The organism is Amycolatopsis ultiminotia (assembly GCF_039536925.1).
Lineage (GTDB): Bacteria > Actinomycetota > Actinomycetes > Mycobacteriales > Pseudonocardiaceae > Amycolatopsis > Amycolatopsis ultiminotia.
This window is the reverse complement of sequence record NZ_BAAAZN010000002.1, coordinates 115,344-172,522: the sequence shown is the minus strand read 5'-3', so window position 1 is coordinate 172,522 and position 57,179 is coordinate 115,344. Positions and strand designations below refer to the sequence as shown.

Genomic DNA, 57,179 nt, shown 5'->3' with positions numbered 1-57,179 from the left:
GTCTTCTCGCTGATGTACAGCTCCTCCCCCACCTGGCGATTGGTGCGCCCGAGTGCGACCCGCTCCAGGACGTCCTGCTCACGGCCGGTGAGCGGGCTCGTCCGGACCGGCGGCACCGCCGGCCCGGCACCGGCCAGCTCCACACGCGCCCGCCGGGCGAGATCGCGCACCGCGTCACGCAACGGCACCGCGCCCAGCTTCACGGCGACGGCGTGTGCGGCTTCCAACGCGGCCGCGGCGCCGGGACGGCCGACGGCCAGCAGCGCAGATGCCTCGTGCCAGCGGCAGAGCGCCTGCTCGTAGACCGCGCCGTAGGAGTAGGCCTCGGCGGCTTCGGCCCACAACGCCGGATCCGCCGGGCCTTCGAGCCCGGAGGCGGCGGCTTCGAGCCGCACCAGCCAAGCGCGGCCTTCCGGACCGAGCGTGCCGGAGCGGGGTGCGCCGTCGGCCGCGCACCGGCGGCCGTGGTCGAGCAACCGGCGGCCGGTCCGTACGAAACCCTCCGCGGCGCTGTGGTCGCCCCGCGCCCGCGCCTCGGTCGCCAGCGCGACCACCGACGGCATGCCCAGCGCCGTCGCGCGGATGCCGCTGAGCAGCCACGGTTCGTTCTTTTCCAGCCACGCCGCCAGTTCCTCGGTGATCCGCACCGCGCCGGCGTGGTCCCCACGCCAGGCGGCGAGTTCGATCGCCGCGTCGCCCGCGGACAGCGCGATCTGCAGGTCTGCCGACCACTGCCTGCGTAGTTCCGGAAGCAGGGCCGCGGCCTCGTCGAACCGTCCGCGCGCCACCAAGAACAGCACCCAGATGGCCAGGATCCGGGCCGCGACCGCGCTCGACACGCCCCGGCCCGCCCGCGCGGCCCCGTCGTCGGCAGGCCAGTCGCCGCTGACGTAACGCAGGGAGAGCAGCTGGACGCGCAGCTCGAGCCCGTAGGACCCCCAGATCAGCCCGGATTCCTCGGCCCGCGCCACCCCGCGCGTGAAGTGCTTCAGCGCGGGTTCCGTCTCCGCCTGATCGAGGTAGCTGAGCGCGAGGAAGTACATCGCGCGGAGTTCGACGTTCAGTGCTCCCGCACCACGGGCCTTCCGCTCCGCCTCCGCCAGCCGCTCGCGCGCCTGTCCGGCGTTGCCCGCCGAGTCGGCCAGTGTGCCGAGGGTGACCAGCGCCGAGGCCTCGGCACCGGCGGAACGGGCCGACCGCGCGTCGGCGACCGCGGCGAGCGCGCTTTCCAGCGCTTCCTCCGGTCGGTCGACGAGCCGCAGGAACCCGGCACGCGAGGCGAGCACCCAGGCACGGTCGGCGCTCGGCCCCTCGTTCTCCAGCAGGCGCCAGGCCCGTTCGATCGCGGCAGTGGCCTCGTCAAGCGAACCCTCCAGTGCGAGAAGCGCTTCGGAGTAGCGACGCCACACCTGAGCGGCCGTGCCCGGCGGGGTTTCCGGAGGCAACGCTTCGGTGGCCGATCGCGCGTAGGCCACCGCGCGTTCCGGCTCGCCCGAGGTACCGGAGAAGAAGGAAGCCTCGGTCAGCAGCGTCACCTCGTCGTAACCGTCCGGGCGGTCCTCCTCCGGTACCGCGTCCCAAATGGACAGTGCCTGCTCGACCTGGCGCAGCGCGGCTCCCGGTGCACCCAGTTTCTCCGCCTCGTACATCGCACGCAGCGACGCGGGCAGCGCGGTGCCGAAATCCCGGCTCTCCAGGCTGTGGAACGCGAGCTTCGCGTCGTGTCCCCGCCCCTGCGGGTGCGCCTGGATCCGCGCGGCGTATCCGGCGTGCATCCGGGTGCGCTCGCCGGGCAGCAGATCGCCGTAGACCGCTTCCTGCAGCAGCGCGTGCCGGAAGACGTAGAACCCGTCCTCGATCACCAGCACGTGGTGCTGCACCGCCTCGCGCACTGCCTCGTCCAGCTCCGCCTCGCCGACCCCGGCAACCTCGGCGAGCGCGGCGTGCGACACCCCTTCGCCCGCCACCGAGACCACCCGCAGCACGCGGCGGGTCTCCGCGGGAAAGCGCTCCAGCCGGGCCAGCAGCACCTCGGCGAGCCCGGCGGGCAGGTCGGCGCAGTCGGCGCCGCTGGCCAGCAGCTCCTCGACGAAGAACGGATTGCCCTCGGACCGCTCGGCGATCTCCGCCACCAGGTCCTCACCGAGCGGCTCCTCGGCGAGCGCGGTCACGAACACCCGCGCATCGGCCGGACCGAACGGCGCCAGCTCCAGCCGCTCGACGGTGGCCAGCCGGACCAGTTCGGACAGCAGGCCGCGCAGCGGATGCCTGCGGTGCACGTCCTCCTCCCGGTAGCTGGCCACGACCAGCAGCCGCTGCGTGCGCAACCGGCTGAGCAGGAACGACAGCAGGTTGCGGGTGGAGGAATCCGCCCAGTGCAGGTCCTCCACCAGCAGCACCACCGGCCGGTCGCGGGCGATCTCGGTCAGCACCCCCAGTACCGCGTCGAACAACTGGAGCTGGCCGAGATCCTGCTCCGGCTGCGACCGGCGCATGCCCTCGCGGGCCCCGGTGGCGACCTGCCCGTGCGCACCGGCACCGGCACCGGCGGGTTCCGGTGCGCCGCCTTGCGGCAGCAGCCGCCGCAACGCCGGGCGGCCGCCCACCGCGGCCGCCACCACCGGATCGGCCGCGGACCCGAGCGGTTCCAGCGCCTCGGCGAACGGCAGGTACGGCAACCCGCCGTCGCGCACGTCGATGCACCGGCCGCTGAGCACCAGCGCACCGCAGGAGCCGGTGTGCTCACCGAGTGCGGTGAGCAACCGCGTCTTGCCGACCCCCGCGTCGCCGGCGACCAGCACCGCACTCGCCGCACCCCGTTCGGCACGCGCGAACGCCGCGCGCAACCGCCGCATCTCCTGGGTGCGGGCGACGAGCGGGATTCCGGAACCGAGACGGGGCACGAGGGACATTCTTGCCTACACCCCCGACAGTTCCGGCACGCTTTTCACCCGGCGCCGGCGATCACGTGTGGTCGCGGGCACGGGCGACCCACGGCACCGGTGTACGCCGTTCCTGCCTCGGCACCGGCACACCGGACGCGAGGTGCGCGCGCAGCCAGCGCAACGCGCGGTTCGGGCGGCCCCGGCGGGCGTGCCCCGCGGCCCGCCGAAGCTCGGCCACCCGGTAGTCCACCTCGGCCTGTGTCGCATCCCCGTAGAGAGTGCTCATCGGTTTCTCCCCAGCTCCTCGGATCGTCATCGGTTCGACGTCCACGGTGGTGCTGAGGGGTCGTGCGGGGCATCGGGTGATCACCCACATCCCGGCACGAGCCGACCCCTTACCCACGTAGCCGACCAGGAAATTCCTGGCCACCGGGGTAAGGGGTCGGGGTGGCCCTGGCTCAGGCCTGGTCCGGGTCGCCGGCGCGCACCGCGGCCAGCAGCCCCCGCCAGCCCTGTGCGGACAGGCGGAAGGCACCCCCTTCGGGGTCCTTGGAATCGCGCACCGCGGCACCGCCGTCGACGAAGGCGACCTCGACGCAGTCGTTGCCGCCGCCGCTGAAGCTGCTCTTGCGCCAGTGCGCCCCGGAAAGATCCGCGTCCGGCATCATGGTCCCCACTTCCTCACTGTGTCCTCGGTTCCAGGTGGTGCACTGAGCCCGCGCCGGCCGCCTGGTGGGCGAACCGGCCGGCCGCCTCGGTGATCAGATCGACCGAGTCGTCCGGTTTCAGTGCGGCTGCGCGCAGGTGATCGAACATCAGCGCGTAGCGCCGGACGTCTTCGGGCTGTTCCAGGTACAGGCCGCTGGAGGTGCTGTCGTCGACGTAGACGACGTCGGGGTCGGCCTGTTCGGGAAAGCCCATGATGAGGAACGGCCCCTCCATACCGGGGTGTGCCCCCGCACCGAACGGCACCACCTGGATGGTCACGTTCGGCTTCTCGGCGACCGCCGTCATCCGGTGCAGCTGCTCGGCCATCACCTCCGGACTGTCGACGACGCGGTGCAGCACTGCCTCGTCGACCACCGCCCAGTACTCCGGAGGCGGGGTTTCGTTGAGCAGATCCTGGCGGGCCATCCGCGCGGCGACGCGACGCCGGATCGCGGCGTCCTCGGCGTCCGGCCGCAGCGCGCGGATCACCGCATGCGCGTAGCGCTCGGTCTGCAGCAGGCCCGGCACCAGCAGCGCCTGGAACGCGCGCAGCGAACTGGCGTCCGCCTCCAGGCCGACGAAGGTACCGGTGAAGACCTCGTTGTAGGCGTGCCACCAGCCGCGTTTGCGCGCCTCGCGGGCCAGCTGGACGAGCGCTTCCTGCTCGTCGCCGGTCATCCCGTAGAGCGCGAGCATGTCGCGTGCGTCGCGCGGGGTGACCCCGACGTGGCCGGTCTCGATGCGGCTCACTTTCGACGCCGAGCACTCCAGCTTCTCGCCGACCTCGTCGATGGTGAGGTCGGCCGCCTCGCGCAGCCTCCGCAGCTCGCTCGCGAGCCGCCTGCGGCGAACGGTGGGTCCCTGGCCTCTCGCCACGACAGCACCTCCGGTTCGTGTTCCGCGCACCCTGCCTGCACCACATATCTAACCAGCCATGCGGCCGATCGGTGGAATGGTGACACCTCGGAATTACCGCGTTCCCTGCGACCGGTGCCGAACTGCAAAATGCAGAGTGCGGTTGTACTGTGGCATCGTGCTCGTCAGCCTGCGCGGGCTTCTGAGCAGCGTAGACGAAGACCCGCCGGGAAACGCACGGTGTGCGCGGGTGTTTTCCCGGTGACGGGTGCCCGGGGCTGTCCCCCGACCGGTCCCGGGCACCACCCGCGTTAGGCACGCGGTATTGCCCAGGCGGTTTCCCGCCTATTTCGACCCCACGAAAGTATGGTTTTTCCGAATTTTTCCGCATCGGGGACCACTCTCGGTGGCTCCCCCGAAGGGTTGAGCTCAGACCACCCGCAGCAGGCCCTCTTGCACGACGGTCGCGACGTGCTTGCCGTCGCGGGTGAAGAACCGTCCGGTCGCCAGCCCGCGGGCGCCCGATGCGCTGGGCGAGGTGCTGTCGTAGAGGAACCACTCGTCCGCACGGAACGGCCGGTGGAACCAGAGCGCGTGGTCGAGGCTGGCACCGAGCACCTGGTCCACGTCCCAGTACACGCCGTGGCGCGCGAGCACGGAATCGAGCAGCGTCATGTCCGAGGCGTAGGTGAGCACGCAGACGTGCAGCAGCTGCCGGTCCGGCAGGGTGCCGTCGGCACGCATCCACACCCGGTTGTGCCGCGGCCGTTCCCCGCTCGTGCGCGTGATCCACGGCGGCTCGCCGACGTAGCGGATGTCGATCGGCCGCGCCCGGTCGGTGAAGCGCAGCGGGAAGCCCTCGACCCGTTCGCCGAACGTCGGCAGCGTCTCCGGGTCCGGCACGTCCGGCATCACCTCGGAGTGCTCGATGCCCGGCTCGTCCTTCTGGAACGAGGCGGACAGCGAGAAGATCGCCTTGCCGTGCTGGATGGCGACCACCCGCCGGGTGGTGAACGAGCGCCCGTCGCGGATGCGATCCACCTCGTACACGATCGGCACGCTCGGGTCGCCGCCGCGGATGAAGTACGCGTGCAGTGAATGCACCCGCCTGCTGTCCGGCACGGTCCGTCCGGCCGCGACGAGCGCCTGCCCGGCGACCTGCCCGCCGAACACGCGCACCGGCGAGTGCGCGGGCGAGACCCCGCGGAAGAAGTTCTCCTCGATCTGCTCCAGGTCGAGCAGTGCGATGAGCTTGTCGAGCACCGGCTGCCCGCCGCCACCGGCATCCGTGTCGAGTCCGGTGGCGGCCTGCCTGGCCATTTCGGTCATGTCCGGAAAGTACCCCTGCGGCGCGCCGCGGCCGCCTCAGGCGTGGTCGTCCTCACCGAGCCGGTGCACGTGGATCAGGTTGGTCGAGCCGACGGTGCCGGGAGGCGAGCCTGCGACGATCACCACGAGGTCACCGCGCTGGTACTTGCCCATCTCCAGCATCGAGTGGTCGACCTGCTGGATCATCTGGTCGGTGGAATCGACCCGCGGCACGATCTGCGTGCTGGTGCCCCAGGTCATCGACAGCTGGCTGCGCACGCACTCCTCGGGCGTGAACGCCATCAACGGGAGCCGGGTGTGCAGCCGGGCAAGCCTGCGCACGGTGTCGCCGGACTGGGTGAACGCGACGAGGGCCTTGGCGTTCAGCCGCTCGCCGATGTCGCGAGCGGCGTAGGAGATCACGCCCCGCTTGGTGCGCGGAACGTGCGTCAGCGGCGGGACCACCGGCGAGTCGGTCTCGACCGCCTCGACGATCCGGCCCATGGTCTGCACCGTCTCGATCGGGTAGCGGCCGACGCTCGTCTCCCCGGAGAGCATCACCGCGTCCGCGCCGTCCAGCACCGCGTTCGCGACATCAGACGCCTCCGCTCGGGTGGGCCGCGAGTTGCTGATCATCGACTCCAGCATCTGCGTGGCGACGATGACCGGCTTCGCATTCTCCCGGCAGATCTGGATGGCCCGCTTCTGCACCAGCGGCACCTGCTCGAGCGGCAGTTCGACGCCGAGGTCACCACGGGCGACCATGACCGCGTCGAAGGCCAGCACGATGGCCTCGAGGTTGTAGACCGCCTCCGGCTTCTCGATCTTCGCGACCACCGGCAGCCTGCCCTTGCCCGCGCGGTCCATCACCTGGTGCACCAGGTCGATGTCGGCGGGCGAGCGGACGAAGGACAGTGCGATGAAGTCGACACCGAGCTGCAGCGCGAACTCGAGGTCCTCGATGTCCTTCTCGGACAGCGCGGGCACCGAGACGTCCATCCCGGGAAGGGACACGCCCTTGTTGTTGCTGACCGGGCCGCCCTCGGTCACCTCGCACACCACGTCCTGGCCCTCGACGTCCTTGACCACCAGGCCGACCTTGCCGTCGTCGACCAGCAGCCGGTCGCCCGGCTTGGCGTCGCTGGCGAGGCCCTTGTAGGTGGTGGAGACCCGGTCGTGGGTGCCCACGACGTCGTCGACGGTGATCCGGACGACGTCGCCGGTGTGCCATTCGGCCGAACCGCTCGCGAACGTGCCCAGCCGGATCTTGGGCCCTTGCAGGTCGGCGAGGATGCCGACCGCCCGGCCACTCTCGGCGGCCGCGGACCGGACCAGGTCGTAGACCTGCTTGTGGTCACTGTGGCTGCCGTGGCTGAAGTTCATCCTCGCGACGTCCATTCCGGCGTCGACGAGTGCCCGCATCTTCTCCGCGGTGGAGGTTGCAGGGCCAAGGGTACAAACGATCTTCGCGCGTCGGCTCACGTCATGACAGGGTAGTCCCTCCCCGCGCTCCCGTCTGTACCGATCCCGAAACTTCAGGGGAAGTCTGCGGGAACCATTCAGCCCGGGTCCGGCCCGCAGCCCACGCCGGCCCCGGAGGAACGCCAGGTGACCAGTGCTTCCCTGCCGGGTCAGCCGTACCGCCCGCACCCGCACCCGGACCCGCCATCAGCTGCACGACCGGGCCACTCGCACCGCCAGGCCACCGCTGCCGGGTGGCCGCACTGCGGAACCACCCACACCGGCCGGGCCACTCACACCGCCGAGTCACTGCACCACCAGGCCACTCGCTCCACCCGACCACTCACGTCCCCGAGTCGCTGCACCACCGGGCCACCCACACCCCCGAGTCGCTGCACCGCCGGGTCACCCCGCACTGCCGGGTCTTCCGGGCCGCGGATCGGGTCCGGTGCGGGGGTGCCCGGTGGTCACCGTCGGGGCTGTTCGCTCGGGCCGACGTGGTCGCGGGCCCATTCGTTGAACTCGCGGACCTGGCGCCACGCCTTGCGCACCCGGTCGAGGGTCTCGCGTTCGTGCAGGAAGCCGTCCGGTTCCCAGACCCGTATCGCGTACACCGAGCGGTAGCGCAGCAGGTCGATCCGGGGGTGGTCCTCGGCGTACCCGCGGGGCCGGGACTTGAGCCGGTCGCCGAGCACCTCCCAGCCCCGCCTGCGCAGCGAGGCCAGGATCCGGCCCAGCGCCGGACCGTGCAGTTCGGTGTCCACCGCGGTGCGGAACCTGGCCAGCTGGTCGGCCGCGAGGTGGAAGCAGCCGCCGCCGACGCGCAGCCCGTCCGGGCCCAGCTCCACGTAGTAGGCACCGCCGCCGCGGCCGGCCTCGAGCACCCCGCCGCAATGCGTCTTGTACGGCGTCTTGTCGCGGGCGAAGCGCACGTCGCGGTAGGGCCGGAAGACCTTGCCCGCGCCGAACCCGGCGCCGAACTCGCCCTCCAGCTCACCGAGCAGTGCCTCCATCGGCGCGCGCACTTCGGTCTTGTAGATCGCGACGTGGTCGTCCCAGTAGGCCTTGGAGTTGTCCGCGAGCAACCCGTCGTAGAAATCGACGGCGTGCTCGCCGAATCCGCTGAACTTCACCCACCGCACGATAAACCGCGGCACCGACAGAAAACCGGTGCCCCGGTGCGGCCGGCACGCCCCTGCACCGCCGGCCGCACCGGGCAACGGCTACTTCGCGACCGCGGTGACGAGCTCACCGTCGGCCGTGTCGCCGGACAGTTCCCAGAACATCGCGCCACCGAGGCCCTGGCTCTTCGCGTAGTCCAGCTTGCCCGCGATGGTGGACGGGGTGTCGTAGCTCCACCACTGCGAACCGCACTTGGCGTACGCAGTGCCCGCGACCGTGCCGGTGGCCGGACAGCCGGACTTGAGGACCTTGTAGTCCTCGATGCCCTCTTCGTAGGTGCCCGGAGCCGGTCCGCTCGCGGTGCCACCGGGCGCATCCTGCGTCACGCCGGTCCACCCGCGGCCGTAGAACCCGATGCCCAGCAACAACTTCTCCGGCGGGACACCGGTGCTCTTGAGCTTCTGGATGGCGGCGTCGGAGTAGAAGCCCGGGGTGGGGATTCCGTCGTAGGACGACAGCGGCGAATGCGGGGCGGTCGGTCCCTGCGGTGCCCACGCCCCGAAGTAGTCGTAGGTCATCACGTTGTACCAGTCGACGGACTTCGCGGCGGCCGCGTAGTCGGCCGCGTCGATCTTGCCGCCGTCGGAACCGTCCGCGGTGATCGCCGCGGTGACCAGCTTCGCGGAGCCGAACTTGTCACGCAGCGCCGAGAGCACCTTCGCCAGCGCGTCGGAGCCGCTGGTGTCGCAGGTGAGCCCGCAGGCGTTCGGATACTCCCAGTCGATGTCGATGCCGTCGAACACGCCGGCCCACCGCGGGTCGTTCACGAGGTTGTAGCAGGAGTCCGCGAACGCCGCCGGGTTCTGCGCGGCCTGGGCGAACCCGCCGGACCAGGTCCAGCCGCCGAACGACCACAGGATCTTCAGTCCGGGGTGCTTGGCCTTCAGCTTCTTCAGCTGGTTGAAACTACCTGCCAGCGGCTGGTCCGAGGTGTCGGCGACACCGTCGACGCTGCCTGCCGCGTCGTAGGTCTTCTGGTAGTCGGCGTAGGCGTCGCCGATCGCGCAGCCGCCGTTGGTGACGTTGCCGAACGCGTAGTTGATGTGCGTCAGCTTGTCGGCCGATCCGGAGGTCTCGACGTTCTTGACGTGGTAGTTGCGGTCGTAGACCCCCCATTCGGTGAAGTACCCGACCACCTTGCCGACCGAGGCCTGCGCACTCGCGGGCGCAGCGGGTACCGGCGATGCGGCGGGTGCGGCCTTGGCCGCGGGGACCGCGCCGGCCGGGGTGGCCAGTGCCACGGCGGCGAGCGCAAGGCCCGCCAGTCCGGCCAGCGCAGGCAGTCTTCTTCTTCGGAGATGGAGCATGCCGGCTCCCTTCGGGGAGTGACTCTCGGTGACGAACCGGGAACAGTGGGGACCGTCACACCGTAAAGTGGACTAGACCACTGGTCAATGACTTCGATTGGTTCAGACCAGAATGGCGGCACGTCCGCGCATTCCGCGACCCCGCCACGCCGGACGGGGCCGATTCCGAGAGTGGGGCCGATTTCGGGGTGCTGCCGACCTTCGACCTGCTCGCCGCCGTTCGATTCCCCGACCTGCCGCGTGACGGTGGGCCTTCGGCGCCGGACTGGACCTGAGCCGGCCCGCGGCGGCCAAGCACCTGCGCGGGATGCACGAGGCCGGGCCGGAGCTGAGCAGCCGGGGGATCCGGGATCTCGCCGGGATCCAGCGGCCCAGGCGGAACCGGCGATCCGCGCACGACCCGGCGACCCACGCCGAACGAACGCCGACGGCCCGAGCGCGACCCTGGCAGGACCAAACCAACACCGACGATCCGAGCACAACCCCGGCAGGACCAAACCAACACCAACGGCCCGAGCACAACCCCGCAACCCCCGGCAGGACCGAGTGGACCCGCTCGGCCGGGGTCAGCCGAGCAGCTGCCGTGCGGTGCTCAGCGCCGGGTCGTGGCCGGTGGCCAGGTCCTCGGGGGCGAAGACCGGGACCGGGGTGTCCGGGGCGATGCCGGTGCCGTCGTAGGTGCGGCCGCGGGGGTCCAGGTACTCCTCGTTCGGCAGGTCCACCTTCCAGCCGGGGGCAGGCAGCGCGCGTTCCATGATGTCCGAGTAGACCCCTTGGGTGGGCTGCCCGATCAGCACCGGACGCGGGCGGCGGTTCAGCAGCGCCTGTGCGAACGTCTCCCCCGCCGACGCGTCCAGGTTGCCGATCAGCACCGCGAGCGGGCCGGTGTAGCGCGGCCCGGCCGCGGGGGAGACGAAGAACGGTTGCGCCGCGGTGAAGCGCGCCGGGTCCGCGGGGGCGTTGCGGGCACGCTTGGCGTAGGCGAAGTGCGGGACGTCGGTGAGCCGCGCGGCGACCTGGAGGCCGAGCGGATCGGCACCGCCGCCGTTCACGCGCAGGTCCAGGATCAGGCCGTGCAGTGCGGCGACCCGGTCGGCGGTGAAGATCTCGTCGAGCGCCTTCCCCAGCACCGCCTGGTCACCGGCGAAGGTGTCGGTGTATCCCTCGAACCCGGTGATCCGCAGGTACCCGGTCCCGCCGGGCAGGTCCGCGTAGCTGATCGCACCGTCGGCCCATCGCTGCACCGGGACGCCGAGATTCGCGTCCGCGACGGCCACCGCACGCGGGATGGTCGCCGTCGGATCCGGGGTTCCCGCTCGAGCGGAGGTGCACCGCCGGTCAGGGGTGAACAGGCCGACGTGCGCGTCGTGCAAAGGCGTGCTGAGTCCGCAGAGGACGTCAGCGAGCCGCTCCGGATGGGCGGCCACCTCTCGGCGTGCCGCCGCACCCTCGGCGGGCCAGTCGACGCCCTTGGCGGCGAAGAACGGGTAGTTCTCGGCGAAGGTGTGCCAGAAAACGTCGAATGTGGACAGTGCGTCGGACGGCGGGCGGGTACCGCATTGCGCGGGCAGGCCGCCGGGAACCCGCTGCAGCGACCGCGTGCCCAGGTCGCCGTCGAAGCTGAGCGTGGCCCGGTCCGCACCGCGCCTGCGGACTGTCGCAACCAGCCCCTCGTCGGTGGCGAACGTGGTCCCGTCGCCGGTTCCGGTGACCGAACCGGGCAGACAGCTGACCGCCGTGACGTCGTAGGTGGTCAACTTCCCCGCCGCCACCTCGATCAGCTGCCGGTAGCCGTCGGTGCGCCACACACCATCCACAGTGGAATTCGCCGGAGCCGGGGACGCGACGGTGACAAGGGAGAGCGCGGTCATGCCCGCCAAGAGGATTCGCACGTCGCAAACGGTAGCGAAACAGCGGGGGCGTGCGGTATCCCGCACGCCCCCGCTGCCGGGGTGGGGCAGTCCCCACCCCGGGAAAACTGCTCAGCCGAAGAAGACCTCGGCCTCCTCGTACCGCTCCACCGGCACGGTCTTCAGCTCGGCGGTCGCCTCGGACAGCTTCACGCGGACGATTTCGGTGCCCTTGAGCGCCACCATCGCGCCGAAGTCGCCGTCGGCGACCGCGTCCACCGCGTGCAGGCCGAACCGGGTGGCGAGCACCCGGTCGTAGGCGGTCGGGGTACCGCCGCGCTGCACGTGCCCGAGCACCACCGCGCGCGACTCCTTGCCGGTGCGCGAAGCGATCTCGTCGGCGAGCCAGGTGCCGATACCGCCGAGCCGGACGTGCCCGAACGCGTCCTTTTCGCCGGTGAGCAGCCGCTCCTCGCCGCCTTCGGGCAGCGCGCCCTCGGCGACCACGATGATCGGCGCGAACTCCTTCTCGAACCGGCGCTCGACCCACTCCACGACCTGGTCCACGGAGAACTGCCGCTCCGGCACCAGGATCACGCTCGCGCCGCCGGCCAGCCCGGAGTGCAGCGCGATCCAGCCCGCGTGCCGGCCCATCACCTCGACCACGAGCGCACGGTGGTGCGATTCGGCAGTGGTGTGCAGCCGGTCGATCGCCTCGGTCGCGATCGAGACCGCGGTGTCGAAGCCGAACGTGTAGTCGGTCGCGCCGAGGTCGTTGTCGATCGTCTTGGGCACCCCGACCACGCCGATACCGTCGTCGGTGAGCCGCTTCGCCACGCCGAGGGTGTCCTCGCCGCCGATCGCGATGAGCGCGTCGACGCCCTGGTCCTCGAGCACCTTGCGGATCTTCTCGACGCCGCCCTCGACCTGGTACGGGTTGGTGCGCGACGAGCGCAGGATCGTGCCACCGCGGGTGAGGATGTCCTCGACGTCGGCGAGGCCGAGCGGCCGGCTCTCGCCGCTGATCGGGCCCTGCCACCCGTTGCGGAAACCGACGAACTCCCAGCCGTGCACCTCGATGCCCTTGCGGACCACCGCGCGGATCACCGCGTTCAGGCCGGGGCAGTCACCGCCACCCGTCAGCACACCGACACGCATCTGTTGCCTCCGTCTTAGTCACCTGGAGATTGCCGTCACATCGAAACCAGCGTAGCGGCTTTCGTCTGGATCGGTGCAGGGCATACCACCTGGCGCAGCGGTCCGGAATCGAGGGCCGATCCGGCTGTGTTACGGTGACGCCGTGCAGCAGCGCTATTTCTGGTTTGCGAAGCCGGCCCCGGGTGGGCACGGCGGCGTACACCTGCGCTGAGCCCCACCCCGAGCCGGATTTCCCACCGGCTCGGCGATTCTCGCGGGCCGGTGTCCATCAGAAAGGACCCGTCCGCCGATGACCACCCCCTCGCTCGTCGCCGCTCCAGCCGGAGTGCGCGCCCTTGATCAGCAACGAACCACCTCGGTCAGCCCGTTGCTCTCCCCCGCCCTGCTCCGCGAGGAGCATCCGGTGGACGCCGCGGTGGCGAAGGTCGTGCGGACCGGCCGCGCGGAGACCGTGGACATCCTCGACGGCCGCGACGACCGGCTCGCGGTGATCGTGGGCCCGTGTTCGGTGCACGACCCGGAAGCCGCGCTGGACTACGCGCGACGGCTGGCCGCGAAGGCCGAACAGCTGCGCGACGACCTGCACGTGGTGATGCGGGTGTACTTCGAGAAGCCACGCACCACGCTGGGCTGGAAAGGCCTGATCAACGATCCGGACCTGGACGGCACCTTCGCGGTGAACAAGGGCCTGCGGCTGGCCAGGCGGCTGCTGCTCGACGTGTCCGCGCTCGGGCTGCCGGTGGGCTGCGAGTTCCTCGACCCGATCACCCCGCAGTTCATCGCGGACGTGGTGACCTGGGGTTCGATCGGTGCGCGCACCGCGGCCAGCCAGGTGCACCGGCAGCTGTGCAGTGCGCTGTCCATGCCGGTGGGGATCAAGAACTCGGTGGAGGGCGACATCCAGGTGGCGGTGGACGCCACCCGCGCCGCGGCCGCGTCGCACGTGTTCCCCGGCATCAACCTCGACGGCCTCGCCGCGCTCATGACCACCGCGGGCAACCCGGACTGCCACGTCATCCTGCGCGGCAGCTCGGCAGGCCCGAACCACGATCCGGCGACCGTGACCGAAACACTCGGCAAGCTGGCGAAGGCCGGGCTGCCCGAACGCGTGGTGATCGACGCGAGCCACGGCAACAGCGGCAAGGACCACGTCCGCCAGGGTGCCCTCGTGCGCGAGCTGGCCGCGCGGATCGCAGGCGGCGAGCGCGGGATCACCGGGCTGATGCTGGAGAGCAACCTCGCCGCCGGACGGCAGGAGCTGGTGCTCGGCCACGCCGACGGGCTGACCTACGGCCAGTCGATCACCGACGCGTGCCTGGACTGGGACACCACCGACGACCTGCTGGACACCCTGGCCGCGGCGGTCCGCGCGCGCCGCTGAACCGGGATGCTCACCGGCGGCGGAAGGCGTCCTCGACGACGTCCCAGCGGCTCCGGTTGTGCCGGGCGTCGGCCAGTGCGTCGTGCTGGTCGGTGGGGGCCGCGGGCAGCTTCGGCTTGCCCGCGTCCTCCCAGCGCTGACGCAGGTCGCGGGTGAACCGGGGCAGCTGGCGCGGCAGCGCGGGCATCGGCCCCCACAGCTGGGCGAGCGCGACGTGGTCGTAGGCGGCGAACCACGCCCACAGTTCGATCCCGCCGGGCGGCTTGCCGAAGAACTCGAGCAGGTCGGCGCGGATCCGTTCGCGGCTGCGCCACGCCGGGTCGGCGGGCGAGGGCAGCTTCGGCAGCACGTTCTCGCGTACCCACGGCCCGGCGCGATCCGGGTCGAAGTCGGTCGACACGGCGTAGAACTCGCGGCCGCGCTCGTCAACGACACCGATCGACACCAGGTCGATCGTCACGCCGTCCTCGATGAACTCGGTGTCGTAGAAAAAACGCACTGCGGAAAGGTAGCAGCGGGGTGCGCCGCCGCCGTGCCGGGCGGTGGCGGCGGCTTCGTGCCGGTACCGGTGATGTCGTACCGGTACCGGGCAGTGGCGGCGTGCCGCTGCCGGGCGGTGGCGGTGCTGTCTCGTACCGGTACCGGTGGTACCGGGCGGTGGCTAGCCGGCCTTGGTCTCGGGGACCCGGTCCGCCTCGCGGCCGGACGGCTGGGCCGGCACCGAGGGTTTCGCCCCCGCCGCCTCCGCGGCGAGCAGCTCCTTGGCCTTCGCCGCGTAGATGTCGACGTACTCCTGGCCGGAGAGCTCCATCAGCGCGTACATGATCTCGTCGGTGATCGAACGCTCGATGAACCGGTCACCGGCCAGCCCGTCGTAGCGGGAGAAGTCCAGCGGTGCGCCGAACCGGATCTCGAGCCGGCGCGGCCACCACATCTTCGAGCCGATCGGGTTGACCTTGTCGGTGCCGACCATGGCCACCGGGACCACCAGGCCGTGCGATTCGAGCGCGATCCTGGCGACGCCGGTCTTGCCCTTGTACAGCCGCCCGTCCGGGGAACGGGTGCCCTCCGGGTAGATGCCGAGCAGGTGCCCTTCCTTGACCAGCCGGGTGGCGGTGTCCAGCGCGGCCTGCGCGGCGTTGCCGCCGGAACGGTCGATCGGGAACTGTCCGACGCCGGTGAAGAACCACTTCTTGAGCAGGCCCTTGAGCCCCGGTTCGGTGAAGTACTCCGACTTCGCGGGGAAGGTGACCTTGCGCTTGACCCGCAGCGGCATGAAGAACGAGTCCGCCACCGCGAGGTGGTTGCCGGCGAGGATGACGCCGCCGGTCTCCGGGATGTTCTCGGCACCCACGACCTTGGTGGGCCACAGCGTCTTCAGCAGCGGTCCGATGACCACGAACTTCATCAGCCAGTAGAGCACCGCGTCGCCGTCCTTCCTCACCGGCCGGGTCGCCGGATCCCCGGCGGTTCAGCCTACGGAACGGGTGCTCGCGCGCACAACGCGCGGCGGCGCGATCACCGCCCGGCAGCGACCGATCTCACAGCAGCCCACCGCGGTTGCCGCCTCCGGAGTGCGCCCCACAACCGGGCTCCGGCGTGAGAGCATGGGAGGACTCCACCGCCACCCCGATCGGAAGGGCGTTCGTCATGGGCGTGCTCGCCGGCGCGGAACCGTTCGCCCTCCCCGGCACGTCCGGCGCGGGCTTCCTGCTCTGCCACGGCTTCACCGCGACCCCTGCCGGACTGCGCGGCTGGGGCGAGCACCTGTCCGCGGCGGGTTTCGCGGTGCGCTGCCCGCTGCTGCCCGGACACGGCACCCGGTGGCCGGACCTCAACCGCACCACCTGGCAGGACTGGTACGGCGCGGTCCGCGAGGAGCTGCTCGCACTGCGTGCGGAGTGCGACGAGGTGTTCGTCGGCGGGCTGTCCATGGGCGGCACGCTCACCTTGGCGCTGGCCCAGGAGTTCGGCTCCCGGATCGCCGGAATCGTGCTGGTCAACCCGTCGGTGACCAGGCTGAGCGCGGACGCCAAACTGTTGCCGCTGCTGTCCAGGGTGGTCCCGTCGATCCCGGCGATCGCGAACGACATCGCCAAACCCGGCGAGACCGAACTGGCCTACCCGCGCACGCCGGTGCGCGCCGCGGCGAGCCTCGCGCGGCTGTGGAAGCAGGTGCGGGCCGGACTGCCGAAGGTGACGCAGCCGGTGCTGCTGCTGCATTCGCGGGTCGACCACGTCGTCGAACCGGAGAACTCGCGGATCGTGCTGGCCGGCGTGTCCAGCACGGACGTGACCGAGGTGGTGCTGGAGAAGAGCTTCCACGTCGCGACACAGGACTACGACGCGGACGTGATCTTCAGCCGGAGTGTCGAGTTCGCCCATGCGCTGCGGGCGGGACAGGTGGGTGCCTGATGACCCGGGGCAAGGGCCCGGACGGGCCCGAGGACGTCGACGCCACGTTCGCCGAGATCGTGGCCGACCTGCGCGCCGAGGGCGTGGGCATGTTCCTCGACGAGGATCCTTCCCCGCCCGCCCCTGAACGGGATCCGGAACCGCCCGCGTCCGCCGGGGGCGCCCCGGCCGCGAAGCCCGCCGACCCACCACCGGAGGGCTGGCGCACCGGGGGCACGGAGTGGGACGACACGATGTTCTCGGACGATCCGGCCGAGGAGGACGAGCACTTCGTCCCGCCGGATCCGCCGCCGCTGCCGCGCTGGCGCAAGGGCGCCTTCGTGGTGCTGCTGTTCTTCGTCGTCGGGCTGCTCCTGCTGATCGTGCCGAACCTGATCGGCGTCGGCCCGGCGCTGGCCACGCCGCTGGGCATCCTCGCGCTGGCCACCGGCATCGCACTGCTGCTCCTGCGGGTGCGCCAGGGTCCGCCGCCGGGAGCGGACCCGACCAACGGCGCCCAGGTCTGACCGGGCGGGCATGCGGATCGACTTCACCCCTTCACGCCGTTCCACGGTCGGCGCGGAGTGGGAACTGGCCCTGGTGGACCGGCGCAGCGGCGAACTGCGCTCGGTCGCGGAGAAGATCCTCGACGCGGTGCGCCCGGACGGGGCCGCCGAGCATCCGCGGATCAAGCAGGAACTGCTGCTGAACACGATCGAGGTGATCAGCGGGGTGCAGCGCACCGTCGCCGCGGTGAAGGCGGATCTGGCCGCCGCACTCGACGAGGTGCACCGGGTGGCCGATCCGCTCGGCGTGGAGCTGTTCTCCGCGGGCTCGCATCCGTTTTCCTCGTGGTACCAGCAGAAGGTCACCGACCGGGAGCGCTACGCCAAGCTGATCGACCGGACCCGGTGGTGGGGCAGGCAGATGCTGATCTACGGGGTCCACGTGCACGTCGGGCTCGAGCACCGCGACAAGGTGCTGCCGGTGCTCGACGCGCTGCTGTGCTACGCCCCGCATCTGCAGGCGTTGTCCGCCTCGTCGCCGTACTGGGCCGGGGAGGACACCGGGTATGCGTCGAACCGGGCGCTGATGTTCCAGCAGCTGCCCACCGCCGGCCTGCCGTTCCAGTTCCGCGAATGGGCGCAGCTGGAGCACTACGTCGGGGACATGTTCACCACCGGCGTGATCGACTCCTTTTCGGAAATCCGCTGGGACATCCGTCCGGCACCGCATTTCGGCACGATCGAGATGCGGGTGTGCGACGGCCTGCCGACGCTGCAGGAGGTCGGTGCGATCGCCGCGCTCACCCAGTGCCTGGTGGAGGATTTCAGCACCCGGCTCGACCGCGGTGAGGTGCTGCCCGCGCTGCCGCCGTGGCACGTGCAGGAGAACAAGTGGCGGGCCGCGCGGTACGGCACCGACGCGATCGTGATCCTCGACGCGGCCGGCCGCGAACGGCTGGTCACCGACGATCTGGCCGAACTGCTCGACCGGCTGGAACCGGTGGCACGACGGCTGGACTGCGTGCCCGAACTCCGGGACGTGGCGGAGATCCTGCGCACCGGCGCGAGCTACCGCCGGCAACGGGCGGTGGCCCGAAGCTACGACGGTTCGCTGAAGGCCGTGGTGGCCGCACTGGTCACGGAGATGCGGGACGGGATCCCGCACCACTGAGCCGGCGTTTTCCCGCGAAACTCGTCCAGTTCGCATGCCCGCGCCCGCAAGATGTGGGCGGATGGCCGGAACGAACAGGAACGCGAGTATGGAACCGGCCCGAAGCCGCCTCCGGGCCACAGTGAGCTGCCGGTCGCCGCGCTCGGTCTCCCCGTGCAGCCGGCCGAACGGAGGCGCGGCCACGGTGGCTACAGCAGATCAGCCGCGGCAACCCCTCGAACAGCACGCGCGGACCGGGGACGGCGCTGCCACCACCTGCGCGTATTCGGTGGCAGCCCTCGACGACCTCGCCCTGGACCGGTTGCCTGCCGCGTCGGGCGCCCTGCGCGGAACCGGGGCCCGGTCCGGCGGCGGGGCGCGCCGCAAACCGCGTCTGGCTGGTCGAAACCGGGGGCAGCGCGGTACCCCGGAACCTGCGACCTCTCCGACCGTGCCGGACCCATCCGGTGGCGGCAGACCCGGATCAGCCCAGCTCGCGCAGTAACGCACCCGGCCCCAGCAGCCCGGCACCCAGTTCGGACACCCGGCCGCGCAGCTCGCGGTCGGCGGTCGCGACGACCACGTGGTCTTCCGCGCGCTTGCGGGCTTTCGCGGTGACCTCGACGATCTTCGAGTCACCGTCGGTGTCGGCCGCGACCACCTCGACACCGGGGATCGACGACACTCCCCTCGCCTGGCCTTCGACCACCAGCACCACCCGCGGCCACCACCGCCACTGCGGTCCGGCGCCGACGTCGGTGACCGCGTCGCGCAGTCCCTCCTCGGCCGGACCGCTCAGCTGGTCACGCAACCGTTCGGCGGCACCACGACGGTCCCGCCACCATCCGTCCGGACGGGAGCCCATCACGTTCGCCGCGTCGACCACCAGGACCAGCTCCCGGCCCAGCTGCACGCGAAGCTGCGGCCAGGCCGCGGCGAAATCCCGGTGCAGCTTCAGCCGCGCCACCTCGTCCGGCGGAACCCAGCGCAGTTCGGAGCTTTCCTGGTTCGCCACCCTGGCGTCGAGCCCGCTGTCGGTCACGCCGAGCACCGTCGTGTACTGCCACACCCCGTGATCCAGCACGGAAGCCGCGGTCGCCCGGAACGCCGAGGACGGGATGTCGGCTTCCTCCCCGGCCTCACGGGCAGCGGCCGAACGCACCGTCTCCCCGGCTTCGAGCGCACCGCCGGGCAGAGCCCAGGTACTGCCGTTGTGCACCCACCAGGCCCGGCGCTGCATCAGCACCCCGCGCGCGGGATCGCACAGCAGCAGACCGGCCGCGCCGAACGCACCCCAGTGCACCCGCCCGCACGAACACCGCACGAAGCGGTTGGCGGTCCTCGGCGTCACCGTCCCAGCCTTCCACACCAACCCGGCCGACGGCAGTGAAGTCCACAGCACGGAAACGGCCGGGGCCGTACCCGGCCGGCGTCACCGTTGTGCCAGCAGCGGCAGGACGAGCTCGTCGACGATCGACCGGATGCGTGCCGGCCGCAGTGGTTCGAGGTCCATCAGCAGATCGTGGCGCACCAGGTCGAACGGCAGGTCGAGCACCGCCGGAGGAATGCGTTCGAGGTCGATTTCGCCGCGGTCGTGGGCGCGTTGGTAGACGGTCCGGACCGCCGGGCGCTGCTGGGCGTCCAGGACCTGGTCGCGGGCCTGGGCGGGGCTCAGGCCGGTCTCGGCCAGCAGCCCCGAAAAGGCGGCTGCCGCGGCGATGGCGAAGAAGCCGGCGAGTGCTTCGCTCACGGCGCTCAGGTAGGCGAGCAGGTCGCTGCGCAGCGCACCGGTGTCGGGGACGGCGACCGGGTTGGCGCGCCGGTGGTGCTCGATCGCGGCGAGCACGAGCCGGTCCTTGTTGGCCCAGCGGCGGTAGAGCACGGGTTCGCTGGTGCGCGCGCGTTTCGCGATCGATTCCATGGTCAGGTGGGCGTAGCCGACCTCGACCAGCTCGTCCCATCCGGCAGCGAGCAGCGCGGACTCGAGCTGCTTGCCGTACCGGCGGCGGACGGGTCCGGATGCCTCGGTGACCACCGCCTCAGAATAGAAAGTCTTTCCTTTCTCGGCAACCGTCCCTATGCTGGCGAGAAAGTGATTCCTTTCTTGACTGAGGACGAGATGACGAAACCGAAGCAGTCCCCGCAGGCGCGGACCGCGCTGACGGCGCTGATCGTCGGCGCCGGCCCGACCGGTCTGACGCTGGCCTGCGAACTCGCCCGTAGCGGCGTCTCCTTCCGCCTGGTCGAGGCCGCGCCCGGCCCGCAGCCCGGTTCGCGTGGCAAGGGCGTCCAGCCCCGCACCCTCGAGGTGTTCGACGACCTCGGCATCGTCGGTCGCGTGCTCGCCCACGGCCGGACCGCGATGCCGATCCGGTCGGCCGACCTCGACGGCCGGGTGCAGCAGGCCGGCGCCGAGACGGTCCCGGATCGCCCCGACATCCCTTATCCGGCAAGCCTCATCACGCCCGAATGGCGGGTCGAGGAAGCGTTGCGGCTGCGGCTGGCGGAGCTCGGCGGTGCAGTCGAGTTCGGCACTGCCCTCGAGAGCTTCTCGCAGTCGGAAGAGGGCGTTTCGGCGGTGATCGGCCAGGGCAGCGAGGCCGAGACAGTCACCGCGCAGTGGCTGATCGGCTGCGACGGCGGCCACAGCCTCGTCCGCAAGCAGACCGGCATCGCTTTCCGGGGCGAGACCCGCGAGGCGGTGCGGATGATCGTCGCCGATGTCGGGGTCGACGGCCTCGATCGCGACGCCTGGCACATGTGGCGGCACGAGGAAGGTCCGGTCAACCTCTGCCCGCTGCCCTCGACCGACGTCTTCCAGTACCAGGCCGCCATCGCGCCGGGACAGGACCCCGACCTCAGCCGCGCCACCATGCAAGCGATCCTCGACCGGCGCAGCGGGCGCACCGGCATCCGCCTCCACGAGCCGGAGTGGTCGTCGCTGTGGCGCGCCAACATCCGCCTCGCCGACCGCTACCGCGAGGGTCGCGTGTTCCTCGCCGGCGACGCGGCGCACATCCACTCGCCCGCCGGCGGCCAGGGGATGAACACCGGCATCCAGGACGCGTACAACCTCGGCTGGAAGCTCGCAGCGGTCACGAAGGGCGCCTCGCCGGCGCTGCTCGACAGTTACGAGGCAGAGCGGCGGCCGGTCGCCGCCGACGTGCTCGCGCTCTCGAACGCGCGCCTCGAGCAGGCGATCGAACAGAAGAGCATCCCCACCCACCGCGATGCGCGCATCACGCAACTCGCCGTGGGTTACCGCGGCTCCGTGCTGGCCCGCGACGACCGTGCCGAGACCGCCCTGCTCCGCGCCGGCGACCGTGCCCCCGATGCGACCAAGCTGATGACGATGCACGGCGAACGCCGGTTGTTCGACCTGACCCGCGGCGGACGCTTCACGGTGCTGGACTTCGGGGCCATGGCCGAGGCTGCGACGCCCGATGTGCGGACTCTCCACGTCGTCGGGCAACCGGCAGGCCCCGACGACATCGCCGACACCGAAGGCCATCTGGCCCGCGCCTACGGTGCGACCGGCCGCACCCTCGTACTGATCCGTCCTGACGGCTACCTAGCGCTGATCTCCGACGCCGGCGACGTCTCGGCGGTGTCCCGCTACTTCGCCGAGATCCGCTGAGCCGACGAACGAACACGGGCTGAGCAGCTAGGCGACGATGTGCTGAACTCTGCTGCTCCCACCCCCGCGGGAACGGCCGATCGCGTGCTCAGTGCCGGGGCGTCTGCCCCGCCCTAGCCGGTGGCGCCCAGTGCGGGTGTCCTGGCTGCGTCCATGGCCAGTGCCGCGGCGCCGACGATGGCGGTGTCGTCTCCGAGGTGGGCGGTGCGGATGCGGGCCAGCGGGCGGAACCGGGCGCCGGTGATCGCGCCGGCGTAGTGTTCGCGGGCCTCGTCGAGGAACAGCGGTGCCGATTCCGAGACGCCGCCGCCGATCACGATGATCTCCGGGTCGAAGACGTCGGCCACCAGGGCCAGGCCCTCCCCCAGCCATTTCGCCAGCTCGGCCATCGCACGCAGCGCGATCGGGTCGCCGTCGCGGGCCGCGCCCGCCACCCTGCGGCCGGTGACCGAACCCGGGTCACCGGCGATTTCCCTGGACAGCACGGTGGACCGGCCCGGGTAGCGGGCCAGCAGCTCGACCGCGGTCGCGGCCAGCGCGGTACCGCTGCAGTACCGCTCCCAGCAGCCGTACTTGCCGCACGGGCAGGCACGGCCGCCGGGGACCACGGTCAGGTGGCCCAGTTCCGGCGCCACGCCGTGCGCGCCGCGGTAGATCTCGCCGTCCAGCAGCAGGCCCGCGCCGATCCCGGTGCCGAGCGCGACCAGCGCGGCGACCCGGGCGCCCCGGGCGGCCCCGAACCGGTGCTCGCCGACGACCGCCGAATTGACGTCGTGCTCCAGCGTCACCGGCAGGCCCACCCGTTTGGCGATCCGGTCCGCCACCGGTGCGTCCCGCCAGGCCAGGTGCGGCGCGAACATCACCGACCGCCGGTCGCGGGCGACGAACCCGGCCACGGCCAGCCCCACCGCGGCCACCTCGTGCCGGTTGCGCAGCTGCTCGACGACACCCGCGATGGCGTCCTCGAGCGCGTTCTCCTCGCTCGGCGTCCCGACGCGCGCGGTGTCGAGGAGCGAGCCGTGCTCGTCCACCACTCCGGCGCGCACGCTCGTACCGCCGACGTCCACCCCTATGGTCAGCACTCAGTTCTCCTGCTCCGGCCGCCAGTCTTCCCGCCTGCGGACGACGATGCGCTGCACTCGCGGCGGCTCCGCGGCGGCGGGCTCCGGGTCCGCGGGGCCGGGCGGGCGCGGCGCGGGCTGGAACCCCGGCATGTGCACTCCCTCGTCCGGTTCCCAGCGGTCCGCGAGCACCGCCCGCAGCAGGGCCACGAGCTGGGCCGCCTGCTCCAGCAGCCGTGCGGCGAACTCCGGCCGCTCGCCACGCACGACGGCGACGATCGCACACAGCGGGCACCAGCCGCACCCCGAGGCATCCTGATCGTGGCCTGGCGCACGGTCCTCGCCGTGCCCGGCCGCGACGATCTCCTCCAGCCACGGCGCGGCCCGGTCGAGCACCATCTCGACCAGCAGCCGGATCTCCTCGGCCAGCCGCAGGCCGGCCGCCTGGTCCCCGCTGCCGGGCACCCGCCCGTCCCCGTTCGCTTCGCTCACCCGTGTCCCCGGTCCCCGGCCAGGCTGACCACCAGGCCGTCGGCGTCGGATTCCGCACCGGTGATCCGGCACGGGCGCAGCGTCTCCGGCAGCGCGACGAGCCTGCGGAACCCGTCCACGGTGATCGCCAGGTCGTCGTCCACCCTGGCCAGGTCCACCGTGGAACCGTGCTCCAGCGGGATGGCCACCCGCAGCCGGAAACCGTCGTCCACGGCCTGCACCCGCAGCAGCGGCGTGACGGGTTTCCCGTTGCCGGACAACGGATCCCGGCTTCCGTACAGCTCGCGGGCCAGTTGCCGGAGCGCGGCGGGCCCGACCGGTTCACTCGCCCGGTGCTCGACGCGGGCCGGCTCGCCCGGTCCGAGTCCGACGGTCACCAGTTCGCCCAGCACCGCGTCCTGCTGGGCACGGCGGGTGCGCAGCCAGTTCGCCGCCGAACCGCGCCAGAAGCCCGGCGCGGGCATCAGCCGGTTCACGATCAGGCCGTCCACCGCGATGCCGCGCAACGCCAGCGACGTGAGCGTGCGCCGGGCCTCGGCGACCACGACCCGCTCCGGAGTGAGCACCAGCCGTACCGTGGTCACGCCCGGATCGGTCAGCAGCTCCCGCAGCGCATCCAGGTGCGCGCCGAGCCGGCGCACGGAGTCCGCGATCCGGCGGCGCCGTCCGCCGTACCCCCGCGTGAGGTAGCCGGACACCGCCTCCGGAAGGGCCAGCAGCCGCAACGTCTCCGCAGTCGGGCCGCAGTCGACCACCACGGTATCCCACGGTCCCTGGGTGGCCAGCCGGCGCACTTCGCCGAGCGCGAGCAGTTCGTCCACGCCGGGCAGCACGGTCAGTTCCTCGGCGTCCAGCAGGTCCAGCCCTGCGCCGGAGAGCACTGCGCGCAGCTCACCGCGCAGCTCGTACCAGGTCCGGTCGGCGAGCGAACGCGAGTCCACCTGCGCGGCCCACAGCCCGGCGGCGGTGCCGTCGCCCCGAACGTCCACTTCGGAGGGTTCGGTGCCCAGCGGGGAGCCGAACGCGTCGCCGAGCGAATGCGCCGGATCGGTCGAGACGACCAGCGTCTTCCTGCCGCGGCCGGCGAGCGCGAGCGCGGTCGCCGCGGCGAGCGTGGTCTTCCCGACACCCCCCTTGCCGGTGAACAGCAGGATCCGCATCTAGCCCTCGGCCCGCCGCTTGAGTTCCTTGAGCGCGGTGTCCATCACCATCTTCTCCGCCTTGCGCCGCAGCAGGCCGATCATCGGCAGCGCCAGCTCGACGGAGAGGGTGTAGGTGACCAGGGTGCGTCCGTCGTCGAGCGGTTCGAGCGCGTACCGGCCGTCCTGCGCCTTCTGCATCTGGCCTTTCACCAGGTGCCAGCTGACGCCGAGGCCGGAGGCGTCCCAGTCGTACTCGAGCGTGTACACGTCCTTGATCGGACCGGCGTCGAGGGTCAGCTTGACCTGCTTCGCCCTGCCGTCGTCACCGGCGGCCAGCACCTCGGTCTCCCGGACGGCCTTGGCCCACTCCGGGTACGCGGGGAAGTCGGCGATCACCGCCAGCACCCGCGCGGGCTCGGCGTCGACCTCGATGGACTGCGTGGACTGCTCGGCCATGAGACGAAGGGTAGCCGGACAGCCCCGTCACCAGCGCAGCACGTAGGGCTGCCCGGTCTCCTTGAAGTGCCCCACGTTGCGGCATTCGGTGCGCCCGAGCCGCCGACGGAGCGCCAGCGGCTGGTGCACGTGGCCGAACAGCGACCAGCGCGGACGCTGCTCGCGGATCAGTCCGAGCAGTGCGCGCGAGCCCAGTTCGGCCCGCCGCGCGACCACGTCGTAGGTCAGCTCCGGCACCGCGGGCGGGATGTGCGTGCACAGCACGTCGACCCCGGACAGCCCGGCCACCGCCTCGTCGAACTCCTCGCGCGCCCGCAGGTAGGGCCGCCATGCCGCGCCCTTGCGGGCACGCGGGACCACCCCGTCGGGCAGCACCGCACCGCCGGCGAACCCGAAGCGGAGCCCGCCGATGGTGGTGGTCTCGCCGTCGAGCACCTGCACCCCGGAACCGGTGAACTCCGGCCACAGCGCGGGCGCGTCGACGTTGCCGGGCGTGGCGTAGGTGGGCGCGGTCATCGCGGCGAACAGCGTGGCGTACTGCTCCCGGATCGCCTCGTCCACCGCCGCGGCCGGATCCTCGAGCGTGGCCCACAGTGTGCGCGAGTAGGCCACCGTGTCGTCGCGGGTGCCCTCGCGGCGCAGCCGGGCGAACTCGCCCACCTTCTCCGCGCCGAACAGCGCGCCCATGATGCCCTTGTCGTGATCGTGGTAGTCGACGAAGTCGAGCAGGTCGCCGAGCACGACCAGGGCGTCCGCGCCGTCTCCCGCCCGTTTCAGCGCGTCGGCGTTGCCGTGCACGTCCGAAACGACGTGAACCCGCACAAAAGCCTCCCTAGTCCGCGGTGCCCTGCTCCGCGGTCCGCGGCGGCACACCCGGCTCGCGCCCGTCCTCGAGGATCTCCTTCAGCCCGAGTGCCACGTCCTTCGCCGCACGGGCCCGCCGGTCGAACTCCCGGCGCAGCTCACGCGGGCGCAGCTCGCGCGCGGCACCGCCGGGTCCGGCGGGCGTCGCGCGCAGGAAGTAGTGCAGCACGGTGCCGTCGAGCACGGGTTCCAGCCAGACTTCCATGGTACCGATCAAGGCACCGGTGACGGTCCAGCGCAGACCCTTGTCCCCGCGGTCGGTGTAGACCTCCAGCACCAGGTCCGGCCAGTACCGGCGCCACGACGAGGGATCGGCGAACGCTGCGGCGAGCGTGCCGGGGGGAACGGCGATGAACGTCTCGTCCACGAGGTCGAGAGCGGCTGGCGCGTGCACCCCGCCACGATGCCATGACCTCGGCGCGCGGCCCGTGCCAGCATGGTCTTAAGGTCTACGGCACGCTAAGTTGACCGGCGGGTAACCGCACGCGTCGAACACGGAGGTCCACGTGCGCGAATACAGCGCCCCCGCCGGGAAGCCGGTGACCGACGACGAGAACCTTGCCGACGTCGTCTGGGCGAACGCCGAGCGGTTCTCCGATGTGGTGAGCTTCCGCAGGCAGGTCGAGGGCACCTGGCTGGACGTGACCGCGAAGGACTTCGCCGACCAGGTCACCGCCGTGGCCAAGGGGCTGATCGCGGCGGGCGTCGGGCACGGCGACCGGGTCGCGCTGATGTCCAAGACCCGGTACGAGTGGACGCTCATCGACTTCGCCATCTGGGCGGCAGGCGCGGTCACCGTGCCGATCTACGAGACCTCGTCCGCCGAGCAGGTGCACTGGATCCTGTCCGACTCCGCGGCGAAGGCCGTGCTCGTCGAGACCGAGCTGCACCGGGACGAGGTGGATCAGGTCCGCGGCAGGCTCGACGGCCTCGACCACGTCTGGCGGATCGAGGGCGATTCCCCCGCGGTCGACGAGCTGACCGCGCTGGGCGCCGAGGTCTCCGACGAGGACCTGCTCGCCCGCCGCCGCGGCGTGCGCGCGGACGAGCCGGCCACCATCGTCTACACCTCGGGCACCACCGGCAGGCCCAAGGGCGTCGTGCTGACCCACCGCAACCTGCTGGCCGAGATCCGCGCGGACATCGAGGCGTTCCCGGAGCTGATGGAGCAGGGCAACTCACTGCTGTGCTTCCTGCCGCTGGCGCACATCCTGGCCCGCGCGATCGCGGTGACCGCGCTGTCCGCGCGGGTGACCCTCGGGCACACCCCGGACGTCAAGAACCTGGTGCCCGACCTCGGCACGTTCCGCCCGACGTTCGTGGTCGCGGTGCCGCGGGTGTTCGAGAAGGTCTACAACACCGCCAAGCAGAAGGCGCACGGCGACGGCAAGGGCAAGATCTTCGACGCCGCCGAGGCGACCGCCGTCGCCTACAGCGAGGCGCAGGACCGCGGTGGTGCCGGCATCGGCCTGCGTGCCAAGCACCTGCTGTTTGACAAGCTCGTGTACGGCAAGCTCCGCGCCGCACTCGGCGGCCGCTGCGTGGCGGCGGTGTCCGGCGGTGCCCCGCTGGGCGCGCGGCTGGCGCACTTCTTCCGCGGTATCGGCGTGCCGGTGTTCGAGGGCTACGGCCTCACCGAGACCTCCGCGGCGGCGAACGTGAACACCACTGCGGCGTTCCGGGTCGGCACCGTCGGACGGCCGGTCGCGGGCACCTCGGTGCGCATCGCCGAGGACGGCGAGATCCTGCTCAAGGGCGACGTGGTGTTCGGCGCCTACCACAACAACGAGGCGGCGACCGCGGAATCGCTCACCGACGGCTGGTTCCACACCGGCGACCTCGGCCGGCTGGACGACGACGGTTACCTGCGGATCACCGGGCGCAAGAAGGAGATCATCGTGACCGCCGGCGGCAAGAACGTCGCCCCGTCCGGTCTCGAGGACACCATCAAGGCCGCCCCGCTGATCAGCCAGGCGATGGTGGTGGGCGACCAGCGCCCGTTCATCGCCGCACTGGTGACCGTCGACGAGGAGTACTTCCCGTCGTGGAAGAACCAGCACGGCAAGCCGGCCCAGGCCACCGTCGCGGACCTGGTGCAGGACCCGGAGCTGCTGGCGGAGATCCAGGCCGCGGTCGACGAGGCCAACAAGCAGGTCTCCCACGCCGAGGCGATCAAGAAGTTCACCGTGCTGGCCAACGACTTCACCGAGGCAGGCGGCGAGATCACCCCGAGCCTGAAACTCAAGCGGAACGTGGTGACCAAGAACTACGCGAACGACATCGAGGCGCTGTACCGGAAGTAGCCCGGCAGTGCGGTAGCGCCTGCTGCCGGTAGCTCGCCGGGTCGAACACCGGCGGCCCGCGATGCCGGAGCCACTCGGCCAGCTGGGAAATCATGCGCGTCATCCCGCGCCGCCGGAGAGCAGCCCGGTCGGCGCAGGTGGAGGTGGGACCGGCACGCCGGCACCATCTCCACCTGCGGCGAGCCGCCTCGCCGCCCTGCGGTCACCAGCAGCAACAGCGGCTTTGACCTTGTCCGGCGACCAGGACCACACGCGCTGCCGGAATGGTTTGCCGGCCGCCGTAGTCCAACGAGACGTCGCGCCACAGCGAACCAGCCCGTGTTCGCCAGCAGATGCCGTTGAGAAGCTGGCGTTTGCTCCACCCTCTCGCCGGCGGGCAGCAACGGCTCCAATACTCGTCTACTGGAGCGGCTTCGCCGGTCAACGCAGTGCAACAGGCACTAGTCCTCGTCCACCATGCCGTTGTCGTACCAGCGTTTGTAGTCGGCGTAGCTGCTGAATTCCTTCGGGACTCCGGGGTTGACCGGGTCCTCCGCGATGATCTTGCCGAACTCGAGCTGCTCGGCGCCGTGATGGAACTTGATCTCGCCGAGGTCGTCGTGTTTCCGGATGAAGTCGTTGCACTGGCGGTAGTCCTCGCGCAGGTCGCCGATCCATCCGGAATGCGGGGACAGTGCGCCGCGGAGGTCCCGCTTCACGGTGAACTCGATGATCGGATTGCCGTTCTCGGTGTAGCTGCTCGCCGAGTCCGGTTCGGTGTGCGTGTAGAAGCCGAACCCCAGCTCACCGCCACCCCACCGGTTCGCGCCGTCTCCGGTCGGCCGTACCGCCGGGTCGCCCGCGGGGCGGATGCTGCTGCCCGGACCGAGGATCTTGCCCACGTTTTCGGGTGCGGTGCAGTGGTAGACCTTCGTCCCGGCGGATATTTCGGTCGGTGTCCACTCGCTGGGCGGACTCGTGGGCTTGTTCGGGCCGGGCGGATAGTCGTGGTGCTCCGACACGGCCGGGCTGGCGTCCTGCACGTCACCGTCCGGGGTGGGGGCCAGGCCGAGCGGATCGTACCGGTAGTGCCACTCGCCGCCTTCGGGCGGATTCACCGCGACCAGCCGGTCGGCGGCGTCCCAGCAGTAGGTCCGGGTGCGAATGCCGTCCCGGGTGTTCTGGTGACGGGTGACGAGCCGACCGTACCGGTCGTAGCCGAAGCCGCGGACGGGCAGAGCGCTGCCGCTGCTGACGAAGGCAATCCGGCCGGCGGCCGGTACCGCGGTTGTGAGGGAAACACTTCTCCCCCACAACCGCGGCTGCGGGTCACTGGTGGGGAGTCTGCGGCGGGGCCTGGAACTGCTGCTGCGGCGGAGCCTGCTGCTGCGGCTGCTGTTGCGGGCCATTGTCCGGAACCACGTACACGGCGGTGCCGTACGAGGCGATTTCACTGGCGGTCTGGGCGATTTCGTTGCAGTCGAAGCGCAACGCGAGCACCGCGTTGGCGCCGCGCTGCACGGCTTCCTGGGACAGCCGCAGCAGCGATTCGTTGCGGGAGTCCGAAAGCAGCTTCGACAGCCCCTTGAGCTCACCGCCTGCCATCGCCTTGAAGCCGGAGCCGATGTTGGAGAACATGTTGCGGCTGCGCACGGTGAGGCCGAAAACCTCGCCGAACACGCGAACCACGCGATAACCGGGCAAATCGTTCATCGTGGACAGCATGACCGGAAACTGCTGGTACTGCTGCGGTGCCGGTGGTGCGGGTTGATTCATGCGCGGATCGTATCGTCGCGGACGCGCTCACGCTGTGATTCGCGAATCCCAGTCCAGGTGATGCCGGTACAGCCAGCCACGGTCCTCCCCCACGTCCTGTCCGGCACTCGCCGCGACCAGCTTCTCCACGCGGCTTCGGCGCAGCCGCTCGTAGGCGGCGAACGCGGACGCCGGATCGGGCAGGTCCCGCAGGCACTGGGCGAGCACCACGGCGTCCTCCAGTGCCATCGACGCGCCCTGTCCGGCGGCGGGTGAGGCGGCGTGCGCGGAATCGCCTGCCAGCACCATGGCCGGCGTGGACCATCGCCGGGTGGTGGGCAGGTCGTAGGAATGCCCGCCGTACACCTCGTCCCCGGTCGCGGCCACGATCTCGGCGCACGGCAACGGATCGCCGTCGAACGCGGCGCCGGTGAACTCCCGCCAGCCGGCCGGGGTGACCGCGGCGAGTTCCGTGCGCGGGCGCTCGGTGTCCGGGATCCGGGCGAACCAGAAGGTCGCCCCGTCGGGCGCGGTGGTGAAGCCGAACGCGGCGCGGCTGCCGCGGATCATCCGGTACACACCGGGCGCGGCAGGCAAACCGGCGGCGCGGGTGTAGCCGTAGACCACGGTCAGCCCGGTGAACCGGGGCGGTCCGCAGTCCGGATCGATGAGCCTGCGCACCACCGAGTGCAGTCCGTCCGCGCCCACCAGGATGTCTCCGGACACCGTGCTGCCGTCCTCGAACGTCGCGGTCACCCCCGGTGCACCCGCGGTCGCCGAAACCAGCCGGCGGCGGTGTGCCACGGTGATCCCCCGGCGTTGCGCTTCGTCCTGGAGCACGCGGTAGAAGGCGGCCCGGGTGAGTGTGCGCGGGCCGGCCAGTGCTTCGGTGTCGAACTGCCGGGTGCTCAGCGTGGCACCGTCCGGGCTCACCAGCTCGACCCCGAACGCGGCGAACGACGCCTCGACCACCGGGGTCTCGGCGTCGATCGCGCGCAACGCGTCCATCCCGTTGTGCATCACGGTGAGGAACGCACCGGCGTCGGCCCCGCCGGAGGGATGTGCCTCGCAAACCACCGGTTCGTGGCCTGCGCGCTGCACGGCCATCGCCGTGACCGTGCCCGCAATACCGCCGCCCGCGACGAGAACCCGCATCACACCCCCTGGAAACGTCCGTGCCGCCGCCACCGTAGCCGGTGGCGGCGGCACCGGGGGAAGCTCAGCCGCGCTGGGCGGCGGCGAGCCGGACGCAGACGGCGAGCCCGCGCACGGCCTCCTCCACCTCGGCCTGTTCGGGGAACGTCGGTGCGATGCGGATGATCGCGTCGGCCGGGTCGTCGCCGTGCGGATGGGTCGCACCGGCCGGGGTCAGCGCGATGCCCGCCTCCTTGGCGAGCCGCACGATCTCCTTCGCGGTGCCGTCGGGCACGGTCAGCGAGATGAAGTACCCGCCTGCCGGCTTCGTCCAGCTCACCAGGCCGGACTCGCCCAGCTCCTCGGTGAGGATCCGGTCCACCGCGTCGAACTTCGGCGCGATGATCTCCGCGTGCTTGCGCATGTGCCCGCGAAGGCCGTCGGTGTCCTTGAGGAACCGCGCGTGCCGCAGGTGGTTGACCTTGTCCGGGCCGATGGTGCGCAGCGCGATCAGGCCGAGCCACCACGCGATGTTCGCCTCGGAGGCGCCGAAGAAGCCGACCCCGGCACCGGCGAGGGTGATCTTCGAGGTGGACCCGAACACGAACGCACGGTCGGCGTTGCCCGCCTGCGCGCACAGCGTGAGGATGTCCGCCACCTCGGTCTCGACCTCGGTGAGGTGGTGCACGGCGTAGGCGTTGTCCCAGAAGATCCGGAAGTCCGGCGCCGCGGTCGGCATCGCGGCCAGCCGGGCGGCGGTCTCGTCGGAGAAGGTGACCCCGGTCGGGTTCGAGTACTTGGGCACGCACCAGATGCCCTTCACCGCGGCGTCGCCTGCCGCGAGCCGCTCGACCTCGTCCAGGTCCGGGCCGGTCTCGGTCATCGGCACCGGGATCAGCTCGATGCCGAACCGCTCGGCGAGGTTGAAGTGCCGGTCGTAGCCGGGCACCGGGGCCAGCATCGCCACCCGCGGCTCGTCCGCCCACCGGCGCTGCCCGCCGGGCAGTGTGGACAGCAGGGCCTGCGCGACCGTGTCGTGCATCAGCTCCAGGCTCGAGTTCCCCGCCGCGAGAAGCTGCTCCGCGGGCACCTGCAGCGGGCCGGCGAAGATCCGGCGCAGCTCCGGCAGGCCCTTGAGGCCGCCGTAGTTGCGGGTGTCGGTGCCGTCCGCTGCCCGGTACTCGCCGTTCGGCAGCGTGAGCAGGTCCGCGGAGAGGTCGAGCTGGCGCGGCGAGGGCTTGCCGCGGGTGATGTCCAGGGAGAGGCCGCGGCCGACGAGCTCCTCGTAGGCACGGCGGGCGGAATCGACGTCGACGGAAGCTGTGGTCATGGCTCCACGCTAAACCGCGCGGCAAGACCGATTCGGGTGACCCCCGCCGCACGTGGGCTAGCGTGCCGGGGTGCGATTCGTGGTGCATGCCGAGCTGCGGCAGTTCTCGTTGCGCGACCTCGGTGCCTGGCGTCCCGGCGACGGCGGGTGGAGCGACGAGGCGGTGACCTCGCACCGGATCGCGGTGGAACCCTCGTCACTGGCCGTGGCAACCGCGCGGTCGGATCTGGTGGAGACCGAGGTGTCCGTGCACCCCGCGCCGCCGGCGGTGCGGGCGGACGCGGAGCACGTCGTGGAGGCCGATCTGGCGGTGCCCGGCGGCGAACTGACGCTGGCTGGTCCGGCCGACTACCCGGACCAGCGGCACCGGCTGCGGATCACCCCCGGCCGCCACCGGGTCCGGGTGTCCTATGTGGAGAGCGGACCGCCCGCGGCGACCTGGAACGAGCACGAGTTCGGCCCGCACTTCCGCTACGTGCTGGACCTGTGGCCGACGGTGACCCCGTCCCCGGTGACCGTGCTGCGCCAGGGCGCGGCGGTCTGGGACGGATGACCCGCCTGCGCGCCGGACGTCGGACTGCCCGACCACCGCCGCGCTCGTCCGCAGGCACCGGAGCCGGAAGAAGCCGGGACACGCCACGACGGCGGCCTACAACGGATCCATCGCGGTGATCTTCCACCGCCCGTCGCTGCGGTGCGCAGTCACCGAAAGCTGCGCGACGGACGATTTCGGTGCCCCGCCGGAGGGCAGGATCGTCTGCTGGTCCAGGAAGAGCAGCAGGCTCGCGTCGTCGCCGTGCAGGGTGCGGACGCCGATCGCCCGGACGGTGGTGGTGCGGATCAGTTTCTGCTCGTCCGCCCGTTTCCTGGCCGCGGCGAACTGGGTCCGGTACTGCGACACCGCGGCGCCGGACAGCACGTCGGCCGCGGCGCGCGTGGTGCGGTCGAGGTCGGCGTAGTCGTAGGAGAACAGCGCTTTCACCGCCGTGCCCACCTGATCGGTGACTTCCGCGGTCGCGGACTGCTCGACCAGAGCCTCGTCGTCGCCGGGGCGCAGCGACCCCGCCGCCACCGCGAACCACACCGCGCACGCCAACGCCACCACGGCTACCGCCAGCGGCAGCATCCGCGCTTTCATGAGCCCACCGTCTGCACTCCGCCGACCTTCCAGGCGTCACCCTCGCGAGCGAAATCCACGCTCAACCGGGCCTGTTTCGAGGCCGGAGCGCCACCGGCGGTGCTGACCCGCACGTCGAGCACCGCGATCAGCCGCGCCGTGCCCGCCGCCGGATCGAGGTCGGTCACGGCGGCCTGCACCAGTGCTGCGGTGGACACCGTCTTGGTGCTCGTCGCCCGCTCGATCTGCAGCTGCCGGTCGCCGGAGAGGTCCTTCCGGTACTGACCGGTGGTGGCGGCGATCCAGCGGTCCACGTCGGCCGCACCGGTGTGGTAGTCGATGGTGTTGAGCGCGACCAGATCCGTGCTCGCCGCGGCGAGCACCGCGTCCCGGTCGCGGCCGCGGGCGAGCCCCTCGTCGCCCGCGGCCCGCCACCAGGACCAGCCGAACCACGCGGCGGCCAGTACGGCGAGGCCGGACAGCACCCACAGCAACCGCACCGTCATCAGGACCCGCCCAGCAACGCCCCGAGCCCACTCTCGGCGGGCGTGCCCAGCTGACCCAGCAGTCCCGGCAGCTGGGTGGTCTCCGGCGATTCCGCCGGCGTGGACGCCTTGGGTGCCGCCGGAATCGCCGGAGGTTTCCCGGCGTACGGCGCGTTCTGTGAGCCCCGCACCTCGACCGGGCTACCGGGCGGTTCGGCGCAGTAGGCGTTCTTGTTCACCGGCGCTTCGCTCGTGTCGCTGGCCGGACGCTGCTTCGTGCCCTCGTACCCCTTGGTGCACGACGCCGGATCGAAGAAGTTGAACACCACCCCGAGGTGCCCGCTGCCATCCGGCGACGTGGACGGCGCGAACGCCGAGATCACCGGATAGGCCACCAGCAGCTCTTCGAGCGCGTCCGTGCGCGCCGAAGTCACCTGTGCGGTGGTCAGCGAGTTGGCGAACAGCACCCCGAGGTCGGTCCCGGAGGTGGCGAGCACGTCGCTGATCTGGCGGCTCAGCTGCGGGGCCTGGTCGATCACCGTACGCAGCGCCGGATCGGAACTCTTCAGCTGTCCGGCGATGGTGCGCAGCCCGGACGCGAACGAGGTGATGTTCTTCGCCTGCCGCTCCTGGGTGGCGAACACGGTGCGCGAATTGGCCAGCAGCCCCTGTGTCTGCGGCACGTACTGGCTCGCCTTCGCGGTCAGCGAACCGGTGCTGTCGAGCAGCTTCTGCATCTGCGGCCCGGTTCCGGCGAACGCGTCGTAGGTTTCGTCGACGACCGTCTTCAGCGATTGCGGATCCACGCTCGCGGCCAGGTTGTCCAGATGGCTCAGCACCGAATCCGGCGAGGCCGGCAGCGACGTGCGATCCTGCCTGATCACCGCCCCGTCCGCCAGGTACGGCCCCGATTCGCGGTCCGGCAGCAGGTCCACGAACTGTTCGCCGACCGCGGACCGGTTCGCCACCTGCGCGTGCAGGTCCGCCGGGATGTCCGGACCGCCGGAGTCGAGGTCGAGTGCCACGTCGATGCCGTGTCCGGTGAGCTTCAGATCCGCCACCCTGCCCACGGTCACCCCGCGGTAGGCGACCTCCGAGTTCACGAAGATCCCGCCGGAGTCCGCGAGCTGCAGCGTCACCTGGTAGCCGCGGCTGCCGAAGATCCGGTCGAGCCCGGCGTAGCGGCCACCCGCGTAAGCCACCGACACCACGGCGATCACGACGAACACGACCAGCTGGATCCGGGTCTTGCGAGTGGTCATCGCCCGCCTCCCCCGGCCAGTCCGCCCAGCAGCCCGCCGAGAACGCCGCCGAGCCCCGGCTGGTTGTTCGCCGGCGGCGAGGTGGTCGGCAACGGCAGTGGCGCTGCACCCGGCCCGTTCGTCAGCGGCAGCGACCCCGGTGCGGTCGGGGTGCCGCCCGGCAGCTGGATCGGCGGCTGCGAGGAGTTCGTGAAGTTCTTCACCAGCTTGTCCAGATCGAGGTTGACCCGTGCGTCGACGTTCGCGTAGTCGCCCTTGATCGTGTTGCCCGCATAGTCGGGGAACGGGTAGGTGAGCAGGATCTGCAGGGCGTCCGGCAGATCCTTGCCCGCCGCGCCGAGTTGGCGCAGCGTCGGCTCCAGCGCCTTGAGGTTGGCCACGAGCTGGTCGCGGCTGCGGTTGACGGTGTCCACCGCAACGCCGGAGAGCTTGTTCAGCGCGTTCAGCATGGCCACCAGCTGGTCCCGCTGGTCGGCGACGATCTTCAGGCCGGGTGCGAGGTCGTCCAGCGCGGTGGTGAGGTTCTGCTGCTGGCCAGCGAGCGTGTGCGACAGCTTGCCGAGCCCGTCGATGGCACGCAGGATCTCGCCCTTGTGCCCGTCCAGCTGGGTGGCCAGATCGTCCACTCGCGACAGCAGCGCGCGCATCTGCGGTTCGTTGCCGGACAACGCGCTGTTGAGCTCACGGGTGATGCCCTGCAGCTGTTCCACGCCGCCACCGTTGAGCAGCAACGAAAGCGCGCCGAGCACCTCCTCGATCTCCGGGTTGCGGTTCGTGCGCCCGAGCGGGATCTGCGCACCGTCCCCGAGGCGGCCCGCCGGTTTCTCCTCCGGCGGTGCGCTCAGCTCCACGAACTTCTCGCCGAGCAGGCTCGACTGGCGCAGCTGCGCCCGCGCGTTGGCGGGCAGGGCAACGTCGCTGTTCACGGTCATCGCGACGAGTGCGGCCTTGGTGTCCGGGGTGAGCGTGACCCGGTCGATCCGGCCTACCGGCACGTCGTTGACCTTCACCGTTGCCTGCGGCACCAGATCGAGCACGTCGGTGAACAACGCCGTCACGTGGAACGGGTGCTCGCCCAGGTCCGGTCCGCCGGGCAGCGGGGTGGAGTACAGGCCGTTGAACCCGCCGTCACTGCAGCCGGCGAGCACCAGCACCCCGGCGAGCACCCCGGCCAGCCTCCTGCGCACGCGGTTCACTTGCCACCTCCGGGAAGCTGCGTCAGCACGTCGGACAGCGGCAACGGCAGCGGTGGCAGCTGGCCGTTCTGCAGGGAGTTGAGCGCCTGCGGCACGGTGGGCAGCTTCAGCGTGCCGTCGAGCACCGGGGCGAGTTGCTTGCAGATGTCCGACAGCGTGGTCGGCACACCTTTCGGCGTACCCGCGGCGAGCAACCGGCACACGGTCAGGATCGGCGGATTGGTGACCTCGTTGAGGTTGTCGCGCACCGCGATCGTGCCGGACGCCGCGTCGTAGGAGTTGATGAAGTTCGTCGCACCGGTCGGCGCCACGTCCAGCACCTCGGCGAGCGAGGCACGCTGGTCCACCAGCACCTTGGTGAGCGAGGCCAGCTTGTCCACATTGGCCGAAAGCGCGGATTTGTTGTCCGCCACGAACTGCTTCACCTCGCCGAGCGAGGAGGCCAGCGAGTCGAGCGCGGCACCGACGTCACCCGAATCGTCGGCGAGGAAACCGCTCACGTCCGCCACCCGCTGGTAGAACTCGTTGAGCTGGCTGTCGCTCTGCGCCAGCGCGGAGGTGAACGAGTTCAGGTTCTGCACGGTGGAGAACAGATCGTCCTTTGAATTGTCCAAAGTAGACGAAAGGTCGGCGAGCCTGCCGACGGTGGCGTTCAGGTCCGAGCCGTTGCCCTTGAGGTTGGCCGCCGCGGTGTCCAGCACGTCCGACAGCGCGCCGTTCTTGTTGGCCCCGTCCGGGCCGAGCGCGGTGGACAGCTTGTCCAGGCTCGCGTACAGATCGTCGAGCTCCACCGGGGTCGCGGTCTTGTCCCGCGCCAGCACGGTCCCGCTGGCGAGCGTGGGCCCGCTGTCGTAGGCCGGGGTGAGCTGCACGTACCGGTCGCTGACCAGGCTCGGTGCGACCACCACCGCACCGGCATCGGCCGGGATCGGCACGTCGCCGTCCACCTGCATGTCCACCCGCACCGCCTGGCCGTCCGGCGTCACTGCGGTGACCTGGCCGACCTGCACCCCCAGCACCCGCACCGACGAACCCGCGTAGAGCCCGACCGTCTTGCCGAAGTACGCGGACAGCTTCGTGCCGCCGGTGTCCCGCAGCACCAGCCACACCCCCGCGGTCAGCAGAAGCGCCACCACGCAGGCGATCGAAAGCCAGGTGAGCAGCGATCGCCCGGTCTTGGTCTGGATCGTCACCGTCCACCCACTCCCTGGTTCGGCGCCGCGACGGGCGGGGTACAGCCCTCCGGGTTGATCGAGATTCCGCCCGCGGTGATCGTCGGCGGCAGCAGCCCGCACAGATAGCCCTCGAACCAGCGGCCGTTGCCGGTCGCGTTCGCGCCGACCCTGGCGAACGGTGCCATCAGCTGGAGGCTGCGGTCGAGGTTGCTCTGGTTGTGCTGCAGCACATCGGTCACCTTGCCCAGTTCGGTGAGCGTCGGTCCGATCTGCTTGCGGTTGTCCGCCACCAGCCCGGACAGCTGCTGCGAGATCTGCTGGGTGCCCTTCAGCAGCGTGCTGATCTGCTGCCTGCGTTGCTGCAGCTCGGAAAGCAGCTGGTTGCCGTCGCCGATCACCTGCTGCAGCTGGGCGTTGCGGTCGGACAGCGTCTTCGACACCTGGCTCGTGTTGGCCAGCAGGGTGTGCAGGTCGGCGTCGCGCGAGGAGACCGTCTTCGACAACGACGACAACCCGGACAGGGTGTCCTTGAGGTACTGCGGGCTGTCCTTGAGCGCCGAGGACAGCGCGGTGAAACTGTCCGCGAGCTGTTTCGTGTCGATGTCGCCGACCGTGGTGGACAGCTGGTTGAACGCGTCCTGCAGCTGGAACGGCGTGCGGGTGCGCTGCACCGGGATGGTGGCGGCCGGGTCCTGCGTGCCGCCGCCCTTCGGCACGAGCGAGAGGTACTTCTCCCCCAGCAGCGTCTTGATCTCGATCGACGCCGTGGAAGTGTCCCCGACGCGCACGTCCTTCACCCGGAACTTCACCCGCACCTGCTTGTGCGCCAGCTCCACCGAGGTCACCTGGCCGACCTTGACCCCGGCCACCTCGACCTCGTTGTCCGGCGCCAGCCCGGCCGCCTCGGCGAAGTAGGCGGTGTAGGTGATGCCGTTGCCGAAGATCGGGATGCTGTCGGAGAAGTAGGTCACCGCGGTCACCAGCACGACGAGCACCAGCGCCACCGCGCCGACCGCCGCCTGGTTCCGTTCCTTCAGCCGCTTCACGGGCCACACCTCGGTGCTCGTTCGGTGCCCGGGATCGGCACGAGCGGCAACGTGACGTCGAGCGAGGAAATGCCGACCGTGCCCTCGATCCCGCACAGGTAGTAGTTGAACCAGCTGCCGTAGCTCAGGGTCCGGGTGAACTTCTCCAGATTGCCCGGCAGCACCTGCAGCAGGTGCTCCAGCAGCTGCTGTGAATCGGCCAGGTTCTTCGACACCGTGCCCAGTTGCGCGACGTCGTCGCGCACCGCAGGCCGGGCGTCCGCGAGCAGGCCGGCGGTGGCGGTGGTCAGGTCACCGAGCGCGCCGACCGCGTCGCCGATCGGCTTGCGCTGCTCGGCAAGGCCGCTGACCAGCCGCTGGGTCTGGTCGATCAGGTCGCCCAGCTGCGGACCGTGTGCGTTGACCGTGCCGAGCACCTGGTTGAGGTTGCCGATCACCTGCCCGATCACCTGGTCCTTGCCCGCGATCGACGAGGTGATCGACGCGGTGTGCGCGAGCAGGCTGGTGATCGTGCCGCCCTCGCCCTGGAAGACCTGCACGATCTCCGCGGAGAGCTGGTTGACCTCCTTCGGGTCCAGTGCCTTGAACAGCGGCTTGAACCCGTTGAACAGCACGGTCAGGTTCAGCGCCGGTTTGGTCCGTTCCGGCGGGATGGTGCCGCCGGAGGGCAGCGAGCCCTCGCCGGTCACGTCGGTGCCCAGCGACAGGTACCGCTGCCCGACCAGGTTGCGGTACTTGATCGTCGCGGTGGCCAGCGAAGGCAGCCGGTAGGCGGATTCGACGGCGAACCGCACCTGGGCGAGGTTCTGCTCGCCCTCCTCGACGCCGATCGTCTCGACCTGCCCCACCTTCACCCCGGAGATCCGCACGTCGTCGCCGGGCTGCAGGCCCGAGGCGTCGGTGAACTTCGCGACGTACCCCGACGAGTCGCCGAAGTTCGTGTTCGCGATGGTCGTCGCGAGCACGCCGGTGAGCAGCACGGTGACCGCGGCGAAGATCAGGATCTTCACCAGCGACGGGATGTAGGACCTCACTTCAGCTCCACCTCCGCCCCGCGGTACAGCGGCCCGACGAGCAGCCCGGCCCAGCCCGGCACGTTCTCCGGCGTGGTGCCCAGGGTGGGCGAGGCGAGCAGGCCGATCAGCTTCGTCTCGTCGCTGGACCCGACCACGGTGGGCGCGCCACCGGATGCGCCGGAACCACCGGGCAGGGTGCCGGAGGTGATCTCACCGGGCAGCGTGCCGTCCGGGACCCGCGGCGACGCGGGCTTGCTCGAACCGTCGCGCACCGCGCCGTCCGGCGGGTACTGCGGCCAGTACCCCGGTTTGGGCACCTGCGGATAACAGCGGGGGCCGCGTTTGTCGTCGTACTGGGGTTCGTCGACCCCCGGCAGGTACTTGCCACGGCTCGCGGCGAACTCGATGGTCACGCGGCTGACCTCCGGGTGCGCGGTGCCCTTGCCGAAGGCCAGCTCTGCTTCCGGTACCGAGCCGGCGAGCTGCTTGAGCAGGCACGGGTACTCCGGCGCGTACTTCGCGAGTACGTCCAGCGTCGGCTGGACCGCGGTGGTGAGCCGGATGAAGTTGTCCTTGTTGACTTCGAGGAAGCTCGTCAGATCGGTGGACGCGGCGGCCACCGAGGAGTACACATCGGACAGTCCCTGCTGCTTCTCCACCACGGTGCGGCTGGTGGTGGTGAGATCGGACAACGCCTGCAACAGGTCCGGCGCGGCCTTGTCGTAGGTATCGGACACGTTGGCCAGCCCGGTGATGTCGGCCTTGAGGTCGGGCAGCGACGGGTTGAGCTTGCCGAGGTAGTCCGACAGCCGGCTGAGCGTCTGCCCGAGCTGCTTGCCACGCCCGTCGAGCGCGGTGGAGACCGCGGTGAGCGTGCTCGCCAGCTTCTCCGGCTGCACCGCCTGCAGCAGCGGCATCACGTCGTCGAGCACCTGCTCCAGCTCGATCGCACTGTCGCTGCGGTCCTGCGGGATCACGTCCCCGGCCCGGATGTGCCGCTGCGGATCCGGCGGCAGCTGCAGTGCGACGTACCGCTCGCCGAACAACGTCTTGGGCAGCAGCCGGGCGGACACGTTCGCCGGGATCACGTCCACTTTGTCCGGCTGCAGGGCCAGCCCCAGCTCGGCGTGGTCCCCGTTCGAGGTCACCGACCGGATCTCGCCGACGAGCATCCCGCGCACCTTCACGTCGCCGCCGACGCGCAGCTGGCTGCCGACGTGGTCGGTCTCCAGCTTGACGAGTTCGACCGGGGTGAAGAACTGCCGGTACACCGCGATCGTGGTGGTGAAGAAGAGCGCGGCCACGACGAGGAACACCAGGCCCAGCACCTGGTACCGCAGCCGTTTCAGTACTTCGCGCCGCGTGCTCATCCGGAAATCCGCACTGTCGTATTGGCGCCCCAGATCGCGAGGCTGAGGAAGAAGTCGAGCACCGAGATCAGCACGATCGACGTGCGCACCGCGCGGCCCACCGCGATCCCGACCCCGGCCGGTCCGCCGGACGCGGTGTAGCCGTAATAGCAATGGGACAGGATCACCAGCACGCTGAACACGATCACCTTGGCGAACGACCACAGCACGTCCTCGGGCGGGAGGAACAGCGTGAAGTAGTGGTCGTAGGTACCCGCCGACTGGCCGTAGAGCCAGATGGTGATCTGCCGCGAAGCCAGGTACGACGAGAGCAGCCCGATCGCGTACAGCGGGATCACCGCGGTCACCCCGGCCAGCACCCGCGTGGTCACGAGGTAGGGCATGCTCGGCACGGCCATCACTTCCAGCGCGTCGATCTCCTCCGAGATCCGCATTGCGCCGAGCTGCGCGGTGAACCCGCAGCCGACCGTCGCCGAAAGCGCGAGCCCTGCCGAAAGCGGCGCGACCTCGCGGGTGTTGAAGTAGGCCGAGATGAACCCGGTGAGCGCCGCGGTACCGAGCTGGTTGAGCGCCGAATACCCCTGCAGGCCCACGATGAGACCGGTGAACAGCGTCATCCCGATCATCACGCCGAGCGTGCCGCCGATCACCGCGAGCCCGCCGGTGCCGAAGCAGACTTCGGTGAGCAGGCGCGCGGTTTCCCTGCCGTAGCGGCGGACGGTGCGCGGCGACCAGGCCAGCGCACGGCCGTAGAAGGAAAGCTGCCTGCCGAGGCCCTCCAGGCTCGCGCCGGGGCGCGCGATGATCTCCAGCACGCGGGCGTCGTCGTCGGCAGCGCGCTCGACCGGTTCGGCCGTCTCGGTCGTCATGGTCACAGCGCCTTCGGCGGCACGATCTTGAGATAGACCGCGGTGAGCACGACGTTGATCAGGAACAGCAGCAGGAACGTGATCACCACGGCCTGGTTCACCGCGTCGCCGACGCCCTTGGGCCCGCCTGCCGGGTTCAGCCCGCGGAACGCCGCGACCACCCCGGCCACGAACCCGTAGAGGAACGCCTTGATCTCGCTGACCCACAGGTCCGGCACCTGCGCCAGTGCGTTGAAGCTGGCCAGGTAGGCGCCGGGGGTGCCGCCTTGCAGTACGACGTTGAAGAAGTAGCCGCCGAGCACCCCGACGACGCTGACCAGTCCGTTCAGCAGCACCGACACCACGATCGCGGCGAGTACCCGCGGCACCACGATGCGTTGCACCGGGTTGACGCCGAGCACCTCCAGCGCGTCGATCTCCTCGCGGATCTTGCGGGCGCCGATGTCCGCGCACACCGCGCTGCCACCGGCGCCGGCCACCAGCAACGCAGTGATCAGCGGGCTGGCCTGCTGCACGATCGCCAGCGCGCTGGCCGCGCCGGTGAACGACTGCGCGCCGATCTGCGTGGTCAGCGATCCGAGCTGCAGTGCGATCACCGCACCGAACGGGATGGCCACCAGCGCGGTCGGCAGAATCGTGACACTCGCGAAGAACCAGCACTGCTGGATCCATTCACGGAACTGGAACGGGCGCCGGAAGATCGCCCGCAGCACCTCCCAGGACAGCGTGGCGAGCCGGCCGACCTGGGTCAGCGCCGCGGTGCCCGGGAGGGCGATCGAGCCGGTCTCGCCCACCACACCTCCCAGTAGTCACCCCCGAGTCTTGCCCATCCCCGTCCGCCGGTTTCCGTTAGCGGTGTTCACTCCTCACTCGGTCCGTTGTTCCGCCGCCACCGGGGCGGCGGCGGGTCACACCTTGAGCGCGTGCGTCGCGGTGGCCCCGCCGTCCGCGACGAACTCGCCGCCGGTGCAGTACGAGCTCTCGTCACTGGCGAGGAACACCAGCAGCGGCGCGATCTCGTCGGCCCGCCCGACCCGCCCGAGCGCGACCTTCTTGCCGACCCAGGACACGTCCACCTCCGCACCGGCGGCCTCGGAGACCATCTGCGTGTCGATCATGCCGGGGTGCACCGAGTTGACCCGGATCCCGCGTGCGCCCAGCTCCAGCGCGGCGACCTTGGTCATCCCGCGGATCGCGAACTTGCTGGCGGTATAGGCGACGAGGAACGGCATCCCGGCAAGACCCTCCACAGAGGACATGTTGACAATGGAGCCGCCGCCGGCTCCGGCCATGGGTTCAACGACCGACCGCATGCCGAGAAACGCCCCGATCTGGTTCACCCGCACCACGCGTTCGTAATCCGCGAGCGCGGTGTTCGCCAGCTCGGAAAAGTGCAGCACCCCCGCGTTGTTGACCAGTACGGTCGGCGGCCCGAACTCGGCCGCGGTGCGGTGCTGGACGGCTGCCCAGCTGTCCTCGTCGCCGACGTCGAGGTGGCAGAACACGGCTGCCTCACCGAGCTCGGCGGCCAGCGCCTTGCCCTCGTTGTCCAGCACGTCGGCCACCACCACACGGGCGCCCTCGGCCACGAACGCGCGGGCCGCGGCCGCACCCTGGCCCCGCGCGGACCCGGTGATCAGCGCGACCTTGCCATCGAGGCGGCCCACTACATCATCTCCTCACCGAGCGGCATCAGCACGGACTTCTCCTCGGTGAAGGCCTCGAACGCGGAACGCCCGCCCTCCCGGCCGAGACCGGACTGCTTGAAACCGCCGAAGGGCAGGTGCGGTTCGATCTGGAAGCCGTTGATCCCGATCGTGCCCGCGCGCAGCCTCCGCGCGACCCGGAAGGCGCGCGCCGTGTCCCCGGTGAACAGCCCGGCGCCGAGACCGTACTCGGTGTCGTTCGCGAGCGCTATGGCCTCTTCCTCGGAGTCGAACGGCACCACGGTGAGCACCGGGCCGAAGATCTCCTCCTGTGCAATGGTCGCCGAGTTGTCCACGTCCGCGAAGATCGTGGGGGCGACGAAGTTCCCGTCGGCGTAGTCGCCGTCCAGCCGTTCACCGCCGGTCACCAAGCGGCCCTCGGACTTGCCGCGCTCGATGTAGCCGAGCACGCGTTCCAGCTGCCGCTCGTTGATCAGCGGACTGGAGATCACCCCTGGATCGAAGGGATCGCCGTAGGTCACCGCGGCCGCCATGCCCTGCGCGGCGGTGATGAACTCGTCGTAGACCTCGCGGTGCACCAGCGCCCGGGTGTTCGCCACGCACGCCTGGCCGGACAGGCCCATGGTGACCGCACCCATCGTGGTCATCGCGGCGAGACCGACGTTCGGTGCGTCCGGGAACACCAGCGCCGGGCTCTTCCCGCCCAGTTCCAGCGAAACGCGCTTGAGCGTGCCCGCGGAGGCCTCGACGATCCGCTTGCCGACCGCGCGGCTGCCGGTGAAGCTCACCTTGGCCACGTCCGGATGCGTGATGAGCCGTTCGCCCGCCGGATCGCCGGGGCCGGTCACCAGGTTCAGCACCCCCGGCGGGAGCCCGGCCTCCGCGAGCAGTTCGACCATCCGCACCACGGAGAACGTGGCGTACTCGGAGGCTTTGAGCACCACGGTGCAGCCGGCGCCGAGCGCAGGTGCGACTTTCTGCGCGAACAGGAGGAACGGTGCGTTCCACGGCAGGATCGCACCGACCACGCCGATCGGCTCGCGGAAGGTCATCGCCAGGTGGTCGCCGCCCTGGTACGGCGGAAGCGTGGTGCCACCCACCTTGTCGACCCAGCCGGCGTGGTGGGTGAACACGTCCGCGGCCGCGGTCACCGAGGTCGCGTAGATGTTCCCGAACGACAGCGGCACCCCGTTGTCCAGCGCGAGCAGCGCGCGCAGTTCGTCCGCGTGTGCGCGCAGCAGCCCGGCGTACTTCAGCAGCACGGAAACCCGGGTGGTCACCGTGGAGCGGCCCCAGCTTTCGAAGGCCTTGCCCGCGGCGGCCACCGCATCGTCCACGTCCGCGGCCGAGGCGACCGCGAACTCGCCCACCTCTTCGCCGGTGGCGGGGTGGTGATGGGTCCAGGTCGAACCGTCGCGCGCGGATGCCCACTCACCGTCGATGAACAGCTGCCCGGCCTTGAGCCCGGCGGTGTCTCGGTGCGGCAGCACAGTGATCGTCATGGATCCTCCGGAGAAGTCAGGGCAGGGAAAGCAGATCGGTGGCGGCGAACATCCGTTCCGGGTCACGGCCCGCGAAATGCGCACCGACGGTCTCGGCGAGTTCGGCAGTGGTCCAGACCCCGTTGCCGGTGTCGAACCGCTGCTCCACCGACGGCGGGCGCAGCAGCGCGACCATCCCGCCGTGCACGACGAAGACCTGGCCGTTGATCCCGTCTGCGGCCGGGGACGCGAGGTACGCGACGAACGGCGCGACGTGTTCCACCGACAGCGGATCGATCCGGCCGTCCGGTGCCTCGCCGAACACGTCGGCGGTCATCGCGGTGCGCGCCCGGGGACAGATCGTGTTGGCACGCACGCCGTACTTCGCCAGACCGCGCGCAGCGGACGTGGTCAGCGCCGCGATCCCCGCCTTGGCCGCGGAGTAGTTGGGCTGCCCGGGTGAACCGACGAGGAACGCCTCGGACGCGGTGTTCACCAGCCGTCCGTAAGTCGGCTTCCCCTCCACTTTGGAGCGATCGCGCCAGTACGCGGCAGCGTTGCGGGACAAGAGGAAATGGCCACGCAGATGCACCGCGATGACCTTGTCCCACTCGTCGTCGGTCATCGAGAAGACCATCCGGTCCCGCAGCACGCCGGCGTTGTTGACGACCACGTCCAGGCTGCCGAAGCGGTCTACCGCCGCGGTGAGCAACGCGTCGGCGGTCTCGGCCAGCGCCACGTCCCCGGAGACGGCGAGCGCTTTCCCGCCCGCCGCTTCGATTTCCTCCACCACGTCGTGCGCTTCGACGACGTCGTTCACCACGACCGCCGCACCTTCCCCGGCGAGCGCCAGTGCTTCCGCGCGCCCGAGCCCGGCCGCTGCCCCGGTGACCACGGCGACTTTCCCGTCCAGGCTCATCCGGCCGTCACCACCCGGCGGAGCACGCCGATGCGGCGCTTGCCCGGCAGACCGCGGTGGCAGTTGCCCGCTGCCTGAAGCACACCCGGGTCTGCGGCCGGACCCACCTCCACGGCCGTGCGGCCGTCCCGCAGTGCCGGCTTGTCGTCGCCGATCGCGTCCAGTACGGCTGCTCTCACCACGAGCCTCCTCGTCGAAGCCTGGCCTGACCGATCACAGACTAGAATCTGTTCTCGTTCTCGGCAAGCCCCCTGGAGACGGCGTTAATCCGTGATGAACAGGGCATTCTTCGGACAGCCCGACACAGCTTGCGAAACACGTTCTACTTGCTCTCCGACGAACGGGCCGGACGTGATGACCAGATTCTCGTCGTCGTCGAGGTCGAAGACCTCCGGTGCGAACCCCAGGCAGACCGCGTTCGCCTCGCACCGCTCGCGGTCGACGCCGACCTCCATGCTTCCTCCCGTCCGCCACTGCTGGTACAACTAGAACAGGTTCTAGCCTACCGCCGGTGCCAGGTGTGACACCACAACGAGCCCGGCGGGGTGGAGGTGACGGGTGCGTATCGATTACACCGAAGAGCAGCGCGAGCTGGCCGGACAGCTGCGCGAGTACTTCGCCGACCTGATGACCCCGACGCGAAGGGAAAGCCTCGCCGCCGCCGGTGGCGAATACGGGGACGGCCTGGCGTACAAGGAGATCGTCCGTCAACTCGGCAAGGACGGCTGGCTCGCGCTCGGCTGGCCGCAGGAGTACGGCGGGCAGGCGCGCAGCATGCTCGAGCAGCTCGTGTTCACCGACGAGGCGGCCGCGGCGGGGGTGCCGGTGCCATTCCTGACGGTGAACACCATCGGCCCGACCATCATGCGGTTCGGCACTCCGGAGCAGAAGGCGTTCTACCTGCCGAAGATCGCCGCGGGCGAGCTGCACTTCGCGATCGGCTACTCCGAACCGGGTGCGGGCACCGACCTCGCCTCGCTGCGCACGCGCGCCGAGCGCGACGGTGACGAGTACGTCGTGAACGGCCAGAAAATGTGGACGAGCCTGATCGAGTACGCCGACTACGTGTGGCTCGCCGCGCGCACCGACCCGGAGGCGCGCAAGCACAAGGGGCTGTCGATCCTCATCGTGCCGACCTCGGCGCCGGGCTTTTCGTGGACGAAGGTGCGCACCGTGGCCGGCCCTGGCACCAGCGCGACCTACTACGATGACGTACGCGTGCCTGTCACGGCGCGGATCGCCGACGAGAACGCCGGTTGGCCGTTGATCACCAACCAGCTCAACCACGAGCGCGTCGCCCTCACTTCAGCCGCGCCGTTGCGAACCGCGCTGAGCGAAGTGGTCGAGTGGGCCCGCGGCGCCACTGCGGCGGACGGCAAGCCGTTGACCGACCACGAGTGGGTACGGCTGCACCTCGCGCGCGTACACGCGCACGCTGAATATCTGAAGCTGCGGAACTGGCGAATCGCGTGGGCCGCGGCGGCCAGTGAGCTGGGTCCGGCAGAAGCTTCGGCAACCAAGGTGTTCGGTACCGAGCTCGCGATCGAGGCGTACCGGTTGCTCATGGAGGTGGTCGGCGCGGCCGTTGTGGTGCGCGAAGGCGCACCGGGCGCGATCCTCGCCGGGCGGCTTGAACGGCTGCACCGCTCCGCACTCATCCTCACCTTCGGCGGCGGCACGAACGAGGTGCAGCGCGACCTCGTCGCCGCGACCGCCCTCGGTCAGCCCGTGACGCGTTAGGAGACACCGTGGACTTCTCGACCACCGAAGCGCAGCAGGACCTCGCCGCGCTCACCCGTCGGATCCTCTCCGATCACGTAACACCGGAGTCGCTGGGGCCACACGGTTCAGGCGGCTTCGACGCACCATTGTGGACAACACTGGCGCAGGCAGGAGTGCTCGACGCAGCGCTCCCGTCGTCGGTCGGCGGTGGCGGATTCGGGATCCTGGAGCAGTGTTCAGTGCTGATCGAGGTCGGCCGCGCGGTCGCTCCGGTGCCGTATCTGCCGTCGGTGATGCAAGCGGCATCAGTGTTGACGAAGGATCCTCAGCTCGTTGAACGGTGGCTGCTGCCGGTGTCACGAGGCCAGGCGGTGCTCGCTGTCGCTCTCGGTGGTGCCTTCACCGCTTCTGACGGGAAGGTCACCGGCACGCAGACCGCAGTGCCCTTCGCGGCCTTCGCAGACGCTGTGCTGGTTGAAGCTGCGGACGGCGTGTACGTGGTCGAGAAGGACGCTCCAGGAGTCTCGATCTCCGCGCAGCAAACCATCGACCACGCAGATGCGGCGTTGGTCGAGCTGTCGGACGCACCCGGTACGCCACTGGGCGATGTCGCCGACGAGCTACGACTGCGCGGCACGCTGGGACTCTGTGCACAGCAACTCGGCGTCGTGGAGCGCGCGCTCGAACTGACGGCTGCGTACACCCGCGAGCGCAAGCAGTTCGACAAGGTGCTGGGGAGCTTCCAAGCAGTGCGACACCGCCTCGCGGACGCGTACATCGACGTCGAAGCCGTACGCCTCACGCTGTGGCAAGCAGCGTGGCTGCTGTCCGAAGGCTTGCCCGCAGCCGCCGAAGTGGCCACTGCGAAGTACTGGGCGGCGGAAGCGGGACACCGTGTCGCACACACCGCCGTACACCTGCACGGTGGCGTCGGGATCGACGTGGAGCACCCCGTCCACCGCTACTTCGCCGCAGCGAAGCGCCTGGAGTTCACCGGCGGCGGCGCGACTGAGCAACTGCTGACACTCGGCGAGCTGGTGGTCGACCCGCCAGCAGCGCATCCCTCGGCTGACCCGTCGGCAGAGCACCCCTCAGCTGCCGACCCGTCGGCAGGGCACCCCTCGGAGGCCGACCCGTCGGCGGTGGTCAGTCCGTCGGCGTGATGTCCCGCAGACGGCGCGGGCCGGTGTCCGGACGAGCCGGCGGCGGGCCGAGCACCATCCGGGCGTTGGCCACGAAGGCACCTTCGGGCGAGGCGAGGATCGGGTCCAGCGCCAGCGACCGGACCTCCGGGTTGTCCTCGGCGAGCGCGGCCACCCGCAGCACCATGTCCTGCAGCGCCGCCAGATCCGCCGGTTCGTCGCCGCGGTACCCGGTGAGCAGCGGCGACGTGCGGGGCTCCCGGATCAGCGTCGCCGCGTCCACGTCGGTCAGCGGCACCGCCCGGTACGCCCGGTCGCCGAGCAGCGTACTGACCAGGCCGGAAAGCCCGAACGAGACGAGCGTGCCGAACGACGGGTCGTCCTGCAGCCCGATCACGCAGGAGATGCCCTTCGGCGCCATCCGCTGCACGTATACGTCGTCGTCGCCGGAAACCGCACGCAGATCGCGGTAGGCAGCGCGGACGAAGTCCTCGGACGAAAGGTCCAGCCGCACCCCGGCGAGGTCCGGCCGCCCGCGCAGCCGTTCGTCGAGCGCCTTGAGCGTGACCGGGTATCCCAGCTCCGCCGCCGCCGCGACCGCATCGTCCACACTGGACACGACGCGGAACGGAACCACGTCCACGCCGTAACAACCGAGCAGGCGCACCACGTCGTCGTCGGAGAGCAGGGCGGCGGTGCCGTCTTCGGGCAGCAGCTCGCGCACCAGCTGCTGGGCCTGCTCCACGTGCAGTCCGCCCGGCCGCGTCAGTGTGCCCTGTGGCCGCTGCCGCCACGCCGCGTACCGGACCACGCGGGCCAGCGCGTTCACCGCCCGCTCCGGGCTGGAGTAGGACGGGATCGAACCGCGGGCCGGCACCCCGTCCTCGGACAACACCGCCAGCTCGTCCGGAATCCCTTCCGCGGCAAGGAAAGTCGAGACGACCGGCTTCGTCTGCTCCGGTTCCAGCACCGCCTCTTTCAACGCCCGTGCGTACGCTGTGCCGGGAATCGCGACCGGCGGTGCGAACACCGCGATCAACGCGTCGGTGTCCGGGGAGTCCAGCGCTTCGCGGACCGCCTCGGCGAACTCGTCCGGCCCGCCGTTCGGCCCGATGTCGACCGGGTCGAACGCCAGCCGCAGGCCCTCTGCCCGCGCGGTGTCCGCGGCCAGCAGGCCGATCGCGCTGGAGTTGCCGACGATGCCGATCCGCGGCCCGGCCGGCAGCGGCTGGTGCGCGAACACGAGCGCGGTGTCGAACAACTGCGCCAGCGAATCGACCCGCACGACGCCTGCCTGTTCGAACAACGCCTGCACGCTCGCCTCGTCGACCTCCGCCGAGTTCGCGGCCAGCTGCGGGCGTACCGCGTGCCGCCCCGACTTCACCGCGACGATCGGCTTCGACCGCGCCAGCCGCCGGGCCAGCCGGGCGAACTTGCGCGGATTGCCGAAGGATTCCAGGTACAGCAGCACCAGATCCGTTTCCGGATCGGTTTCCCAGTACTGGAGCAGATCGTTGCCGGACACGTCGGCACGGTTGCCGGCGGAGACGAAGGTGGACACCCCGAGCCCGCGGGACCCGGCGTCGGCGAGGATCGCCGTGCCGAGCGCACCGGACTGGCAGAAGAATCCGGTGCGCCCGCGCTTGGCCAGCCGGGGCGCGAGCGTGGCGTTGAGCCGTACGTCGGGCGAGGTGTTGAGCACCCCGAGCGCGTTGGGCCCGACGACGCGCATCCCGTGCGCGCGGGCCTCGCCGACCAGCCGCAGCTCCGCATGCAAGCCGAGCGGTCCGGATTCGCCGAATCCGCCGGACACGATCACCAGGGTCTTGACGCCCTTCTCGAGACAGGCGTCGAGCACCGATTCGACCGCCTCCGCGGGCACCGCGACCAGCGCGAGATCCACCGGATCCGGAATGTCCAGCACGGAGCGGTAGGCCCGCACCCCGCGCACCGACCGATGCTCCGGGTTGACCGGGAACACCGTCCCGGCGAAGTCGGCGGCGAGCAGGTTCGCGAACGCGACGTGCCCGACCTTCGTCGGATCCGCGGAGGCGCCGATGACCGCCACCGACACCGGATGCAGCAAGTTGTGCACGCTCCGCGCCTCGGCCGCCTGCTCCCGCGCCCGCGCGACGGCCAGCGACTCCTCGGTCGGATCGATGTCGAATTCGAGGTGCAGCACGCCTTCTTCGATGGCACGGCTGACCTGGTAGCCGGCGTCGCGGAAAACCCGCACCATGGGCGCGTTCTCGCTCAGCACCTCGGCAACGAACCGCCGCAACCCGGATTCCGACGCGGCCGCGGCCAGATGCTCCAGCAGAATCGACCCGAGCCCGCGCCCCTGGTGCTTGTCGTCCACGACGAACGCGACCTCCGCCGAAGGCCCGTGCTCGAGCCGCTCGTAACGCCCCACCGCAACCACGTCGTCACCGAGCAGGGCCACGAACGCAACCCGATCGTGATGGTCCACAGTGGAAAATCGCTCGAGATCCCGCGCAGGAATCCGGGGATACGCCCCGAAGTACCGGAAGTACCGGCTCCGCTCGGACAACCGCCCGTGCAAAGCCACCAGCCCATCGGCATCCGCAGGCACCACCGGCCGCAAATGCACCGTCCCCCCATCGGAAAGCACCACATCGGCCTCCCACCCACGGGGATAGTCGTAGGGATCCCGAAGACCCGCCTCCCGCCCGGGATCGGCGGGGTCGGGATCGCTGGACATGGTGGGACTACCGGAGCCAGCCGCGTCAGCGCGCTCGGCAGGACTGGTGGAGCCGGTGGAATCACCAGGGTTGCTGTGGTTGGCAGGGCTTCCCAAATCGCCCGTGCCGCCGTCGTCCCCGGAGCCGGTGTTGTTGTCGCCCGTAGCGGGATGACCAGGCCTGCCAGGAGCGGACGCGCCGCTGTCAGCGTCCTCGCCGCCCTCGCCGTGGTCAGCGCCCTCGCCGCGACGGGCGTCCCGGTCGCGACGGGCGTCCCGGTCACGGCGCGCATCCCGGTCACGGCGCGCGTCCCGGTCACGGCGCGCGTCCCGGTCAGGTTCGTTGTCGGGATCCCGGTCGCGGCCAAGTCCGCCGTCAGCGGCCTCGCCGCGGCGGGTGTCCCGGTCAGGGCGGGCGTCGCGGGCGGGCGCGGTGTCCCTGTCAAGTTCGGGGTCGCGGCGGGTGTCGCGGTCAGTGTTCTGATCGCGGTCGGCGGCGCCGTCAAATTCGCGTTCGGCGTCGTGGTCGGGGGCGCGGTCGGTGTCGCGGTCGGGGGCGGTTGCGTTGCTGCCGGAGGCTGTCGGGTCGGGGGGTTCCGGGGAGTCCGGGGGGTCGCCGGGGTCGGTGGATCGGTGGTCGGCGGGCATGGTCAGTCCCTTGGATCGTCCGGGTCCAGGCCGTGCAGGGGGAAGACGGCTCGGCGGGTGTCGCGGATGGCGATGTCCACCGGTTCGTCCGCGTCGTCGCCCCACGGTTTGAACGTGGTGTCCTGTCCGTCTGTCATGGCGCGGGGGATGTCCGCGGTCGGCGCGGCTCGCGTGACAGTGGCGGTCCAGGACGGGGGCAGCGGCGTCTCCGACGGCACGTCGCGGTCGAGCACCGTGGCCAGCAGATGCGTCCACGACCGCGGGACCACTCGGATCAGCTGGTACCCGCCGCCACCGACGGCCAGCCAGCGGCCCTCCGCGTACCGTTCGGCCAGGTCACGCAGGGAGGCATAGATCGAGCGGTGCCCGTCCACCGAGAGCGACAGGTCGGCGAGCGGGTCCTCCTCGTGCGAGTCGACCCCGCACTGCGTGACGAGCAGCTGCGGCCGGAACTGCTCCAGCACCGACGGCACCACCGCGTGGAACGCGCGCAGCCAGCCGGGGTCCCGGGTGTGCGGCGGCAGCGGGATGTTGATCGCGGTGCCGTCCCGGCCGGTCTCCGCGGAGTAACCGGTGCCGGGCCAGAGCGTGAACGGGTGCTGGTGCAGCGACACAGTGAGCACCCGCGGATCGTCGTAGAAAGCGGCCTGCACGCCGTCGCCGTGGTGCACGTCGGTGTCGACGTAGGCGATGCGGTCGAAACCGTGGTCGAGCAACCAGGAAATGGCGATCGCGCAGTCGTTGTAGACGCAGAACCCGGACGCGTGGTCGCGCATCGCATGGTGCAGCCCGCCCGCGATGTTCACCGCCCGTCGCGCCTCGCCGTCGGCGATCTTGCGCGCCGCGAGCAGGGTCGACCCCACCACCAGTGCAGACGCATCGTGCATTCCGCTGAACACCGGGTTGTCCGTGGTCCCCAGCCCATGTCCGACGTCCCACCCGACCTCCGGCGCCTGCCGCACCGCGGCCAGGTACTCGGGCACGTGCACCCGCAGCAGCTCCTCGTCACCGGCGGCGGTCGGCACGAGCAGCTCCACCCCGTCGAGCACGCCCAGCTCGGTGGCCAGCCGGACGGTCAGCTCCAGCCGCACGGGGTTGAACGGATGGTCCCCGCCCAGGTCGTACCCCAGCAACGCGGCATCCCAGACAACGGCACGCGAGGACATGTACCGCACTGTACTGGCCCACCGGCGTCCAAGCCCGATTCCGCCGCCCCCGACGCGCACCGGAGGGATACGGCACGAACCGGACGGGTTCAGCCGCGGTCGGAACCGGTCGCCGCCGGGCGATGCGGATCGCGTGACCAGTGCGACCACGACCCTGCGTACAAGGCGGCCGGCTTCGGGTGCCCCGCGACCTCCAGCGCGAGCACGACCGACGACGCCGTGACCCCGGATCCGCAGTAGGCGCCGGCAGGGGTATCCGCGTCCAGGCCGAGCTCCGCGAACCGTTCGGCGAGCTCGACAGGCGAACGCCAGCGCCCGTCCGCACCCACGTGGCCGGACGACGGCGCGTTGACGGCTCCCGGGATGTGTCCCGCCCGCGGGTCGACCGGCTCGGTCTCGCCGGTGTAGCGCTGGTGGGCACGAGCGTCGAACAGCACGCCATCGTGTGCGAGGGCCGCCGCGTCCTCGGCCGTCAGCACCGGCATGCCTCCCGGCCGGACCTCGATGTCCCCGGGTTCCGGTGACGGCACTTCAGCCGTCACCGGCCGATCTTCGGCCTGCCACGCTGCGTAGCCACCGTCGAGCACCGCGACCTCGGCGTGCCCGGCCCACCGCAGCAGCCACCAGGCCCTGGCCGCGACGGATCCGTCCGCGTCGTCGTACACGACGACCGGCCACCCCGCCCGCACTCCGGCGTCTCGCAGCGCACGCTGCAGATCGGCCGGTTCGGGCAGCGGATGCCGGCCGCCCTCGCCGGGCGGTGCGGCGAGGGCGGTGTCGAGGTCCACGAACACCGCCCCGGGCAGATGCCCCTCGCGGTAGGACTCCGCACCCGGTGGCCCGCCCAGCCGCCAGCGGACGTCGAGGACGACGGGACGCCGATCGGCGGGGAACGCGGCGAGCCCGGTCGGGGATATCAACGGTCGCATGGTCTCCATCCTGCAGGTCCGGCGCGTGTTCGCCCACCACGACCGGACTTTTCACCACAGCCGGGTTGTTACCCCCACGCGTGCCGTCGCTGTCGGGGGCAACGACTACGATGAGCTACGCGGACGAAGGGGACAGCGTGAACGATCTCATCGACACCACCGAGATGTACTTGCGTACGATCTACGAACTCGAAGAAGAAGGTGTCGTCCCACTGCGGGCCCGGATCGCGGAACGGCTGCAGCAGAGCGGGCCGACCGTGAGCCAGACCGTGGCCAGGATGGAGCGCGACGGACTGGTCGTGGTCGCGGACGACCGGCACCTGCAGCTCACCGACCACGGCCACGAGCTGGCCATCGCCGTGATGCGCAAGCACCGGCTCGCGGAGCGCCTCCTCGTCGACGTGATCGGTCTCGAGTGGGAGCACGTGCACAACGAGGCCTGCCGCTGGGAACACGTGATGAGCGAGGCGGTGGAACGCAAGCTGGTCAGCCTGCTCGACCACCCGACCACCTCGCCGTACGGCAACCCGATCCCCGGCCTCGACAAGCTCGGGGACGGCGACCCGGCCCCGCCCGCGGAGGCCGATCTGGTCCGGCTCGACGAGTTCGCCCGCACCGGCGGCGGCGAGGTCGAGGTCCGCCGCATCGCCGAGCACGTGCAGCTCGACGAGTCGCTGCTCACCGAGCTCAAGTCGGTCGGCATCGTGCCGGGAGGACGGGTCAAGGTGGGCAGGGCCAGCGGCGGCAGCGGAGGCACCGTGACGATCGAGATCACCGGCACCGACAGCTCCGCACAGGTCTCCACCTCGGCGCTGCACGCCGTGCTGGCGCTCGCCAGGTGAGCCCCGCGACCGACGCGGCCGCCGCCTTCCGCGAGATCCACGGGCGGGCCCCGGCCGGGGTCTGGTCCGCGCCGGGCCGGGTGAACCTGATCGGCGAGCACACCGACTACAACGACGGTTTCGTGCTGCCCTTCGCCCTGCCCCACCGGCTCGCGGCCGCGGCCGCACCCCGGGACGACGGCAAGCTGGCCGTCGCCACGCTCGGCGACGACAACCAGCTCCAGCACTCCGGTCCGCTCGACATCGCCTCGCTCGAGCCGGGTTCGGCCGAGGGCTGGGCCGCCTACGCGGCCGGCGTCGCATGGGTGCTGCGCGACCAGGGCTTCGCCGACGGCGCGGACGTGGTGATCGCCGGCGACGTGCCGTCCGGCGCCGGATTGTCCTCCTCGCACGCACTCGAGTGCGCGGTCTCGCTGGCACTGCTCGGCGTGGCAGGCGTGGAACTCGACGACGGCGCCGCGAACACTCCGAGCCGCCCGCAGATCGCACGGTGGGTGCAGCGCTCGGAGAACGACTTCGTCGGCGCGCCCACCGGGCTGCTCGACCAGACCGCCTCGCTCTGCTGCGAGGACTCCTGCGTGCTCTTCCTCGACGTCCGCTCCGGCGATATGGAACAGGTGCCGTTCCCGCTGGCCGACGCCGGGGTCCGGGTGCTGATCATGGACACCCGCACCAAGCATTCGCACGCCGAGGGCGGCTACGGGGAACGCCGCCGCGGCACCGAACGTGCCGCCGAGGTGCTCGGGGTGAAGGCGCTGCGCGACATCACCCCGGACGGGCTCGACGACGCACTCGCCCGGCTCCCCGAGGATCTCGTGCCGCTGGTGCGGCACGTGGTCACCGAGAACCAGCGGGTGCTGGACGTGGTCGCCCTGCTGCACCAGGGGAAGCTCGCCGAGATCGGGCCGTACCTGGACGCCTCGCACGTGAGCATGCGCGACGACTACCGCATCTCCACCGCCGAGCTCGACCTCGCGGTCGATGCCGCCCGGTCGGCCGGCGCCCTCGGCGCGCGGATGACCGGCGGCGGGTTCGGCGGCTCGGCAATCGCCCTGGTCCGGGACGAGCACCTCGACGCAGTGCGTACTGCGGTGGAAAAGGCCTACGACCGGGCAGGCTGGCGCCGGCCGCGGACTTTCACCGCCGTGCCTTCCCGCGGCGCAGGTCGCGACGAGGTCTGACCACACCGGTTCACCAGCACGGCCCCGCCACCACGCTCCACGGTGGCGGGGCCGTGCTGTCTTCGCGAGCCGCCGGAGCAACCCCCGGCAGAAACGGCGCCCGGCGCGGGGGGAAGACTGTGGCACACGGTCATCGCCCCTCACCAGAAAGGCCAAGACGTGACGGACCAGCAAAGCGCCCTGAAACTGATCGTGACGGGCGGCGCGGGGTACGTGGGCAGCGTGGTCACCGCGCGGCTCATCGAAGCCGGTCATCAGGTCACGGTTGTGGACGATCTCTCCACCGGGCACGCGGACGCTGTGCACCCGCAGGCCCGCTTCGTGCAGGGAGACGCCGCCGAGGTGGCCGCGGACATCCTCGGCGAGGGATTCGACGGGGTCCTGCACTTCGCCGCGAAGTCGCTCGTGGGCGAGTCGATGACCGATCCGGCGAAGTACTGGGAAGGCAACGTCGTCACCTCCCTGCGGCTGCTGGAGGCAATGCAGGCGAACGGCACGCCACGGCTGGTGTTCTCCTCCACCGCCGCGACCTACGGCGAGCCCGACGTTTCCCCGATCCCGGAGACCGCGCCGGCGCAGCCGACCAACACCTACGGTGCGTCGAAGCTCGCCATCGACCACGCCATCACCAGCTTCGCGCGCGCCCACGGCCTCGCCGCGGTCAGCCTGCGTTACTTCAACGTGGCCGGCGCCTACGGTTCGTCCGGTGAGCGGCACACCACCGAAACCCATCTCATCCCCCTCGTTCTCCAGGTCGCGACCGGCGATCGCGAGCACATCTCCATCTACGGCGACGACTACCCGACGCCGGACAAGACCGCCGTCCGCGACTACATCCACGTGGTCGACCTCGCCGACGCGCATCTCCTCGCCCTTCGGCACGCGACCGCAGGCGAGCACCGCATCTACAACCTCGGCAGCGGCACCGGGTTTTCCGTGCTGGAGGT

The 57,179-nt window shown here is 70.9% G+C and carries 54 protein-coding genes (2 of these 54 cut by a window edge); 12 read left to right on the top strand and 42 right to left on the bottom strand.

Annotation, left to right across the window (positions count from 1 at the left end):
- From ABD793_RS05735 to ABD793_RS05690, 10 genes are all read right to left on the bottom strand, one after another.
- A protein-coding gene (locus ABD793_RS05735; RefSeq protein ID WP_344856092.1) for a helix-turn-helix transcriptional regulator crosses the window boundary here: on the bottom strand, positions 1–2,912 show its 5' portion. It extends 109 nt beyond the left edge of the window; only the first 2,912 of its 3,021 coding nucleotides appear in the window; the start codon lies at positions 2,910–2,912; its stop codon lies off the left edge, out of view.
- A 52-nt stretch (positions 2,913–2,964) separates the two neighbouring features.
- Entirely contained in the window at positions 2,965–3,171 is a 207-nt protein-coding gene (locus ABD793_RS05730) for a hypothetical protein (protein WP_344856090.1), read from the bottom strand.
- A 172-nt stretch (positions 3,172–3,343) separates the two neighbouring features.
- On the bottom strand, positions 3,344–3,553 hold the full coding sequence (locus tag ABD793_RS05725; RefSeq protein ID WP_344856855.1) for a DUF397 domain-containing protein: 210 nt from the start codon (positions 3,551–3,553) through the stop codon (positions 3,344–3,346).
- A 13-nt stretch (positions 3,554–3,566) separates the two neighbouring features.
- Entirely contained in the window at positions 3,567–4,469 is a 903-nt protein-coding gene (locus tag ABD793_RS05720) for a helix-turn-helix domain-containing protein (protein ID WP_344856088.1), read from the bottom strand.
- A gap of 408 nt (positions 4,470–4,877) precedes the next feature.
- Positions 4,878–5,777 (bottom strand): acyl-CoA thioesterase II, encoded by a 900-nt coding sequence (gene tesB, locus ABD793_RS05715; RefSeq protein WP_344856086.1) that lies wholly within the window; start codon positions 5,775–5,777, stop codon positions 4,878–4,880.
- Between the two features lie 36 nt (positions 5,778–5,813).
- Positions 5,814–7,238: a pyruvate kinase gene (gene pyk, locus ABD793_RS05710; RefSeq protein ID WP_344856084.1), complete on the bottom strand. Its 1,425-nt coding sequence runs from the start codon at positions 7,236–7,238 to the stop codon at positions 5,814–5,816.
- A gap of 446 nt (positions 7,239–7,684) precedes the next feature.
- The gene (locus ABD793_RS05705) at positions 7,685–8,350 is read right to left on the bottom strand and encodes a DUF2461 domain-containing protein (protein ID WP_344856083.1); all 666 of its coding nucleotides are present in this window, start codon (positions 8,348–8,350) and stop codon (positions 7,685–7,687) included.
- Positions 8,351–8,440: 90 nt separating this feature from the next.
- On the bottom strand, positions 8,441–9,706 hold the full coding sequence (locus ABD793_RS05700; RefSeq protein ID WP_344856081.1) for a glycoside hydrolase family 18 protein: 1,266 nt from the start codon (positions 9,704–9,706) through the stop codon (positions 8,441–8,443).
- Positions 9,707–10,272: 566 nt separating this feature from the next.
- Positions 10,273–11,598 carry a S41 family peptidase gene (locus ABD793_RS05695; RefSeq protein WP_344856079.1) on the bottom strand — a complete coding sequence of 442 codons (1,326 nt, stop codon included), beginning with the start codon at positions 11,596–11,598 and terminating at the stop codon, positions 10,273–10,275.
- A 90-nt stretch (positions 11,599–11,688) separates the two neighbouring features.
- Positions 11,689–12,714, bottom strand: a complete 1,026-nt coding sequence (locus ABD793_RS05690; RefSeq protein ID WP_344856076.1) for a 6-phosphofructokinase — start codon at positions 12,712–12,714, stop codon at positions 11,689–11,691.
- A gap of 289 nt (positions 12,715–13,003) precedes the next feature.
- On the opposite strand from ABD793_RS05690, the gene ABD793_RS05685 reads away from it, so the two are divergent.
- Positions 13,004–14,095 (top strand): 3-deoxy-7-phosphoheptulonate synthase, encoded by a 1,092-nt coding sequence (locus ABD793_RS05685; RefSeq protein WP_344856074.1) that lies wholly within the window; start codon positions 13,004–13,006, stop codon positions 14,093–14,095.
- A gap of 10 nt (positions 14,096–14,105) precedes the next feature.
- Here ABD793_RS05685 and ABD793_RS05680 read toward each other — a convergent pair whose 3' ends face one another.
- Together ABD793_RS05680 and ABD793_RS05675 are read right to left on the bottom strand one after the other, a co-directional pair.
- Positions 14,106–14,594, bottom strand: a complete 489-nt coding sequence (locus ABD793_RS05680; RefSeq protein WP_344856072.1) for a polyadenylate-specific 3'-exoribonuclease AS — start codon at positions 14,592–14,594, stop codon at positions 14,106–14,108.
- Between the two features lie 162 nt (positions 14,595–14,756).
- Positions 14,757–15,518, bottom strand: a complete 762-nt coding sequence (locus ABD793_RS05675; protein WP_344856853.1) for a lysophospholipid acyltransferase family protein — start codon at positions 15,516–15,518, stop codon at positions 14,757–14,759.
- A 227-nt stretch (positions 15,519–15,745) separates the two neighbouring features.
- Here ABD793_RS05675 and ABD793_RS05670 point away from each other — a divergent pair, with 227 nt between their 5' ends.
- The 3 genes from ABD793_RS05670 to ABD793_RS05660 are packed head-to-tail and all read left to right on the top strand — an operon-like array spanning position 15,746 to position 18,166.
- On the top strand, positions 15,746–16,510 hold the full coding sequence (locus tag ABD793_RS05670; protein WP_344856851.1) for an alpha/beta hydrolase: 765 nt from the start codon (positions 15,746–15,748) through the stop codon (positions 16,508–16,510).
- Positions 16,510–17,016 (top strand): hypothetical protein, encoded by a 507-nt coding sequence (locus tag ABD793_RS05665; RefSeq protein ID WP_344856070.1) that lies wholly within the window; start codon positions 16,510–16,512, stop codon positions 17,014–17,016. Before ABD793_RS05670 ends, ABD793_RS05665 begins: the two co-directional genes overlap by 1 nt.
- A gap of 10 nt (positions 17,017–17,026) precedes the next feature.
- On the top strand, positions 17,027–18,166 hold the full coding sequence (locus ABD793_RS05660) for a glutamate--cysteine ligase (protein ID WP_344856068.1): 1,140 nt from the start codon (positions 17,027–17,029) through the stop codon (positions 18,164–18,166).
- A gap of 463 nt (positions 18,167–18,629) precedes the next feature.
- Here the strand turns inward: ABD793_RS05660 and ABD793_RS05655 are convergent, their stop codons facing one another.
- Both ABD793_RS05655 and ABD793_RS05650 read right to left on the bottom strand, forming a co-directional pair.
- Positions 18,630–19,496, bottom strand: coding sequence for an NUDIX domain-containing protein (locus ABD793_RS05655; RefSeq protein ID WP_344856066.1), 867 nt, complete (start codon positions 19,494–19,496; stop codon positions 18,630–18,632).
- A gap of 81 nt (positions 19,497–19,577) precedes the next feature.
- Positions 19,578–20,180 carry a TetR/AcrR family transcriptional regulator gene (locus tag ABD793_RS05650; protein WP_344856064.1) on the bottom strand — a complete coding sequence of 201 codons (603 nt, stop codon included), beginning with the start codon at positions 20,178–20,180 and terminating at the stop codon, positions 19,578–19,580.
- 84 nt (positions 20,181–20,264) lie between these two features.
- On the opposite strand from ABD793_RS05650, the gene ABD793_RS05645 reads away from it, so the two are divergent.
- Positions 20,265–21,782: an FAD-dependent oxidoreductase gene (locus tag ABD793_RS05645; protein ID WP_344856062.1), complete on the top strand. Its 1,518-nt coding sequence runs from the start codon at positions 20,265–20,267 to the stop codon at positions 21,780–21,782.
- A gap of 113 nt (positions 21,783–21,895) precedes the next feature.
- Here ABD793_RS05645 and ABD793_RS05640 read toward each other — a convergent pair whose 3' ends face one another.
- From ABD793_RS05640 to ABD793_RS05615, 6 genes are all read right to left on the bottom strand, one after another.
- Positions 21,896–22,849, bottom strand: a complete 954-nt coding sequence (locus tag ABD793_RS05640) for an ROK family protein (protein WP_344856849.1) — start codon at positions 22,847–22,849, stop codon at positions 21,896–21,898.
- Positions 22,850–22,864: 15 nt separating this feature from the next.
- Entirely contained in the window at positions 22,865–23,242 is a 378-nt protein-coding gene (locus tag ABD793_RS05635; RefSeq protein WP_344856847.1) for a hypothetical protein, read from the bottom strand.
- An 89-nt stretch (positions 23,243–23,331) separates the two neighbouring features.
- Positions 23,332–24,495: an ArsA family ATPase gene (locus tag ABD793_RS05630; protein ID WP_344856059.1), complete on the bottom strand. Its 1,164-nt coding sequence runs from the start codon at positions 24,493–24,495 to the stop codon at positions 23,332–23,334.
- Positions 24,496–24,933 (bottom strand): SRPBCC family protein, encoded by a 438-nt coding sequence (locus ABD793_RS05625; RefSeq protein WP_344856057.1) that lies wholly within the window; start codon positions 24,931–24,933, stop codon positions 24,496–24,498.
- Positions 24,934–24,960: 27 nt separating this feature from the next.
- On the bottom strand, positions 24,961–25,755 hold the full coding sequence (locus tag ABD793_RS05620) for a metallophosphoesterase family protein (protein ID WP_344856055.1): 795 nt from the start codon (positions 25,753–25,755) through the stop codon (positions 24,961–24,963).
- 10 nt (positions 25,756–25,765) lie between these two features.
- Entirely contained in the window at positions 25,766–26,191 is a 426-nt protein-coding gene (locus tag ABD793_RS05615) for a polyketide cyclase / dehydrase and lipid transport (protein ID WP_344856053.1), read from the bottom strand.
- 112 nt (positions 26,192–26,303) lie between these two features.
- On the opposite strand from ABD793_RS05615, the gene ABD793_RS05610 reads away from it, so the two are divergent.
- Positions 26,304–28,100 carry an AMP-dependent synthetase/ligase gene (locus ABD793_RS05610; protein ID WP_344856051.1) on the top strand — a complete coding sequence of 599 codons (1,797 nt, stop codon included), beginning with the start codon at positions 26,304–26,306 and terminating at the stop codon, positions 28,098–28,100.
- Between the two features lie 440 nt (positions 28,101–28,540).
- On the opposite strand, the gene ABD793_RS05605 is transcribed toward ABD793_RS05610, so the two are convergent.
- The 4 genes from ABD793_RS05605 to ABD793_RS05590 all read right to left on the bottom strand — a co-directional run bounded on the left by ABD793_RS05605 (position 28,541) and on the right by ABD793_RS05590 (position 32,298).
- The gene (locus ABD793_RS05605) at positions 28,541–29,395 is read right to left on the bottom strand and encodes an RHS repeat domain-containing protein (protein ID WP_344856049.1); all 855 of its coding nucleotides are present in this window, start codon (positions 29,393–29,395) and stop codon (positions 28,541–28,543) included.
- Between the two features lie 13 nt (positions 29,396–29,408).
- A complete protein-coding gene (locus tag ABD793_RS05600; protein WP_344856047.1) occupies positions 29,409–29,855 on the bottom strand; it encodes a YbjQ family protein in 447 nt (148 codons plus the stop codon).
- A gap of 27 nt (positions 29,856–29,882) precedes the next feature.
- Positions 29,883–30,989, bottom strand: a complete 1,107-nt coding sequence (locus ABD793_RS05595) for an FAD-dependent oxidoreductase (protein WP_344856045.1) — start codon at positions 30,987–30,989, stop codon at positions 29,883–29,885.
- Positions 30,990–31,053: 64 nt separating this feature from the next.
- Complete coding sequence (locus tag ABD793_RS05590) at positions 31,054–32,298, bottom strand: aspartate aminotransferase type Ic (protein ID WP_344856043.1); 1,245 nt, start codon at positions 32,296–32,298, stop codon at positions 31,054–31,056.
- A 70-nt stretch (positions 32,299–32,368) separates the two neighbouring features.
- Here ABD793_RS05590 and ABD793_RS05585 point away from each other — a divergent pair, with 70 nt between their 5' ends.
- Entirely contained in the window at positions 32,369–32,851 is a 483-nt protein-coding gene (locus ABD793_RS05585; RefSeq protein WP_344856041.1) for a hypothetical protein, read from the top strand.
- Between the two features lie 96 nt (positions 32,852–32,947).
- Here ABD793_RS05585 and ABD793_RS05580 read toward each other — a convergent pair whose 3' ends face one another.
- The 15 genes from ABD793_RS05580 to ABD793_RS05510 all read right to left on the bottom strand — a co-directional run bounded on the left by ABD793_RS05580 (position 32,948) and on the right by ABD793_RS05510 (position 46,356).
- Positions 32,948–33,436 carry a hypothetical protein gene (locus tag ABD793_RS05580; protein ID WP_344856039.1) on the bottom strand — a complete coding sequence of 163 codons (489 nt, stop codon included), beginning with the start codon at positions 33,434–33,436 and terminating at the stop codon, positions 32,948–32,950.
- Positions 33,433–33,921: a hypothetical protein gene (locus ABD793_RS05575; RefSeq protein WP_344856037.1), complete on the bottom strand. Its 489-nt coding sequence runs from the start codon at positions 33,919–33,921 to the stop codon at positions 33,433–33,435. The genes ABD793_RS05580 and ABD793_RS05575 overlap by 4 nt, the downstream gene beginning before the upstream one ends.
- Entirely contained in the window at positions 33,921–35,162 is a 1,242-nt protein-coding gene (locus tag ABD793_RS05570; RefSeq protein ID WP_344856035.1) for an MCE family protein, read from the bottom strand. Before ABD793_RS05570 ends, ABD793_RS05575 begins: the two co-directional genes overlap by 1 nt.
- Positions 35,159–36,358 (bottom strand): MCE family protein, encoded by a 1,200-nt coding sequence (locus ABD793_RS05565; RefSeq protein WP_344856033.1) that lies wholly within the window; start codon positions 36,356–36,358, stop codon positions 35,159–35,161. Before ABD793_RS05565 ends, ABD793_RS05570 begins: the two co-directional genes overlap by 4 nt.
- Positions 36,355–37,551 carry an MCE family protein gene (locus tag ABD793_RS05560; protein WP_344856031.1) on the bottom strand — a complete coding sequence of 399 codons (1,197 nt, stop codon included), beginning with the start codon at positions 37,549–37,551 and terminating at the stop codon, positions 36,355–36,357. The genes ABD793_RS05565 and ABD793_RS05560 overlap by 4 nt, the downstream gene beginning before the upstream one ends.
- Positions 37,548–38,579 (bottom strand): MCE family protein, encoded by a 1,032-nt coding sequence (locus ABD793_RS05555; RefSeq protein ID WP_344856029.1) that lies wholly within the window; start codon positions 38,577–38,579, stop codon positions 37,548–37,550. The genes ABD793_RS05560 and ABD793_RS05555 overlap by 4 nt, the downstream gene beginning before the upstream one ends.
- Complete coding sequence (locus ABD793_RS05550; RefSeq protein ID WP_344856027.1) at positions 38,576–39,613, bottom strand: MCE family protein; 1,038 nt, start codon at positions 39,611–39,613, stop codon at positions 38,576–38,578. Before ABD793_RS05550 ends, ABD793_RS05555 begins: the two co-directional genes overlap by 4 nt.
- Positions 39,610–40,965, bottom strand: coding sequence for an MCE family protein (locus tag ABD793_RS05545; protein ID WP_344856025.1), 1,356 nt, complete (start codon positions 40,963–40,965; stop codon positions 39,610–39,612). Before ABD793_RS05545 ends, ABD793_RS05550 begins: the two co-directional genes overlap by 4 nt.
- Positions 40,962–41,834, bottom strand: a complete 873-nt coding sequence (locus tag ABD793_RS05540) for an MlaE family ABC transporter permease (RefSeq protein ID WP_344856023.1) — start codon at positions 41,832–41,834, stop codon at positions 40,962–40,964. Before ABD793_RS05540 ends, ABD793_RS05545 begins: the two co-directional genes overlap by 4 nt.
- Before the next feature lie 2 nt (positions 41,835–41,836).
- A complete protein-coding gene (locus ABD793_RS05535; protein ID WP_344856021.1) occupies positions 41,837–42,631 on the bottom strand; it encodes an MlaE family ABC transporter permease in 795 nt (264 codons plus the stop codon).
- 111 nt (positions 42,632–42,742) lie between these two features.
- Complete coding sequence (locus tag ABD793_RS05530; RefSeq protein WP_344856019.1) at positions 42,743–43,501, bottom strand: glucose 1-dehydrogenase; 759 nt, start codon at positions 43,499–43,501, stop codon at positions 42,743–42,745.
- The gene (locus tag ABD793_RS05525) at positions 43,501–45,003 is read right to left on the bottom strand and encodes an aldehyde dehydrogenase family protein (protein ID WP_344856017.1); all 1,503 of its coding nucleotides are present in this window, start codon (positions 45,001–45,003) and stop codon (positions 43,501–43,503) included. The genes ABD793_RS05530 and ABD793_RS05525 overlap by 1 nt, the downstream gene beginning before the upstream one ends.
- A 16-nt stretch (positions 45,004–45,019) precedes the next feature.
- Positions 45,020–45,901 carry a 3-oxoacyl-ACP reductase gene (locus tag ABD793_RS05520; protein WP_344856015.1) on the bottom strand — a complete coding sequence of 294 codons (882 nt, stop codon included), beginning with the start codon at positions 45,899–45,901 and terminating at the stop codon, positions 45,020–45,022.
- A complete protein-coding gene (locus ABD793_RS05515) occupies positions 45,898–46,080 on the bottom strand; it encodes a hypothetical protein (RefSeq protein ID WP_344856013.1) in 183 nt (60 codons plus the stop codon). The genes ABD793_RS05520 and ABD793_RS05515 overlap by 4 nt, the downstream gene beginning before the upstream one ends.
- 84 nt (positions 46,081–46,164) lie before the next feature.
- Positions 46,165–46,356 (bottom strand): ferredoxin, encoded by a 192-nt coding sequence (locus ABD793_RS05510; protein ID WP_344856011.1) that lies wholly within the window; start codon positions 46,354–46,356, stop codon positions 46,165–46,167.
- A 103-nt stretch (positions 46,357–46,459) separates the two neighbouring features.
- On the opposite strand from ABD793_RS05510, the gene ABD793_RS05505 reads away from it, so the two are divergent.
- Both ABD793_RS05505 and ABD793_RS05500 read left to right on the top strand, forming a co-directional pair.
- Positions 46,460–47,641, top strand: coding sequence for an acyl-CoA dehydrogenase family protein (locus ABD793_RS05505; protein WP_344856009.1), 1,182 nt, complete (start codon positions 46,460–46,462; stop codon positions 47,639–47,641).
- 8 nt (positions 47,642–47,649) lie between these two features.
- Positions 47,650–48,786 carry an acyl-CoA dehydrogenase family protein gene (locus ABD793_RS05500; protein ID WP_344856007.1) on the top strand — a complete coding sequence of 379 codons (1,137 nt, stop codon included), beginning with the start codon at positions 47,650–47,652 and terminating at the stop codon, positions 48,784–48,786.
- On the opposite strand, the gene ABD793_RS05495 is transcribed toward ABD793_RS05500, so the two are convergent.
- The 3 genes from ABD793_RS05495 to ABD793_RS05485 all read right to left on the bottom strand — a co-directional run bounded on the left by ABD793_RS05495 (position 48,770) and on the right by ABD793_RS05485 (position 54,209).
- Positions 48,770–51,487, bottom strand: coding sequence for a bifunctional acetate--CoA ligase family protein/GNAT family N-acetyltransferase (locus tag ABD793_RS05495; RefSeq protein WP_344856005.1), 2,718 nt, complete (start codon positions 51,485–51,487; stop codon positions 48,770–48,772). The genes ABD793_RS05500 and ABD793_RS05495 overlap by 17 nt on opposite strands.
- 629 nt (positions 51,488–52,116) lie before the next feature.
- Positions 52,117–53,280, bottom strand: a complete 1,164-nt coding sequence (locus ABD793_RS05490; RefSeq protein ID WP_344856003.1) for an acetoin utilization protein AcuC — start codon at positions 53,278–53,280, stop codon at positions 52,117–52,119.
- Positions 53,281–53,369: 89 nt separating this feature from the next.
- Positions 53,370–54,209, bottom strand: a complete 840-nt coding sequence (locus ABD793_RS05485; RefSeq protein ID WP_344856001.1) for a sulfurtransferase — start codon at positions 54,207–54,209, stop codon at positions 53,370–53,372.
- 110 nt (positions 54,210–54,319) lie between these two features.
- On the opposite strand from ABD793_RS05485, the gene ABD793_RS05480 reads away from it, so the two are divergent.
- From ABD793_RS05480 to galE, 3 genes are all read left to right on the top strand, one after another.
- Positions 54,320–55,051, top strand: coding sequence for an iron-dependent transcriptional repressor DtxR (locus ABD793_RS05480; protein WP_344855999.1), 732 nt, complete (start codon positions 54,320–54,322; stop codon positions 55,049–55,051).
- Complete coding sequence (gene galK, locus ABD793_RS05475; RefSeq protein ID WP_344855997.1) at positions 55,048–56,232, top strand: galactokinase; 1,185 nt, start codon at positions 55,048–55,050, stop codon at positions 56,230–56,232. The genes ABD793_RS05480 and galK overlap by 4 nt, the downstream gene beginning before the upstream one ends.
- A 159-nt stretch (positions 56,233–56,391) precedes the next feature.
- Positions 56,392–57,179, top strand: partial view of a UDP-glucose 4-epimerase GalE gene (gene galE, locus ABD793_RS05470; RefSeq protein ID WP_344855995.1) — the 5' portion only. 193 nt of this gene lie beyond the right edge of the window; 788 of the gene's 981 nt are visible here — the first part of the coding sequence; the start codon lies at positions 56,392–56,394; the stop codon falls past the right edge of the window.

Coding starts and splice junctions, on each gene's coding strand:
- ABD793_RS05510 (WP_344856011.1), bottom strand. CDS start 46,356: ATGGAGGTCGGCGTCGACCGCGAGCGGTGCGAGGCGAACGCGGTCTGC.
- ABD793_RS05595 (WP_344856045.1), bottom strand. CDS start 30,989: ATGCGGGTTCTCGTCGCGGGCGGCGGTATTGCGGGCACGGTCACGGCG.
- ABD793_RS05660 (WP_344856068.1), top strand. CDS start 17,027: ATGCGGATCGACTTCACCCCTTCACGCCGTTCCACGGTCGGCGCGGAG.
- ABD793_RS05700 (WP_344856081.1), bottom strand. CDS start 9,706: ATGCTCCATCTCCGAAGAAGAAGACTGCCTGCGCTGGCCGGACTGGCG.
- ABD793_RS05635 (WP_344856847.1), bottom strand. CDS start 23,242: ATGGTGCTCGACCGGGCCGCGCCGTGGCTGGAGGAGATCGTCGCGGCC.
- ABD793_RS05690 (WP_344856076.1), bottom strand. CDS start 12,714: ATGCGTGTCGGTGTGCTGACGGGTGGCGGTGACTGCCCCGGCCTGAAC.
- tesB (WP_344856086.1), bottom strand. CDS start 5,777: ATGACCGAAATGGCCAGGCAGGCCGCCACCGGACTCGACACGGATGCC.
- ABD793_RS05590 (WP_344856043.1), bottom strand. CDS start 32,298: ATGACCACAGCTTCCGTCGACGTCGATTCCGCCCGCCGTGCCTACGAG.
- ABD793_RS05670 (WP_344856851.1), top strand. CDS start 15,746: ATGGGCGTGCTCGCCGGCGCGGAACCGTTCGCCCTCCCCGGCACGTCC.
- ABD793_RS05570 (WP_344856035.1), bottom strand. CDS start 35,162: ATGACCACTCGCAAGACCCGGATCCAGCTGGTCGTGTTCGTCGTGATC.
- ABD793_RS05520 (WP_344856015.1), bottom strand. CDS start 45,901: ATGAGCCTGGACGGGAAAGTCGCCGTGGTCACCGGGGCAGCGGCCGGG.
- ABD793_RS05540 (WP_344856023.1), bottom strand. CDS start 41,834: ATGACGACCGAGACGGCCGAACCGGTCGAGCGCGCTGCCGACGACGAC.
- ABD793_RS05630 (WP_344856059.1), bottom strand. CDS start 24,495: ATGCGGATCCTGCTGTTCACCGGCAAGGGGGGTGTCGGGAAGACCACG.
- ABD793_RS05525 (WP_344856017.1), bottom strand. CDS start 45,003: ATGACGATCACTGTGCTGCCGCACCGAGACACCGCCGGGCTCAAGGCC.
- ABD793_RS05600 (WP_344856047.1), bottom strand. CDS start 29,855: ATGAATCAACCCGCACCACCGGCACCGCAGCAGTACCAGCAGTTTCCG.
- ABD793_RS05665 (WP_344856070.1), top strand. CDS start 16,510: ATGACCCGGGGCAAGGGCCCGGACGGGCCCGAGGACGTCGACGCCACG.
- ABD793_RS05480 (WP_344855999.1), top strand. CDS start 54,320: ATGAGCTACGCGGACGAAGGGGACAGCGTGAACGATCTCATCGACACC.
- ABD793_RS05580 (WP_344856039.1), bottom strand. CDS start 33,436: ATGAAAGCGCGGATGCTGCCGCTGGCGGTAGCCGTGGTGGCGTTGGCG.
- ABD793_RS05685 (WP_344856074.1), top strand. CDS start 13,004: ATGACCACCCCCTCGCTCGTCGCCGCTCCAGCCGGAGTGCGCGCCCTT.
- ABD793_RS05485 (WP_344856001.1), bottom strand. CDS start 54,209: ATGCGACCGTTGATATCCCCGACCGGGCTCGCCGCGTTCCCCGCCGAT.
- ABD793_RS05495 (WP_344856005.1), bottom strand. CDS start 51,487: ATGTCCAGCGATCCCGACCCCGCCGATCCCGGGCGGGAGGCGGGTCTT.
- ABD793_RS05625 (WP_344856057.1), bottom strand. CDS start 24,933: ATGGCCGAGCAGTCCACGCAGTCCATCGAGGTCGACGCCGAGCCCGCG.
- ABD793_RS05730 (WP_344856090.1), bottom strand. CDS start 3,171: ATGAGCACTCTCTACGGGGATGCGACACAGGCCGAGGTGGACTACCGG.
- ABD793_RS05545 (WP_344856025.1), bottom strand. CDS start 40,965: ATGAGCACGCGGCGCGAAGTACTGAAACGGCTGCGGTACCAGGTGCTG.
- ABD793_RS05575 (WP_344856037.1), bottom strand. CDS start 33,921: ATGACGGTGCGGTTGCTGTGGGTGCTGTCCGGCCTCGCCGTACTGGCC.
- ABD793_RS05645 (WP_344856062.1), top strand. CDS start 20,265: ATGACGAAACCGAAGCAGTCCCCGCAGGCGCGGACCGCGCTGACGGCG.
- ABD793_RS05490 (WP_344856003.1), bottom strand. CDS start 53,280: ATGTCCTCGCGTGCCGTTGTCTGGGATGCCGCGTTGCTGGGGTACGAC.
- ABD793_RS05725 (WP_344856855.1), bottom strand. CDS start 3,553: ATGATGCCGGACGCGGATCTTTCCGGGGCGCACTGGCGCAAGAGCAGC.